The organism is Henriciella aquimarina (genome assembly GCF_002088975.1).
GTDB classification, from domain to species: Bacteria; Pseudomonadota; Alphaproteobacteria; order Caulobacterales; family Hyphomonadaceae; genus Henriciella; species Henriciella aquimarina.
The window spans coordinates 1-42,323 of sequence record NZ_NCST01000032.1 but is presented as its reverse complement, the minus strand read 5'-3'; the positions used below and the strand labels follow the sequence as shown (position 1 = coordinate 42,323).

General features: G+C 61.2%; 38 protein-coding genes. 20 read left to right on the top strand and 18 right to left on the bottom strand.

Going from position 1 to position 42,323, the window contains the following annotated elements:
- The first annotated feature begins 6 nt into the window (after positions 1 to 6).
- A protein-coding gene (locus B8784_RS04935) for an IS3 family transposase (RefSeq protein WP_143435295.1) occupies positions 7 to 1,145 on the top strand; the annotation gives its coding sequence in 2 pieces (ribosomal slippage) (positions 7 to 265 and positions 265 to 1,145; 1,140 coding nt in all).
- Positions 1,146 to 1,195: 50 nt separating this feature from the next.
- Positions 1,196 to 3,412 (top strand): vitamin K epoxide reductase family protein, encoded by a 2,217-nt coding sequence (locus B8784_RS04930; protein ID WP_233355973.1) that lies wholly within the window; start codon positions 1,196 to 1,198, stop codon positions 3,410 to 3,412.
- A 99-nt stretch (positions 3,413 to 3,511) separates the two neighbouring features.
- On the opposite strand, the gene paoC is transcribed toward B8784_RS04930, so the two are convergent.
- The 8 genes from paoC to B8784_RS04895 all read right to left on the bottom strand — a co-directional run bounded on the left by paoC (position 3,512) and on the right by B8784_RS04895 (position 10,755).
- Positions 3,512 to 5,692, bottom strand: coding sequence for an aldehyde oxidoreductase molybdenum-binding subunit PaoC (paoC, locus tag B8784_RS04925; RefSeq protein WP_084396498.1), 2,181 nt, complete (start codon positions 5,690 to 5,692; stop codon positions 3,512 to 3,514).
- A gap of 3 nt (positions 5,693 to 5,695) precedes the next feature.
- Positions 5,696 to 6,646: an FAD binding domain-containing protein gene (locus B8784_RS04920; RefSeq protein ID WP_084396497.1), complete on the bottom strand. Its 951-nt coding sequence runs from the start codon at positions 6,644 to 6,646 to the stop codon at positions 5,696 to 5,698.
- Positions 6,643 to 7,284 carry an aldehyde dehydrogenase iron-sulfur subunit PaoA gene (gene paoA, locus B8784_RS04915; protein ID WP_084396496.1) on the bottom strand — a complete coding sequence of 214 codons (642 nt, stop codon included), beginning with the start codon at positions 7,282 to 7,284 and terminating at the stop codon, positions 6,643 to 6,645. The genes B8784_RS04920 and paoA overlap by 4 nt, the downstream gene beginning before the upstream one ends.
- A gap of 183 nt (positions 7,285 to 7,467) precedes the next feature.
- Complete coding sequence (locus tag B8784_RS04910) at positions 7,468 to 7,950, bottom strand: cyclophilin-like fold protein (protein WP_233355972.1); 483 nt, start codon at positions 7,948 to 7,950, stop codon at positions 7,468 to 7,470.
- A gap of 90 nt (positions 7,951 to 8,040) precedes the next feature.
- Positions 8,041 to 9,426 (bottom strand): MFS transporter, encoded by a 1,386-nt coding sequence (locus B8784_RS04905; RefSeq protein ID WP_084396495.1) that lies wholly within the window; start codon positions 9,424 to 9,426, stop codon positions 8,041 to 8,043.
- 108 nt (positions 9,427 to 9,534) lie between these two features.
- Positions 9,535 to 10,008 carry a (R)-mandelonitrile lyase gene (locus B8784_RS04900; protein WP_084396494.1) on the bottom strand — a complete coding sequence of 158 codons (474 nt, stop codon included), beginning with the start codon at positions 10,006 to 10,008 and terminating at the stop codon, positions 9,535 to 9,537.
- Between the two features lie 49 nt (positions 10,009 to 10,057).
- Entirely contained in the window at positions 10,058 to 10,264 is a 207-nt protein-coding gene (locus tag B8784_RS22155) for a hypothetical protein (protein WP_407646467.1), read from the bottom strand.
- Entirely contained in the window at positions 10,249 to 10,755 is a 507-nt protein-coding gene (locus B8784_RS04895; RefSeq protein WP_233355971.1) for a hypothetical protein, read from the bottom strand. Before B8784_RS04895 ends, B8784_RS22155 begins: the two co-directional genes overlap by 16 nt.
- A 248-nt stretch (positions 10,756 to 11,003) precedes the next feature.
- Here B8784_RS04895 and B8784_RS04890 point away from each other — a divergent pair, with 248 nt between their 5' ends.
- The gene (locus B8784_RS04890) at positions 11,004 to 11,900 is read left to right on the top strand and encodes a LysR family transcriptional regulator (RefSeq protein WP_084396493.1); all 897 of its coding nucleotides are present in this window, start codon (positions 11,004 to 11,006) and stop codon (positions 11,898 to 11,900) included.
- An 86-nt stretch (positions 11,901 to 11,986) separates the two neighbouring features.
- The gene (locus B8784_RS04885) at positions 11,987 to 12,619 is read left to right on the top strand and encodes a protein-L-isoaspartate(D-aspartate) O-methyltransferase (RefSeq protein WP_084396492.1); all 633 of its coding nucleotides are present in this window, start codon (positions 11,987 to 11,989) and stop codon (positions 12,617 to 12,619) included.
- Between the two features lie 45 nt (positions 12,620 to 12,664).
- Here the strand turns inward: B8784_RS04885 and B8784_RS04880 are convergent, their stop codons facing one another.
- Both B8784_RS04880 and B8784_RS04875 read right to left on the bottom strand, forming a co-directional pair.
- Positions 12,665 to 13,225 (bottom strand): GNAT family N-acetyltransferase, encoded by a 561-nt coding sequence (locus B8784_RS04880; protein WP_233355970.1) that lies wholly within the window; start codon positions 13,223 to 13,225, stop codon positions 12,665 to 12,667.
- 80 nt (positions 13,226 to 13,305) lie between these two features.
- Positions 13,306 to 13,875 carry a hypothetical protein gene (locus tag B8784_RS04875; protein ID WP_143435294.1) on the bottom strand — a complete coding sequence of 190 codons (570 nt, stop codon included), beginning with the start codon at positions 13,873 to 13,875 and terminating at the stop codon, positions 13,306 to 13,308.
- A gap of 127 nt (positions 13,876 to 14,002) precedes the next feature.
- Between B8784_RS04875 and B8784_RS04870 the strand changes: the two genes are divergently transcribed.
- Positions 14,003 to 14,977: a LysR family transcriptional regulator gene (locus tag B8784_RS04870; RefSeq protein WP_158085579.1), complete on the top strand. Its 975-nt coding sequence runs from the start codon at positions 14,003 to 14,005 to the stop codon at positions 14,975 to 14,977.
- Here B8784_RS04870 and B8784_RS04865 read toward each other — a convergent pair.
- The 4 genes from B8784_RS04865 to B8784_RS04850 all read right to left on the bottom strand — a co-directional run bounded on the left by B8784_RS04865 (position 14,974) and on the right by B8784_RS04850 (position 20,654).
- Positions 14,974 to 15,345: a helix-turn-helix domain-containing protein gene (locus tag B8784_RS04865; RefSeq protein WP_084396488.1), complete on the bottom strand. Its 372-nt coding sequence runs from the start codon at positions 15,343 to 15,345 to the stop codon at positions 14,974 to 14,976. The genes B8784_RS04870 and B8784_RS04865 overlap by 4 nt on opposite strands.
- 334 nt (positions 15,346 to 15,679) lie before the next feature.
- Positions 15,680 to 16,777, bottom strand: a complete 1,098-nt coding sequence (locus B8784_RS04860; RefSeq protein WP_084396487.1) for a CaiB/BaiF CoA transferase family protein — start codon at positions 16,775 to 16,777, stop codon at positions 15,680 to 15,682.
- Between the two features lie 125 nt (positions 16,778 to 16,902).
- Positions 16,903 to 20,355 (bottom strand): transcription-repair coupling factor, encoded by a 3,453-nt coding sequence (mfd, locus tag B8784_RS04855; RefSeq protein WP_084396486.1) that lies wholly within the window; start codon positions 20,353 to 20,355, stop codon positions 16,903 to 16,905.
- Positions 20,356 to 20,396: 41 nt separating this feature from the next.
- Complete coding sequence (locus tag B8784_RS04850; protein ID WP_084396485.1) at positions 20,397 to 20,654, bottom strand: succinate dehydrogenase assembly factor 2; 258 nt, start codon at positions 20,652 to 20,654, stop codon at positions 20,397 to 20,399.
- Between the two features lie 112 nt (positions 20,655 to 20,766).
- Between B8784_RS04850 and recG the strand changes: the two genes are divergently transcribed.
- Positions 20,767 to 22,833 carry an ATP-dependent DNA helicase RecG gene (gene recG, locus B8784_RS04845; protein ID WP_084396484.1) on the top strand — a complete coding sequence of 689 codons (2,067 nt, stop codon included), beginning with the start codon at positions 20,767 to 20,769 and terminating at the stop codon, positions 22,831 to 22,833.
- Here recG and B8784_RS04840 read toward each other — a convergent pair.
- Positions 22,783 to 23,526 (bottom strand): DUF502 domain-containing protein, encoded by a 744-nt coding sequence (locus tag B8784_RS04840; RefSeq protein ID WP_084396483.1) that lies wholly within the window; start codon positions 23,524 to 23,526, stop codon positions 22,783 to 22,785. The genes recG and B8784_RS04840 overlap by 51 nt on opposite strands.
- 144 nt (positions 23,527 to 23,670) lie before the next feature.
- Between B8784_RS04840 and B8784_RS04835 the strand changes: the two genes are divergently transcribed.
- The 3 genes from B8784_RS04835 to B8784_RS04825 are packed head-to-tail and all read left to right on the top strand — an operon-like array spanning position 23,671 to position 25,881.
- A complete protein-coding gene (locus B8784_RS04835) occupies positions 23,671 to 24,612 on the top strand; it encodes a phosphotransferase family protein (protein WP_233355968.1) in 942 nt (313 codons plus the stop codon).
- Complete coding sequence (locus B8784_RS04830) at positions 24,605 to 24,982, top strand: DUF6285 domain-containing protein (protein ID WP_084396481.1); 378 nt, start codon at positions 24,605 to 24,607, stop codon at positions 24,980 to 24,982. Before B8784_RS04835 ends, B8784_RS04830 begins: the two co-directional genes overlap by 8 nt.
- Before the next feature lie 2 nt (positions 24,983 to 24,984).
- Positions 24,985 to 25,881: a hypothetical protein gene (locus B8784_RS04825; protein WP_084396480.1), complete on the top strand. Its 897-nt coding sequence runs from the start codon at positions 24,985 to 24,987 to the stop codon at positions 25,879 to 25,881.
- On the opposite strand, the gene rfaE2 is transcribed toward B8784_RS04825, so the two are convergent.
- On the bottom strand, positions 25,878 to 27,332 hold the full coding sequence (rfaE2, locus tag B8784_RS04820) for a D-glycero-beta-D-manno-heptose 1-phosphate adenylyltransferase (protein WP_084396479.1): 1,455 nt from the start codon (positions 27,330 to 27,332) through the stop codon (positions 25,878 to 25,880). The genes B8784_RS04825 and rfaE2 overlap by 4 nt on opposite strands.
- Positions 27,333 to 27,534: 202 nt before the next feature.
- On the opposite strand from rfaE2, the gene B8784_RS04815 reads away from it, so the two are divergent.
- From B8784_RS04815 to B8784_RS04800, 4 genes are read left to right on the top strand one after another with little or no spacing between them, the layout of a single operon-like run.
- A complete protein-coding gene (locus B8784_RS04815; protein ID WP_084396478.1) occupies positions 27,535 to 28,956 on the top strand; it encodes a cryptochrome/photolyase family protein in 1,422 nt (473 codons plus the stop codon).
- On the top strand, positions 28,953 to 30,281 hold the full coding sequence (locus B8784_RS04810) for an NAD(P)/FAD-dependent oxidoreductase (protein ID WP_084396477.1): 1,329 nt from the start codon (positions 28,953 to 28,955) through the stop codon (positions 30,279 to 30,281). The genes B8784_RS04815 and B8784_RS04810 overlap by 4 nt, the downstream gene beginning before the upstream one ends.
- A complete protein-coding gene (locus B8784_RS04805; protein ID WP_158085577.1) occupies positions 30,278 to 31,066 on the top strand; it encodes a DUF1365 domain-containing protein in 789 nt (262 codons plus the stop codon). Before B8784_RS04810 ends, B8784_RS04805 begins: the two co-directional genes overlap by 4 nt.
- Positions 31,067 to 31,076: 10 nt before the next feature.
- Positions 31,077 to 32,306, top strand: a complete 1,230-nt coding sequence (locus B8784_RS04800) for an SAM-dependent methyltransferase (RefSeq protein ID WP_084396475.1) — start codon at positions 31,077 to 31,079, stop codon at positions 32,304 to 32,306.
- Here B8784_RS04800 and B8784_RS04795 read toward each other — a convergent pair whose 3' ends face one another.
- Together B8784_RS04795 and B8784_RS04790 are read right to left on the bottom strand one after the other, a co-directional pair.
- The gene (locus B8784_RS04795) at positions 32,307 to 33,014 is read right to left on the bottom strand and encodes a DUF6134 family protein (RefSeq protein ID WP_084396474.1); all 708 of its coding nucleotides are present in this window, start codon (positions 33,012 to 33,014) and stop codon (positions 32,307 to 32,309) included.
- Positions 33,011 to 33,514: a cupin domain-containing protein gene (locus tag B8784_RS04790; protein ID WP_158085576.1), complete on the bottom strand. Its 504-nt coding sequence runs from the start codon at positions 33,512 to 33,514 to the stop codon at positions 33,011 to 33,013. Before B8784_RS04790 ends, B8784_RS04795 begins: the two co-directional genes overlap by 4 nt.
- Before the next feature lie 160 nt (positions 33,515 to 33,674).
- Here B8784_RS04790 and B8784_RS04785 point away from each other — a divergent pair, with 160 nt between their 5' ends.
- The 7 genes from B8784_RS04785 to B8784_RS04755 all read left to right on the top strand — a co-directional run bounded on the left by B8784_RS04785 (position 33,675) and on the right by B8784_RS04755 (position 42,259).
- Positions 33,675 to 34,676, top strand: a complete 1,002-nt coding sequence (locus B8784_RS04785) for a cysteine synthase A (protein WP_084396472.1) — start codon at positions 33,675 to 33,677, stop codon at positions 34,674 to 34,676.
- Positions 34,677 to 34,681: 5 nt separating this feature from the next.
- Complete coding sequence (locus B8784_RS04780; protein WP_084396500.1) at positions 34,682 to 35,533, top strand: sulfurtransferase; 852 nt, start codon at positions 34,682 to 34,684, stop codon at positions 35,531 to 35,533.
- The gene (gene metC, locus B8784_RS04775) at positions 35,530 to 36,690 is read left to right on the top strand and encodes a cystathionine beta-lyase (RefSeq protein WP_084396471.1); all 1,161 of its coding nucleotides are present in this window, start codon (positions 35,530 to 35,532) and stop codon (positions 36,688 to 36,690) included. Before B8784_RS04780 ends, metC begins: the two co-directional genes overlap by 4 nt.
- A 381-nt stretch (positions 36,691 to 37,071) precedes the next feature.
- Positions 37,072 to 38,259, top strand: a complete 1,188-nt coding sequence (locus B8784_RS04770; RefSeq protein ID WP_084396470.1) for a type III PLP-dependent enzyme — start codon at positions 37,072 to 37,074, stop codon at positions 38,257 to 38,259.
- A 114-nt stretch (positions 38,260 to 38,373) separates the two neighbouring features.
- A complete protein-coding gene (locus B8784_RS04765; protein ID WP_084396469.1) occupies positions 38,374 to 39,405 on the top strand; it encodes a 1,9-bis(guanidino)-5-aza-nonane synthase in 1,032 nt (343 codons plus the stop codon).
- Between the two features lie 103 nt (positions 39,406 to 39,508).
- A complete protein-coding gene (locus tag B8784_RS04760) occupies positions 39,509 to 40,321 on the top strand; it encodes a crotonase/enoyl-CoA hydratase family protein (protein ID WP_084396468.1) in 813 nt (270 codons plus the stop codon).
- 735 nt (positions 40,322 to 41,056) lie between these two features.
- On the top strand, positions 41,057 to 42,259 hold the full coding sequence (locus B8784_RS04755; RefSeq protein ID WP_084396434.1) for an IS256 family transposase: 1,203 nt from the start codon (positions 41,057 to 41,059) through the stop codon (positions 42,257 to 42,259).
- Positions 42,260 to 42,323: the final 64 nt, after the last annotated feature.

Genomic DNA, 42,323 nt, shown 5'->3' with positions numbered 1-42,323 from the left:
TGAGACATGGGCAAGAGATCAACGCCTGAAGAGATCATAGCGAAGCTGCGGGAGGTGGAGGTCCGCCTCGCGCGGGGTGAGACGACGGGTCAGGCCGTGCGTTCGATCGGGGTGACGGAACAGACATACTATCGGTGGCGCAAGGAGTATGGCGGGCTGCAGGTTGGCCAGGCCAAACGGCTGAAGGAGATCGAGAAGGAGAATGCGCGGCTGCGTCGCGCCATTTCTGATCTGACCCTCGACAACCAGATCCTGCAGGAAGTCATCAAGGGAAAGTTCTGAGCCCTTCACGCAAGCGCGAGGCGGTCGATCATGTGGTGGAGACACTCGGCGCAACCGAGCGCCGGGCCTGCCGCGTGATCGGCCAGCACCGTTCCACCCAGCGCAAGCCGCGTGTGCCACGCCAGGACGAGGATGTGCTGACAGCGGCCATCATCGCCCTGGCTGAACGGTTCGGCCGGTATGGCTACCGCCGGATCACGGCCCTGCTGAGACGGGATGGCTGGCATGTGAACGAGAAGCGGGTGTATCGCATCTGGCGGCGTGAAGGGCTGAAAGTGCCAATGAAACAACCAAAGAGAGGCCGTCTCTGGCTGAATGACGGCTCCTGCATCCGGCTGAGGCCGATGCACAAGGGCCATGTCTGGTCCTATGACTTCGTTCAGGACCGCACGCATGACGGCAAGGTGTTCCGCATGCTGTGTGTGATTGATGAGTTCACTCGCGAATGCCTCGCCATTCGTGTCGAACGCAAGCTCAACTCCCGCGATGTCCTAGACACGCTGGGCGAACTGTTCGTGCATCATGGCCCGCCGGAGCATATCCGTTCCGACAATGGCCCCGAGTTCATCGCCACGGCCCTGCGCGAGTGGCTTGGCCGGATCGGCGTGAAGACGCTCTATATCGAACCCGGTTCGCCTTGGGAGAACGGCTACTGCGAGAGCTTCAACTCCAAGCTCAGAGACGAGTTGTTGGCGAGGGAAATCTTCTATGATCTCAGGGAGGCGAAAGTCCTGATCGAGACCTGGCGGTGGCATTACAACACCGCGCGTCCGCACTCTTCTCTGGGCTACCGACCGCCCGCGCCACAAGCCATCTTGCCCGCGGCGTTCATACCGCCTTACTGTGGGGAGGTAGCGGCATGAACGCCGCTACGTGGGAACCGCCGGGCTAATAAATCTGGTGGACCACTCCGGTGGGGCAGACCAATCCGCTTTACGAGACTCTGAATGTTGAAGGGACACGTCACCTGCTGAAAACGCTGCAGGATTTCGAGGTTGAGCGCTTCATCTATTCCGGGACGATGCTGGTCCATCAGGCGAGTGATCCGGGCCAGCCAATCTCCGAAGGAACCGACCTCAATCCGAAATGGGCCTATCCCAAATCGAAAGCCGCCGCGGAAGACGTGATCCGGCAGGAACATGGGCGCATTCCCTACACCCTGCTCCACCTCGCCGGCGTCTATGACGAACATTCCGCCGTCCCGACACTATCGGAACAGATTCGGCGGATTTACGAGCGCAATCCGCACGGGCATGCCTATGCCGGCTCGCTCGCGGTTGGACAGGCCTTCGTCCACAAGGGGGATATGGTCGACGCCTTCAAGCGCGTCGTTGAGCGTCGGCAAGATCTGCCAGACGAAAACACCATACTTATCGGTGAGCCCGAAACGCTCAGTTATGGAGAGCTGCAGCAGGAAATTGCAAGCCTCATCCATGGCGAGCCCGGTTGGCGCACATTCACACTGCCCAAGCCTGTCGCCTCGCTCGGAGCCTGGCTGGAATCGAAGTCCGAGCCCGTTGTGCCCGATGACATCGATCAGGGTGAAAAGCCCTTTATCCGACCCTTCATGGTCGACATGGCGGACGACCATTATGAGTTGAACATTGAGCGAGCACGGCGCCTGCTTGGCTGGGAACCTCAGCATCGGATCCGCGATGTGCTTCCGGAGATGGTCGCTAACCTGAAAGCTGATCCAGCGGGCTGGTATGAGGCCAACGGGATCGGGCCGCCCAACTGGATGGCGGCAGCAGCCGAAGAAGACCATGATCCAGAACGGGTGCGCGCCGAAGCCGAACGGGAATCAATCAGCCAGCACAGTCAATTTATCTGGGCGCCCTTCCTGAATATGATCATGGGGGTCTGGCTGGCGACAAGCCCGGCAATGATTGCCTATGAATCAACGCCGCTCATCTGGAGTGACATTATCAGCGGCGGCCTCGTGGTCCTGCTGGGCTTTCTGTCCTTGTCATGGAAACTGCGCCTCGTGCGCTGGCCGATTGCCGCAATCGGCGCATGGGTCATGTTTGCGCCACTTGTCTTCTGGGCGCCCACGGGTGCTGTTTACATGAACGATACGGTCACTGGTGCCCTGATCTTCGGCTTCGCCGTTCTCGCGCGGCCCACACCCGGCGTCAGTCAGCCGGCCGCAGTGACCGGCCCCACGATTCCGCCGGGCTGGGATTTCTGCCCGTCCAGCTGGTTCCAGCGCGTGCCGATCATCGCGCTCGCCGTTATCGGCTTCATGATCTCGCGGCATCTCACCGCCTACCAGCTCGGCCATATCGATGGTGTCTGGGAGCCCTTCTTCTCCGGCGCAAGCCATAATGCGAAGAACGGGACGGAGGAAATCGTCACCTCGCGAGTCTCCGAAGCCTGGCCCGTCCCCGACGCCGGTGTTGGCGCCCTGACCTATCTGCTGGAAATCCTGACAGGTGTCGTGGGCTCGTCGCGGCGCTGGCGGACGATGCCGTGGCTGGTTCTTACCTTCGGGATCATGATCGTGCCGCTCGGCGTCGTCTCGATCACCTTCATCATCATCCAGCCCATTATCCTTGGTACGTGGTGCACGCTCTGCCTGATCGCCGCCGCCGCCATGCTGATCCAGATCCCCTATTCTGTCGATGAGCTGCTGGCGACCATCCAGTTTCTGGCCCGCCGCAAAAAGAAGGGGCGGCCCGTTCTTTGGGTTCTCTTCCGGGGCGACACAGACGATGGTGATGATCAGCGTCTGGAGGATGAGTTCCTCCGCCCGCCAGGCCGGATCTTCAAGGATATGGTCGGCGGGGGCATGACGTTCCCCTGGACGCTGCTGGCCAGCATTGCTCTCGGCGTATGGCTCATGTTCACACGCGTGACGCTTGGCAGCGACGGAAACCTGGCGAATGCCGAACATCTACTCGGTGCCCTGACGGTAACCGTGGCCGTGACAGCACTTGCCGAGCCGACCCGCACAGTGCGGCTGTTGAATATCTTCCTCGGCATGGCTGTCGCCTTGATGCCCTTTATCGTTCAGGCGAGCTTGCTGCAGACCGGCGCCGATCTCGCGGTGGGGCTCGCCATCGCAGCCCTGAGCTTTCCCCGTGGCAAGATCAACCATGTGTACGGCCAGTGGAGCCGGTACATTATCTGAAGGGAAGTCACGTTCCGGTAGCGGGTTTTGTCCTACCCGCAGAATATTGCCGCTTTGGCGGTTTGAGTTTGAGCACCGGAAATCGAGGAAATATCCGCCTCAGATCGCGGGCAGCTTGTCGATCATCTTGTCGAGCGTGACCGGATAGTCCCGCACACGCACGCCCGTGGCGTTATAGGCGGCATTGGCGATGGCCGCGGCAACGCCGCACAAGCCGAGCTCGCCGACCCCTTTCGCCTTCAGCGGCGTGGCCGACACGTCGAGCGTGTCCAGGAAGATCACCTCCTGATGCGGGATGTCCGCATGAACGGCAACTTCATAGCCGGCGAGATCGTGATTGGCGAAGAAACCGCGCCCTTGGTCGAGGGCGAGTTCCTCCGACAGGGCGCCGCCCGTGCCCATGGTCATGCCACCGATGACCTGGCTGCGCGCGGTGATGGGGTTCAGGATCCGCCCGGCATCGCAGGCTGCCAGCATGCGGCGCACGCGGGTTTCGCCCGTGCCGGCATGGACACCGACCTCCACGAAGTGCGCCCCAAAGGTGGCGTGGACCATGTTCTTCTTGAAGTCACCGAATTCCATCGTGTCTTCGGCCACGAGTTCTTCACCCTGGGCGATATCGACCAAGGCGGTTTCCATATCGCCATCGACCACATTTCCACCCTCGAAGCGTGGATCTTCAAGCCCGAGACGCTCGGCAATCTGCTGGCGCAGCGCGACACAGGCAGCGTACACGCCTGCCGTCGAGCTCGCCGCGCCCCACTGGCCGCCCGAACCGGACGAAACGGGATAGGAACTCTTGCCGAGTTGGACATCGACGGCCTCGAGCGGCAGCCCCATCGTTTCGGCGGCCGTCTGCGCAAGGATGGTGTATGAGCCGGTGCCGATATCGGTCATGTCGGTTTCAACGGTCAGCGAGCCATCCTTGAGCCGGACGCGCGCCCCGGACTTCATGGTCGGGGCACCGCGATAGGCGCCGGCCATGCCATGCCCGATGAGCCAGTTACCGTCACGCTGTCCGCCGGGTGTCTTGTTGCGATCGGCCCAGCCGAAAGCATCTGCTCCACGTCTGAGGCATTCGACGAAATGCCGGTCCGAGAAGGGTTTCATCGGATTGCCGGGCTTGATCTGGGTATCATTGGCAATACGAAACTCGACCGGGTCCATGTCCAGCTTTTCCGCCATTTCATCCATGGCGATTTCGAGGGCCATGAGGCCGGCCGTTTCACCCGGGGCCCGCATGGCATTTGCCTCGGGCAGGTTCATCTCGACGGGGTGATGAATGATGTAGCGATTGTCGCCGGCATAGAAGTACGGCGTCTGCGCAATGGCGTTCTCGCCACTGCCACCCAGCAAGGTGTGCGAGGCCGCTTCATGGCTGATCGCGGTGATCTTGCCGTCTTCGGCCGCGCCGATCTTGATCCGCTGGATCGTCGCCGAGCGGTGTGTCGTATTGTTGGCCACGAACGGGCGCGGCATGGCGAGCTTGACCGGTCGCCCGGCGGCGCGGGAGCCGACAGCCGCCAGCACGGCGTCGGAACAGACCCAGAGTTTTGCGCCAAAACCGCCGCCAATATAAGGGCTTTCAAGCGAAATCCTGTCCGGGTCGATGCTGAAGATCTTCGCCAGGGCCTGGCGACCCCATTCGATCATCTGGTTCGACGTCCAGAGTTTCATGTCGCCGCCATCCGACCAGTCGACGATGGACGCGTGCGGCTCCATCATCGCGTGCGACTCCGATGGTGTGGTGTAGACCTCATCCAGCGTCACGGGCGCCGCCGCAAAGGCTTCGTCGAAATTGCCGACCGTATCCGGCTCACCGGTGCCCTGCAGACGTTCGAATTCGGATTTCAGATCGAACTTGGCCTGTTCGACATCATAGCTCGTCTCGATGAGGGCGGCGGCCGCACGGGCCTGCTCGAAGGTCTCGGCCACAACCACGGCAATGGCCTGATGATAATGCTCGACCTTGTCACCCCCGAACAGGCGGGCGGCGTTATAGTCCCATATGCCGAGCGGTTCGATGTCGAGGGTCGTGACAACGGCCTTCACGCCGGGGGCTTTTTTCGCGGCCTCGGTATTCATCGAGGTGATACGGCCTTTGGCGATGGTCGACCCAACCGGGTAGCCGACGAGCTGGCCATCGACGACGTCGTGACGCTCATAGGCATACGGCGCCTGACCGGAAACCTTTAGCGGACCATCGATGCGCGTATGCGGCTTTCCGACCACCTTGGAGCGGTCGAACAGGTTCTGGTCGGCGGGCTTGTTGAATTCCATGACTTACTCCTCGGCCAGCATCGACGCGAGCGTGCGCTCGGCCAGAGTGATCTTGAAGGTGTTTTCCTCGGTCGGGCGGGCGCCATCGAGCAGGCGCGCCATCACCGCGCGGGCGCCATTCGGCAGCTCTGCATCGGCTTCGGGCCGCCGCCAGGGTTTTGGCGCGACACCGCCAAGTGCAACACGGCCGCTGCCATCCGGCTGGCGAATGAGCGCCACGGAAACGAGGGCGAACGCATAGGAGGCCCGGTCACGCGCCTTGTAATAGGCCTGTTTGCCGCCGACGGGTGCCGGCAAGACGACAGAGGTAATCAGCTCACCGTCCATGAGCGCGGTCTCTTTTTCCGGGGTATCGCCTGGCAGCTGGTGGAACTCTTCCAGCGGAATGCGCCGTGTCGCCCCGGATGGCGTTACCGTCTCCACGACAGCGTCCAGTACCCGAAGCGCCACGGCCATATCGGAGGGATGGGTGGCGATGCAGGAATCCGACGTGCCGATGATGCCGAGCTGGCGGGAAAATGCGCCTTCCGATAGTGCGCCGCACCCTTCCCCGGGCGAGCGTTTGTTGCACGGCATGGCCGTGTCATAGAAATACGGGCAACGTGTTCGCTGCAGCAGGTTGCCCGCCGTCGTCGCCTTGTTGCGCAACTGCCCGGAAGCCCCGGCGACCAGCGCACGTGTCAGGACCGGATAGTCCCGGCGCACCCGGTCATCCGCAGCGAGGTCGGTATTGCTGACCAGGGCGCCAAGTCTCAGGCCGCCCTCCTCTGTCTCTTCAACTTTGTCGAGCCCAAGGCCATTGACGTCGATCAGGTGGCGAGGCGTCTCGATTTCCAGCTTCATCAGGTCGAGAAGGTTGGTGCCGCCTGCGACGAACATGGCGCCCGGAACTTCGGCGGCTCTTGCGGCGGCCTGGCCGGCATTCGATGCACGTTCATATGAGAAGGATTTCATACCTGCTCTCCCGCGACCTCAGTGATCGCTTCGACAATGTTGGAATAAGCCCCGCAGCGGCAGATATTGCCCGACATGCGCTCTCGGATCTCGGGCCCGCTCATCTCAATGGGGGATGTCAGGTCGCTGGTTACGTGGCTGGGGACGCCCGCGCGAATTTCGTCGATCACAGCCTTGGCCGAGCAGATCTGGCCCGGCGTGCAGTAGCCGCACTGGAAGCCGTCATGGTCGACAAAGGCCTGTTGCATCGGATCGAGATTGTCCGGTGTGCCGAGACCTTCGATCGTAGTGACCTCGTCGCCCTCATGCATGACCGCCAGGCTGAGACAGGAATTGACCCGCGTGCCATTTACCGAAACCGTGCAGGCGCCACATTGGCCGTGGTCGCAGCCTTTCTTCGTGCCTGTCAGCTTCAGATGTTCACGCAGGGCATCGAGCAAGGTCGTGCGGTGGTCGAGCTCAAGGGTTTTTGTCTCGCCGTTGACCGTCATGGTTACCGCCGACTTTTCAGCCCCAGCGGGTTTGGACACCGGCGTCTGAGCCTGGGCTGTCTGGGCGAACCGAAGCGCTGCAGCCGAGGCGGCCGTGCCGATCAACAAAGTCCTGCGGCGCAGCTGAAACTCGATAGGCAGGTTCATACGAAGTCCTTTCCTGTCTGCGGGCGCATCGGGGGCCATGCTGGCGCTCATTATGTTAGGGCAATGACATATGAGCTGAACCCGGTGTTGGCTCATCAGTTCCATGAATGAGATTCATGGAACTAAATCCCGGACCATCTCATCTCTCAGGGATACGCTTCGCCGTCGGCCCTCCCCGGCCGATCAGTCGACTCTTTCGATACGCACGGGGATGTCCGTCTCTTTGATCAGGGCCTCCATCGACCCATCGAATTCACCAAGCCGAACGAGTCCACGAGACGTCTGGAAGGGTTTGTAGAAGATGGCGAGGTTCCCCCAGGGCGCATACACCGTGATGTCGCCTTTCTCCGGACGATAGCTGGCTGGAGCTTCCGACAGGTCCAGTGCGCGCGGCAGGTCCGCGATCTTTTCAGCACCATGGAAATCCGTAAGCGTCAGCTCAAGCGGAAGCATGGTGGCGAAGTCGCGGCCCGCGACGGTGTCATCAAGTGTCGCCGAAAGGACTTCGCCTTCGATGATGACGTTGATCCTTGTCATGGTTTGGTTCTTCCCTTGGTCGGCTTGTGTCTCCGCGATGGCCGGGCCGGCACAGACAAACATCGCGGCGAGACTAATCCAGAGGATCGGCGGGCGAGGCATACTGAGGCTCGGGTCTGCGGTTGCCATCCCATTTAAGATGTTCGTCCCCTGAGCGATTAGGGCCTTTCATTCGCTTCCTGTGATGAATGTGGTTCATCAATACCGGAGAGACTGCAGCTAAGCGGCCGAGGATCGCTCCGGCAGGGGCTTGGCGACGGCCACGATGACGGCACCGAGCAGCGAGAAGGCCGTCGTGGCCAGCACGGCCTCGTTCCAGCCTGTGAGAAGGCCGCTCATCCCGCCGCTTTCGGCGCCATGCGCGATCAGCACAGCTCCCAGGGTAATGCCGATAGCCGATCCGAGATAGCGCGCCGTATTATTGGCGCCACTGCCCATCGCCGCACGCTCATGCGGAACCGTCTCAACGGCTTGCCGGCCCAGTGCGGCATTGAGGATGCCATTGGCCGCGCCCGCCAGAAAGAGCCCCGGCAGCAGTCTCAGAACCGAACTCTCCTGTGAAGGACCAAGCAAGGTAAATTGGGCCAGGACGCACCCCAGAAGACCGCCCAGCAACAGGTAGCGCGGCGGGAGGCCTTCCGGCAGCCACCTTGCTCCAAGCGCGGTTATGACACTCGTCGCCGACCAGGCACAGAGAACAAAAGCGGCGACGCGCGGGTCAACGCCCATCGCGCGCTCCAGCAAGGTTGGCACGAGCGTCATGAGCGCCAATATGCCGGCCCCGGACGCAAAGGCGGCCATTGTCGCGCCAATGAAGCCGGGATTGCGGAAAAGCGAAAGGTCGATCAGGGGGGCTCGCAATCGCGATTCGATCCACAGAAACGCTCCGATTGCGAGACCGCCGGCGCCGATCAGAATGAGCACGCTCGAGCGCGCCAGACCCAGCCGCATTTCCGTCAGTCCGGACATGATCATGGCGAGCCCGACCATCAGGGTGATCGTCCCCAGCCAGTCGACCTGCCTGCGGCTGTCAGTTGCCGTATGCGGCAGAACAGCGAAGCTCACGAGAAGCAGAATGGCCGATATCAGACCAGTGCCCCAATAGGCCGCTGGCCAGCCACCAAAAGTGGTCAGAAAAGCTGCCAGGATGGGGCCGAGCGCCACCCCGCTCCCAAGAGAGGCCGCCCAGAAGGCACTCGCACTTGCGAGCGCGCGGCTGTCGGGAAATTCCGCCTTCAGCAGACCGAGTCCGCAGGCCATGACAGCCGCACTGCCAAGCCCCTGAGCTACGCGGGCCAGGATAAGGACCAGAGGCGTCGGCGCCATGGCGCCGGCCACAGACGCCGCCATCATGACGCAAAGCCCCCACAGGAAGACCGACCGACGGCCATGATTGTCCCCAAGCGCTCCGGCACCGAGCAGGCCGGTTGCGGCCCCGAGCGGCATGGCGCTGAGGAACCAGGCCTGCGCGCCGGGCCCGGCGGAGAGCGCTTCGGCAGTTGGTGCCAGCGTCGTCAGCGGCACGGTGAAGACGATCAGCGCAAGCATGGTCGCGCCGCACACCATGATCAGGGTCGCGGTGCGTCTTTTGTCTTGTTCGGGCATGAAGGAGATCTCACGGGGCCGGATTTCCCGTCCCGCGCCAGAGAGGATGGAGGCATGCGACCGGAGCGGCGGCGATAACCGGCCGCTCCGGCATGACTGTGAAGAAGGTTATTGCGCCGGTTCGGCGTTATACTGCTCGTCCGTCACCGGATCCATCCAGACGACGGTTTCATCGTCCTTGAATTGCTGGATGGCATAATGGCTCATCGAGGTCGTGGCGGTCGCGCCGTGCCAGTGTTTCACACCCGGCGGGCACCAGACGACGTCGCCAGGACGGAGAACCTGCTTGTCTTGGCCTTCCTCCTGGACCCAGCCCTTGCCTTCCGTCACGACGAGCCGCTGACCGGCCGGGTGCGTGTGCCAGTTCGAGCGCGCGCCCGGGAAGAAGGTGACCTTGGCGGCACTTCCGACGAAGGGATCGCTATTGGAATAGACCGGTTCAATAAGAGCGGTGCCGGTGAAATAATCGGCGGAGCCGACGGTCGCATCGCGGCTGCCATTCTCGCTGATTTCCTGGCTCTGCGCACAGGCGCCGGACACGGTGAGTGCGGCCGCAAAGACCGTCGCGGTGAGTTTGAACATGGAGTTCTCCTTTCATGTGAGGAAATTACGTGGAGAGAGCGGTCGGGGTTCATTCTTTCCGCGCATGATGGACTTCGTGGCGAAGCCAGACGACGCCGCCTTCCAGAATCTTGCAGTCGTGCAGGCGCAAATGCTGACCGGCGGCGGGATGGCTTCCTGGAGGACCGTGGTGTTCGAAGATGGCCGGTACGCCGGACAGGCCATCAAGGGCTGGACAGATCAGCGTGCTGACCTCGTCGATCAGACCGGCAGCCAGGAAGGCCCCGTTCGTCGCGCCGCCGCCCTCAAGCAGCAGGTGCCGTACGTCTCCATCATCTGGCCGAGCCAGTCGAGCGCCAAGCCCAGATCATGCCCGTCAGCGCCTGCAAAAACATAGGCCACCCCCTTCTCGCGAAGCTGGGAAAGGGTCTCGTCGCTCACCCGTTCCGACAGAATGCTGACAGCCTGTTCGCCATCGACGAGGCCGCTATCGAAGGCGATACGGCCCGACGGATCAATGACGATCGCAAGCTGTCGCCCGTCGCGCTCGACCATATGGGGTGGTCTGGAGCGTGGCGAAGCCAGCAGCTCCGGGGCATCATATTCGCCGAGATACTCCGCCATGGACTTCCGGCCGACGATCCAGCCGTCGGCGTCAAACGTCTCGGCGGTTGTGTCATAATGCTGGGTGACAAGGTGATCGATCGTGTCGCCGACCGGATCGCTCCAACGCCCCGGATGAAGGCGTCCGTCAAGCGAAGTGATCATGTGGCAGGTTATCTTCGGGCGCATGGTATCCCTACTTTCCGGAGGCAATGACGGTCATCAGTATCGGTCCGTTTGAAATGTGTGTCAGTCGGGCCCTTTGTGAATGGCATCCTGCTAGCTGGCTTATATGAGTACAGCTCATGGATAGGCTGGCTCCCAAGCCGACAAATGTCGGCCAAGTGATAGCAATAAACGAATTCACGATTAATCTGGTATAATGCGGAAGGTCTTATGAGGGCTGTTTATCAATGCTGAGAGAAAACATTGTCGACCTGATGTCGTTCATCGTGGTCGCGCGCGTGGGCAGCTTTACGCGGGCTGCGGCCCAGATCGGGGTGTCGCAATCGGCCCTCAGCCATTCCATTCGCGGCCTGGAAGACCGTCTCGGCATCCGCCTTCTCAACCGGACCACGCGAAAGGTGACCCCCACTCAGGCGGGCGAACGCATGCTGGAACGTCTCGAACCGCACTTGCAGGAAATGGAAGCAGAACTTGAAGGCGTGCTGGAGCTGAAGGACCGGCCGGCCGGCATCATTCGCATCACGGCCATCGACTATGCCGCCGACACCATTCTCTGGCCCAAACTCGCCCCTGTCTTGAAGGCGTATCCGGACCTGAAGGTCGAGATTGTCACCGATTATGGCCTGACGGACATCGTGGCCGAACAATTCGATGCCGGCGTGCGGCTCGGCGAACAGGTATCCGAAGGCATGATCGCTGTTCGGATCGGGCCGGATTTCAGGATGCTTGCCGTGGCCGCGCCCTCTTATTTTGTAAACAATCCGCCGCCCAGAACGCCTCAGGATCTGACAGACCACACCTGCATCAATCTACGTCTCCCGACACATGGCGGGCTTTATGCCTGGGAGTTCGAAAAGGACGGTCGCGAGATACGCGTGCGGGTGGATGGCCAGCTCACCTTCAACACGATCGGACCGGTCGCCGAGGCCGCACGCAATGGCTATGGGCTGGGTTATGTGCCGGAAGGTCTCGTCCGTGAGGATCTGGACCGTGGCGACCTCGTTGCCGTCCTGGAAGACTGGAGCCCGCCCTTCCCCGGATACTTCTTGTATTATCCCCATCGCAGAAAGGGCTCCCCGGCCTTCAGCGTCATTCTGGACGCCCTGCGCTATACGGGCGACTGACAGGCCACGTCTCCAACGCCGCGCTAATAAAAGGCACTCCTTCCCGTTTTCCACGCAGGCAAGTGTGCTTGTGCTAGACTGAGAGCATGACGGATTACAGGGCTCTGCGCGAAGAGATGGTCGAAACCCAGCTCGTTGCGCGCGGCATTTCAGACAAACGTGTCCTTGCCGCGATGGCAGAAGTGCCGCGTGAACGCTTCATGCCGGCTGAATATCGCGCGGAAGCCTACAAGGATGGCCCGGTTCCAATCGGCGACGGGCAGACCATATCACAGCCCTATATCGTTGCCCTGATGGTTGAACTGGCGGCTATCGAGCCAGACGACAGAGTGCTGGATGTGGGGCTGGGCTCGGGATATGCCGCTGCCGTCTGCGCCAGAATTGCGAGCCACGTCTACGGCATCGAGCGTCATGAGACCCTGGCGCATCGGGCCCGAAAGACACTCGACACGCTTGGTTATACCAACATTTCCATCCGCACCGGCGATGGCACGCTGGGATGGCCAGAGGAAAGCCCTTTTGACGCTATTCTCGTCGCCGCTGCCGGCCCGGTGCCCCCTGCCCTGCAGGCCCAACTCGTCACTGGCGGACGGCTCGTCATGCCGGTTGCAACCGAAGATGGACGACAGGTCCTGACACGGCTGGTCCGGGTCAATGAGGATCGCTGGGAGGCCTCGGAAGCGGGCGGCGTGAGTTTTGTCCCGCTGATCCAGGGCTAGTTTCTCAGCCTCTCGCCTCAAGCCCGTTCGACCCGCCGCAGCGGATCATGCCGCCTGCCCTGTTCGGACCGCCGGCATGCCGGATCTTTCCAGTATGCCCGGCTGGTCCCAGTCTCCTTCCGGACGGATCAGGACATGCGGATCGCTTGCCGGCGACAGGGCCGCGGGATGGCGCGGCAAAGGGATGAGGATTTCGCGGTAGTCATAACCGGAAAATGCGAAGACCGGTCTCTCTTCCCGCAATTGGCATTTCAGGACGCGTGACCAGAGCGGCCAGAGCCGTGCCTGGATCTGGCCCAGCATGACGCGATAGCCCTTGCGCGCGGCCAGTTCGCAGGCATGCGCCAGCAGGACCCGGTCGAGATACCGCCCACGCGCCTTTGGCAGAATGCAGACCCGTTCGATTTTTCCGAACCCCGCAAACCATCGCAGCCTCAGCGTGGCTAGAGGCTCATCATCCTGCAGCGCCAGCAGGTGCAATCCCGCAAGATCATTGCCGTCGTACTCCTCGTCGTACGGACAAGCCTGTTCGGCAAAAAAGACAGCAGCCCGGATGGCAAAGACCTTCTGCAGGTCGTCAAAACCGCGGGTGACGCGGACTGTCACCGCATCAAAGTGGCGTGAGGATGGGGGCGACCGCAGGGCCCCTGTGCCCACATCCGGATAAGGCAATCGCCCAATCATGGTTAACAGACCGGGTCAAAAACAAACAGATCCGACAGGCCGCCCTCAAAACGCCGGAAGCCAAGGCTCAGCATAGAGCGGGCACCATCCTCCGTTGCCCCGCGCGCATAGCATGGGACTGGACCATAAAGAGCCACACGCACAGTGGCGGAGGCGGCCATGATATTTCGCCGGGCATCCTTGGTGGCACCGGCATAGACGCCGACATACAGGCCGAAGATCGGTGTTCGCGCCGGCGCGACATGGCGAAGGGCCGGGTCACCCGGGCGGAACGTGCCATCCTCGACGGCACTGCGCCCCTCCTCCGTCAGTGGGAGGGTGAGATAAAGACCATTTACCGGCTGGCCGGTGACCCAGAAGGTCATCTGCGTAATCGCATCCAGCGTGGAGACAACTTCTGCGCGTGCCAGAGGCGCCCCCAGAAGCGCTTCGCCAAGCGCCAGGGCGTGTTTGACTTCGTCGCTACGGCAGCGGTGCAAGCCATGCGCCCCCATCGCCTGCTCCATTTTTTCCGGGGCGACATAGCAGTATGGTGACCCAGTATGCGATACAACCTGCTGGTGAATGGACATCGAAATTCTCCCTACGCGGGAGAAAACTGAAAACTCGCGCGTAAGTTGTCAACTGCGCAATTTACTTTTTTTGTTTTGCGGTGCACCAAAGTTGGAGAATGCTCCGGTAGACAAAGGAAATCAGCCGATGAGTGTGGACAGGCTGGACTGGGACAAGTTGCGCGTTTTTGGCGCTGTCGCAGAACTCAAGAGCTTTACGGCTGCTGCCAAACGGCTTGGGGAATCAACGCCGACGGTCAGCCGGAAGATTGATGATCTGGAACGGAAGCTGAATTGCGAGCTTCTGGTTCGCTCCCCTCGCGGGGTTGAGCTGACGGAAGCCGGCCGCATGGTCGCGCGCCATGTCCAGACCATCAATGGCGAGGCCAATTCCATCTGGTCAGAGGTCTGCAATCTCGACCTGGAAGCCACTGGCAAGATCAGGATCATGGCGGGCGACGGGATGGTCCCACACTGGCTGACGCGCTCCATCCCGGCTTTTCATGACGCCAATCCCGGCATCGAGCTGGATATCAGCATTACCAATCACGAGCCCGACCTGCTTGGCGACGAGACTGACATCACGCTGGCCTTTTCGGAGCCGCGGCACCGGGACCTGCAATCGGTCCAGGCGGGTGTCCTGCACTACATCTTTTTCGCCGCGCCCGAATACCTGGAGCGCAAGGGCTATCCCGAAAGCCTGTTCGATTTGCAGGGCCACTCCTGCCTTCTGCACTCGGGCTACATCAATCAGATCGATAGCTGGTCGACCCGGGCGCATGACCTGAAGAAGGCGCTGACATATGCCGTCATCACGAATTCCGGCACCGTTCTACGCGAAGCCTGTGCCGCGGGCGCCGGGATTGCCCTGCTGCCCTCTTATCTCGCCGAGATCGACCCACGGCTAAAGCCGCTTCACCTGCAGGAGATTGCGCCTATCCGTTTCTGGATCGTCTACACGCACCGCCTGCAACAGCTTTCCCGCGGACGCATCGTGATCGACTGGATTCGACGGCAATTCTCCCCGGATGTATCGCCCTGGTTCATGGACACGTTCGTGCATCCAGACAAGCGGGGCATTGGCTCATCCGTTGATGGGGAGCGGCGGAAAAGCAGCGCCTAGACCGTTTTCAGAATGGTGACGATCGCTTCGAGCTTCTTCTGGTCGTCAATTGTGCGGATCAGGCGATTGATTTCGCCGCGCATCTGATCGAGTTCGCCGTTCTTGCCTTCGGTGTCGATAAAGGCGTCTTCGGGAAACAGGTGCTCGACCGGAACGCTCAATATGTTGGCAATTGCTGCCAGCGTTCCCGCACTGATCCGGTTCGTCCCGTTCTCATATTTGTGAACCTGCTGATAGGACAGACCGAGCTTCTTTGCGAGATCGTCAAGGGTCATTCCGACCCGCCGGCGCGATTGGCGGACAAGTTGACCGATCCCGCGATCGGCATCGCTAACCTTTCTGGGCGAAGCCAGTAAAACTGTCGACATCTATTTCCCTCACTTTGCAACCAAAGATACAGACTGCATCTTGGGCGGCACTTTCGACTTTAGATCGTGTAACAGCAAGCAGGGGATGTGTTTAAAATTTTGCAACACTGGGGCCGAATGACCAGCAATGGTGGGGCATAAAAAAACGGCCGCCCTGTCAGGACGGCCGAGGTTTAGCAAGAAGGACATCAGCGCTTGAACTCAACGTAGTCGCTATATGTTAAGCGCTGACATCTACTCCCTATCAGGTCCAGTCTGAACAGAATAAATGATAGGTTGTTGTCCCATGTTCATTACAGTTCGTGACGACTGCCCCGTCCGGTGGCACCATCCCCTAGGAGATGTTCCAGTCCTTCAGGATTTCGTCGGTATGGGCGCCCGGACTGGCCGGGGCGCGCTGGATCGCACCCGGTGTTTTCGAGAACCGGGGAGCGGGCGCTGGCTGGGTCACGCCCTCATAGTCAACAAAGGTCTTCCTCGCGACATTGTGAGGATGATCGGGCGCTTCTGCCATTGAGAGGACCGGTGCGAAGCAGACATCGGTGCCTTCCATGATCTCGCACCACTCATCGCGAGACTTTGTTTTCATGACGGCTGCGATCTTTTCCTTCAGCTCCGGCCACTTCTTGCGGTCCATCTGACTCTTGAAGTCCGGATCGGTCAGGCCGGCTTTCTCCAGCAGTAGCGCATAGAATTGCGGTTCGATCGAACCGATGGAGACATATTTGCCATCGCTGGTTTCGTAGCAGTCGTAGAAGTGTGCACCGCCATCCAGAAGGTTGTCCTGGCGTTCATCGCTCCAGACTCCCATGGCTCGCATGCCGTAGAACATTGAGGCGAGCGAGGCCGCCCCGTCGGTCATGGCAACATCGATGACCTGGCCTTCCCCGGTGGACTTCGCGCTCAGGATCGCTGCGAGCAGGCCGAAGGCAAGGTAGAGCGCGCCGCCGCCATAATCGCCAATCAGGTTGAGCGGCGGATATGGCGCTTCGCCCTTCCGGCCCATGGCACCCAGCGCACCGGTCAAGGCGATGTAGTTCAGATCGTGCCCGGCGGCGTGGGCCAGCGTGCCTGTCTGACCCCAGCCCGTCATGCGGCCATAGGCGAGTTTCGGATTGCGCTCGAGAGCGACGTCGGGCCCAAGACCGAGGCGTTCCATGACACCCGGCCGGAAGCCCTCGATCAGCCCGTCAGCCTTCTCGATCAACTTCAGGGCCTTCTCGACATCGTCCGGGTTCTTGAGGTCGAGCGCAATCGAGCGGCGCCCCCGCGATTCGACATTGGCCGGTGTCGCGGCGCGTCCGCCCCCGCCCGCGCGGTCGATTCGGATGACATCTGCGCCGAGATCGGAGAGGAGCATCCCGCAGAATGGCCCGGGCCCAATCCCCTGAAATTCCACAATCCTGATTCCATCAAGCGGTCCGCTGGCCATCTGTTTCTCCCTTCAATCAAAATGGATCGCCGGTGCGCCTGGAGCGCCCGTTCAGCTGCGGACCATAGGCGTGCGCGCCCGGCTGCCAAGCCATTCCCCGACGTCGGCTTGCGCGTGGGGACCGATCAGGCGGGAACGGAGAGGTTTGCGAGTTCCTTCAGGACGTTCCTGACAAGCTGGATGCGCTTGGCCCGATTATCCGGAGACTGATTTATGACGAGCTTCGAGTCGGGTCTGAGCCGGAACATGTTGGGCCGCGAGCGTACAAGCGCCATGAGCTGGCCCGGATCGACGGGCGTGTCATCGCGGAAGACCATGATGATGCCCTTCGGCCCGGCGTCCAGCTTGCCGATGCCGAGTTCCTTGCAGGCCGCCTTGATCGCCGTAATGTCCATCAGCTGACGCGTTTCCTCCGGCATCGGTCCGAACCGGTCGATCAGTTCGGCGGCAAAGCCTTCCCGGCCTTCTTCGGTGTCGATGTCGGCGAGGCGGCGATACAGACCAAGGCGCACGCTGAGATCCTCGACATAGTCTTCCGGGATCAGCACGGCGACCCCCAGATTGATCTGTGGCGACCAGTCGTCAGCGACATCTTCATCGCCATCGGTCAGGCCGGACTTCAGCGCATTCACCGCGTCCTCGAGCATGGACTGGTACAGTTCCACGCCCACTTCACGGACATGGCCGGACTGTTGGTCGCCAAGCAGGTTGCCCGAGCCGCGCATATCGAGGTCGTGGCTCGCCAGCTGGAAGCCGGCCCCGAGACTGTCGAGCGATTGCAGGATACGCAGCCGGCGCTCCGCGCCTGGCGTCATGACCTGATCGCGCGGCGTCGTCATATAGGCATAGGCGCGCAGTTTGGAGCGGCCGACGCGTCCGCGAAGCTGATAGAGCTGGGCAAGGCCAAACCGGTCGGCACGATAGATAATCAGCGTGTTGGCGCGCGGAATATCGAGGCCACTTTCCACAATCGTCGTCGAGAGAAGCACATCGTATTGGCCTTCATAGAACGCCGTCATGATATCTTCGAGTTCGTTCGCCGGCATCTGACCGTGCGCGACCACGAAGCTCACTTCCGGCACATTATCCCGCATGAAGGCTTCTAACCCGTCGAGATCGGAAATGCGCGGCGCGACGAAGAAGGCCTGCCCGCCGCGATATTTCTCCCGCAACAGCGCCTCGCGCAGGGTGACCGTGTCGAACTCTGTGACATAGGTGCGCACCGACAGGCGGTCGACGGGCGGCGTCGCGATGATGGAGAGATCCCGAATGCCCGTAAGCGCCATCTGAAGGGTTCGCGGGATAGGGGTGGCCGAGAGCGTCAGGACATGGACGTCAGCCTTCAGTTCCTTCAGCCGCTCCTTGTGCTTCACACCGAAACGCTGCTCCTCATCGACGATCAGAAGACCGAGCCGCTTGAATTCGATCGATTTCGACAAGAGCGCATGTGTGCCGACAACAATGTCGACATCACCTGAGATGAGACCGTCGCGCGTCTTGGCAGCATCGCCCTGGCTGACCATGCGGGAGAGATGCTTCACCTTGACCGGCCAGTTGGCGAAACGCTCAGCGAAGGAGTTGAAGTGCTGGCGGGCGAGCAGTGTTGTCGGCGCAATGACGGCGACCTGCATCCCGCTCATCGCCGCGACGAAGGCGGCTCGCAGCGCCACTTCCGTCTTGCCGAAGCCGACATCGCCGCAGACCAGACGGTCCATCGGCTTGCCGCTTGCCAGATCGCTTAGTGTATCCTCGATCGCATTGAGCTGGTCATCGGTTTCCTCATACGGGAAGCGGGCGGCGAATTCCTCATAGAGCCCCTGCCCCGTCGTGGTCGGATCGGCTTTCTTGAGCTCGCGCTCGGCCGCAATGTCGAGCAACTCGGCGGCCATTTCGAGGATGCGTTTCTTCGCCCGGGCCTTGCGCGTCTGCCAGCTGACACCGCCGAGTTTGTCGATGGCGCCTTCGGCGTCCTCGCTGCCATAGCGACTGATGAGATCGATGTTCTCGACCGGCAGATAGATGCGGTCGCCGCCTGAATAGGACAGCTCCAGGCAGTCGTGCGGGGCGCCTGTCAGCTCAAGCGTCTTAAGCCCTTCATACCGGCCGACGCCATGATCGACGTGGACGACGAGATCACCTGTGTTGAGCGCCGAGGCCTCGGCAATGAAATTGGCGGCCTTGCGCTTGCGCCGCGGCGCGGCCAGCCGATCGCCCAGCATGTCGGGTTCGGCGATGATGGCCAGATCGTCCGCCTCAATCCCCTGCTCAAGCGGCAATTCGCAGATGGAAAGCCCGGCCTGTTCTGCCGCCTCCAGAGAGTAGGTGCGCGGCAGCGTACCGAGGCCGTGATCTTCCATGACATTGACGAGCCGGTCTGCCGAACCGGTCGTCCAGGCGCCAAGCACGACGGTGCGGCCACTTTCACGCAGCGCTCGGGCATGCGCAGCGGCCTCCTCGAACACGTTGATGTCAGGCCGCGCCCGCTCCGGTGCAAAGTCACGGCCCGGTCTGGCACCGAGGTCGACACCGCCTTCGCCCGGACTCGGCTGGAAGCGCGCGACGCCGCGATGCGCCAGGGCATTGTCCATTTCGCCCGGCGACAGATAGAGCGCATCCGGCTCAAGTACGCGTGCCGGGCGGTCTTCTGTGGCGGCTTGAAGCCGGGCCGTATGGTAATCCTCGGCCTGCGACCGGCGTTCGGCAGCGGCCTCGCTGGCAAGCGAGCCGAAAGCCAGCAAGGCGTCATCGCCGATATAGTCGAAGAGCGTTTCCAGGTGCGGGTGGAACAGCGGCAGCCAGTTTTCCAGGCCCTGACGGCGGATCTGCGCGCGGGCGGCCTCGTACATCGTGTCGCCGGCTGGCGTGCCAAGCTGGGCAAGGTAGCGCTCACGGAACAGGCTCAGCGTCTCGTCGGAGAACAGGACTTCGGAGACGGGGGCCAGCGTGGCCGATGTCAGCGAGCGGCTGGAGATCTGCGTTTCCGGATCGAACGCCTTTAACTGGTCCAGCGTATCGCCGAAGAGATCGAGCCGGACAGGTTCCACGCTGGTCGGCGGGAAGATGTCGATGATGCCGCCGCGAATCGAATAGTCGCCTTTTTCCCGGACGGTGCTGGTGCGGACATAGCCGTTGATGTTGAGATAGTCGGTCAGCGCCTTCTCATCGACCTGCTCGCCAACCGCCATGGAGAAGCTGGCCGTGCGCATGGTCTCGCGCGGCGGGACGCGCTGAACCAGCGAGGACCCTGTCGTGACGACCAGCAGCGGTTTGCCGTCGTGGCCGGCTTGGGCCATGCGTGCCAGAGCGGCGCAGCGTTGCGAGGCAACGGCCGGGCTCGGGCTCATGCGGTCATATGGAAGGATGTCCCATCCCGGCAGCAGAACGCGGTCCATGGCCGGGCGGTTGAATTCCGCAAGTTTCAGCGCCGTCGCCGCCGTCTTGTCGTCCCGGGCGACATAGAGGGCAATGCCGCTCTTCTCCTCCAGCGCCTCCTGCAAGGCGAGCAAGTCATAGCCGAAGGGCGCCCCGGAAATGAGCGTCGGTGCTGACAGGTCTTTCAGAAGATGGGCGTTCGGCATGTCGGGCGGCCGGTCTGTGCCGGGTCAGGCAATGTGGGAGGTCAGGCGCGAGGGTCGTACTCGAAGCTCAGGAGCCGGTCCAGAACCGGGCCTGCATAATTCTCCGGTACCGCCTGGTTGCCCGTCAGCCAGGCAAAGACTTCCCAGTCGGGTATGGCGAGGAGCTGCTCGAATTCCTGCAATTCGGCCTCCGACATCTCCGCAATATGCTGGTCGGCGAACTGGCCCATGATGAGGTCCATCTCCTTGAAGCCGCGCCGCCAGGCCCTGAATTTGAGTTTCCGCCGTCTGTCGTCCATTGCGATTGGTCCTGTCCCGGTTCCTGAGGCTGACATAGGGCAAGGCCTGCCTGCTTCCCAGCCTTCTTCTACAATTGCCCGGCGAAGTGCTTTCGGTATTGTCGCACCCACCATGCGCGACGAGCGACTCTTTCCCCTTTTCGAGCCTGTCGACAGCCTTCCGGGCATCGGTCCGAAGCTGAAGCCGGTCTTCGAGCGTTTGATTGACGGCGAAACCGTCTGGGACCTGCTTTTGCATCTGCCCGAGCGCTGGCTCGACCGCCGCGTGCAGCCCTCATTCGAAGTGCTCGTGCCTGGTGAAGTGGCCACAGTTCAGGGTGAGGTCCAGTCTTACAAGGCCCCCTATTCCGAGCGGGCGCCGCATCGAATCCAGCTTTTCGACGGGACGGGCTTCCTGACGTTGACCTTCTTCAGGGCGGAGCCGCGCTGGCTGCAGGGGCAGTTCCCGATCGGGAAGGAGCGGATCGTGTCCGGCCTGGTCACGGAGTATCAGGGCGAACGCCAGATGTCGCATCCGGACTATATCCTCGACCCGGCAAAGCCGGAGCGCCCGCCGGCTGTCGAGCCGATCTACGGGCTGACGGCGGGGCTGACGAACAAGAAGGTCCATAATGCGGCGGTCGCGGCGTTAGAGCACATTCCCGACGATCTGCCCGAATGGATCAGCGCCGATCTGCTGGCCGAGCGCCATTGGCCGGACTTCAAGGCCGCACTGGCCGGCCTGCATGCGCCGGAAGACTATGATGAAGAGGCTTTTGCAAACTGCCGCGAACGGCTGGCCTATGACGAGGCACTGGCCCGCGAAACCGTCTTCGCCTTTGCCCGGCTCGCACGGGCCCAGAAGGATGCACCGCGACTCATATCGGACAGCGAGGCGCTGAACCGGGTGGCGAACGCCCTGCCCTACAAGATGACCTTTGCGCAGATCCGCGCGGTCAAGGACATTGCCGCCGATCTGGCCGAGCCGCATCCCATGCGCCGGATGCTTCAGGGGGATGTCGGGGCCGGCAAGACGCTGGTCGCGATCCTGGCGGCGGTGAAGGCGGTCAGCGCAGGCTATCAGGCCGCCTTCATGGCGCCGACCGAAGTCCTGGCGCGGCAGCAATTCGAAAGCGTTTCCAATCTGCTGGGCCCGCTTGGCTATGAAGTCGCCGCCCTGACCGGCCGGGACAAGGGCCGCGCGCGGGAAGGCATGCTGATGGGGCTGGCCGATGGCAGCGTCCAGATCGTTGTCGGCACCCAGGCGCTGTTTCAGGAAGGTGTGCGATTCAACAAGCTCGGCCTGATCGTTGTGGACGAGCAGCACCGGTTCGGCGTGATGGACCGCATGCGGCTCGCCAGCAAGGCGGCAGCCCCGCACATGCTGGTGATGAGCGCCACGCCGATCCCGCGAACACTCGCCCAGGCCGTCCATGGCGACCTCGACATCTCCCTGCTCGACGAGAAGCCGGCCGGGCGCCAGCCCATCGAAACCCGGGTCATCGCAGACACACGTCTCGATGAGGTCGTGGATGCCGTCGGACGCGCCATCGGCCGTGACGAGCGGGTTTTCTGGGTCTGTCCGCGCGTGGATGCCGACGATGATGACAGCTCAGCTGTGCAGCGGGCCGCTATGTTGAAGGATTGGCTGAAGGTCCCTGTCGGGCTCGTACATGGCCGTCTGCGTGGCGAAGAGAAGGATGAAGCCCTCGAATCCTTCCGGACCGGTCAGACCAAGGTCCTCGTTGCGACCACCGTTATCGAAGTCGGTGTCGACGTTCCGGACGCGACGATCATTGTGATCGAGCGCGCCGAAGGTTTCGGGCTCGCCCAGCTGCATCAGCTGCGTGGGCGTGTCGGGCGCGGATCCAAGAAGTCTTTCTGCCTGCTGCTTTACCGGCCGCCTCTCGGCGAGCTGGCAAAAGAGCGGCTGGAAACCCTGCGGCGCACCGAAGACGGCTTCGAGATTGCCGAGGCCGATTTCCGGCTGCGTGGGCCGGGGGACCTTTTGGGCGTGCGCCAGTCCGGGGCGGTCGATTACAGGATCCTCGATCTCGGCGTACATTCGGAGCTTATCCCGGTCGCCCGCAGCGATGCACGCTATGCCATCGAGCGTGACCCGGGGCTGACACAGAAGCGCGGAAAGGCGCTAAGCCTCCTTCGAGAGCTTCTCAGCCCCCTGACCCGGGAGCGGGAGTGAACGCTGCGCGTCTTCCGGCACTTCATGCTCGGGCACGACGAGGCCGGCCGACAGAATCATCTTCGCGCCCTCCTCAATGGTCATGTCGAGCTCGATGCATTCTTCTTCCTTCACATACATAAGGAAGCCGGATGTCGGGTTCGGCGTTGTCGGAACGAAGACACCGATATGCCCCTCGCCGAGACGTGAGCGCACTTCCCCGCGTGCACTTGTCGAGACAAAGCCAAGACACCAGGAGCCGCGTTTCGGATATTCGATAAGCACGACGCGGTCGTAGGACGCTTGCTGGTTGTTGGCGATGACGTCTGTCAGCTGTTTGAAGGCGGCATAGACATTCCGCACGATCGGGAGACGCGACAGGATCCGGTCGGCTGCACGGATGACGGAGCGGCCAATGAGGTTTGTCGCGACGGCGCCGAGAATCGTCAGCGCGATAATCATCACAACGACACCGAAGCCCGGAATGGCATAATTGGTATATGTCTCCGGCTGGATAACCGGCGGCAGAAGCGGTTTGACGCGATTGTCGATGAAGTTGATCAGGAATTGCAGCACGTAGAACGTGATGGCGATGGGGGCTGCGATCACCATGCCGGCCAGGAAACGCCCACGCAGCCAGGCCCCGAGCGTCAGACGCTTCGGCTTCGGGTTCATCAACCCTTCGTCTTCTTCCTGCTTTCGTTTCTTGGCCATAAAGGCGCTCCTGGCTGGTTCCGGTTTACGTTGGAGTATGGCTTGGAGAAGTTATGCTTTCCGTTAAATGTGGCGAAGATGAGTGACACGCAAGAATTCCGCCGCAGACTGCAAACCGTCTTACGCAGCGTCTATGATAACGGCTTGACAGTTGAGACGGCCAATCGCCTGTCGGGCGGCGCCAGCCAGGAAACCTGGCTTATCACGCTGGAGGGAAACGGCACGCCGGAGACGCTGATTCTCAGACGCGCTCCGGAAGGCACCGAGTCGACGCCGGACTCGGCGGCCATCGGGCTGCCCAATGAAGCGAAACTGATTCGGGCCGCAGAAGCCGAAGGCGTGCCCGTGCCCTCCGTCATCCATGTCCTTGAACCGGACGAGGGCCTTGGCGAAGGCTTCTTCATGAGCCGGGTCGAGGGGGAAACCATCGCTCGGCGGATCTTGCGCAATGACGAATATGCTCAGGCACGCGGCGCCCTGCCGGCCCAGTGCGGGAAAGCCCTGGCGGGTATTCATTCCATCCGCGTGGACGGCGATCCGGCCCTGAAGGTCAGCACAGGCCTCGATCAGCTCACCTATTACGAGGACATCTATCAGTCGACGGGGGCTTGTCGGCCGATCTTCGACCTTGCCATGGTCTGGCTGCGGGAAAATGCCCCCGCCCCGCTTGAGGCCGTGCTGGTGCATGGGGACTTCCGGCTCGGCAATATCATGGTCGATGAACAGGGTCTTGCCGCTGTGCTCGACTGGGAGCTTTGCCATCTCGGGGACCCGCGGGAAGATATCGCCTGGATGTGCACGAATTCCTGGCGCTTCGGCCAATCCGACAAACGCCTCGGCGGGTTCGGGGATGTCGAACCGCTTCTGGAGGCTTATGCCGCGATGGGCGGTCAGTCATTGACGGCGAAAGAGATTGACTGGTGGGAGGTGCTCAGCAGCATAAAATGGGGTGTCATGTGCATGCTGATGTATGAATCCTTCCGCTCGGGCGCCGACCCAAGTGTCGAACGCGCTGCCATCGGCCGGCGGGTTTCGGAGACGGAGATGGACCTCATCAACCTTCTGGAGGAGCAACGTCATGCATGACCAGCCAAGCGTTTCCGAACTTGTCCAGGCGGTGAAGAATTTTGTCGACGAGACCGCCATGACGCACCTCAAGGGGCGCGCGGGCTTCCATGCGCGCGTGGCCTCCAATGTGCTGGGGACTGTCCTGAGAGACCTGGAGGATCGCGCGGCGAATGAGGCAGAAGAGAAGCGGCGACTGACAGACTTGCTTCAGGCTGACCCTGGAGAAAGCCTCGACTCCCTCAACAGGGCGCTTCAGGCGAAAATTCGCGCCGGCGAGCTGACGATTCAGTCCCAAGATCTCGTGAATCACCTCAAAATGACCGCAATTGCACAGATAAAGGTGGACCAGCCGACCTATTCAGGGCTCGCCAATGCCCTCAAGGAGTAATAATGCGCCGCATCCTGATCGCTGTCTTCGTCATTCTCGTGGCCTGGATCGCGCTCAAGGACTGGGCCTACTCCGCCATTCTGGGCGAAGCTGACATTACCCCGGAAGCGCCGGACTATTTTTATGATGATGTCTGGCTCGAGCGGCCGGAGGAGCAACCGCCCGGCGGCTGGAAGGAGCCGTGGGGTGTCGATCTGCTCGTCATCGCGCCGCCCGTCTCGTCACCGGCCCGCAAGGGGCTGGTTCCGGCCGGCAGCGAACTGCTCGAACAGGACTATACACGCTTCATGGAGGCGACCGGGCTCGCCGGCGCTGAGATGACAATCTATGCACCCGGTTATCGGTCACCCTCGCCGGGGGCGTCCGAGAATGCCCGCAAGAAACAGCTCCTGCAGTCCCAGACAGACCTCAAGGCGGCGCTGAAGCGCTACATGTCGGCGGACAACCGCGTGCGCGGGCTGGTGATCCTTGCTGCACCGGACACCCAACCGCTGGCGGAGAGCTTGTTGAAAGCGCTGCCCGAGGATGCCGATTTTCGCGACCGTTTCGGCGGCGTGGTCCTGTCCGCTGGCGAAAGTGCAGAGGAATGGGAGCCGGTCATCCAGTCCTGCAGCCCCGCTTTTGAGAGTTGCGTGATGGAAAGCGGCATCGTGGGAACGCCCCAGGCCTTGGCATGGCTGCTGCCATCCCAGCCTTACAAGAAACGGACATATCGCATCGACGGGGATGCTACCAAGGCCATCGAAACGCGTATGGAGTCGCTTTCAAACTGGCTGGACCTGAATGCCACGAAACCCGCCGAACCGTTTGACAGCTGGGCAGCCGATGAAGTTGTCGACGTCGTCCCGATCATTCGCCCAAATGGCGAGGAAGACATTTCCGGCGAGCGCGGGGATTAAGGCCTAGCGTTGCGCGCGAGAATGGCGCTGGTCGACTGGCCCTCGACAAGTTCGACTATATGAACCTCTCCGCCATTGGCCTTGACTGTCTCGGCCCCGACGATGATCTCTTCGGTATAATCTCCGCCCTTCACCAGTAGGTCTGGCAGGAGGAGCTCGATCAACTCGGACGGCGTGTCTTCCTCAAAGACGGTCACGGCATCGACAGCACTGATGCCTGTTAGAAGACGTGCCCGGTCGCTTTCGGTATTTACGGGGCGTGTTTCGCCTTTCAATCGCTTGACGGACGCGTCGGAATTGATCGCGACAATCAGGCGGTCGCAGCGGGCGCGGGCCTCTTCCAGAAGGGCCAGGTGGCCCGGATGCAGGATGTCGAAACACCCATTGGTGAAACCCACTTTCAGCCCCTCCGCCTTCCAGCGCCTGACCAGGCCCTGGGCCTCCTCACGGACCAGGACGGGCGCGCGCAAGTGGTGATGTAGGCTGTTCAGAGAATTGCGAATCTCGTCGGCGCTGACCGTGGCTGTGCCGGTCTTGGCGACAGCGAGGCCTGAGGCTGCGAGCCCGAGCGCCACGGCATCCGCGAGGCTTCCACCGCCCACCATGCCAAGCGTGATGGCGGCCATGCTGGTATCGCCAGCCCCGGACACGTCGAAGACTTGCTTGGCCTCGCCATGGCGGTGAGAGACGGTGTCTCCTTCCAGCCAGGACATGCCCCTGCCGGCGCGCGTTACGACAATCCGGCTTGCCGGGAGTTTTTTTGCCGCAGCGGCCAGTGCCTTGCCAACCTCCTCATCCGTGCCGGTGGGCAGACCGGTTGCGCCGGAGAGCTCTGCTGCATTGGGTTTGATGAGGCTTGCGCCTTCATAGATCGAGAAATCCAGCGACTTCGGGTCGACCAGCAACGGAATGCCATTGGCTTCGGCCGCATTCAGGCAGGCCGCATAGGTGCCGGTCGTAATGGAGCCCTTGGCATAATCGGAGACGATAATGGCCTTGCAGTTGGCGGCGGCTTTCGAGATCGCGCTGGTCAGAACGGCTTCGGCAACGCCCAGCGTCGGCGAAGAGGTCTCAGTATCGACGCGCAGAAGCTGCTGATTGCTGGCGACGAAACGGGATTTCACAACGGATGTGTAGCTTGAACTGCGGGCAAGCCGGGCGTCGATTCCCGGCTCCGCCGCCAGAAGAGCCTCCAGCCGATGTCCGGCGTCGTCCTCACCGATGCAGCCGACCAGGACCACGTTCAGGCCCATCGCTGCCATGTTACGGGCGACATTCCCGGCCCCGCCCGGCATCTCGACCGTCGCCGACTTCCGCAGCACCGGAACAGGCGATTCCGGTGAAACGCGGTCGACCATGCCGTAGACAAACCGGTCCAGCATGACGTCGCCGACACAGAGAACCTGAGCGCCTTGGGCTTGATCGATCAGTGCGGCCAGCTGCTGCTTCATCGCGTCACCCTGTCCCTTGTCCTCTCAGGCCGTGCATGTTCCCGGTCCACCTTCCCTAGACAATCCCCGGCTTGAGGGCCAGCCGAGGAGACAGAATGCAGCTATATTGATCCGTTCAGGACACAGCGACGTAACTGAAGGGTAAGCGACTTCGTGGAGACTCGTCCTGACTTCTACTGGCAATGATACCATCCTCGTCTGGATGCGGAACGATCTGCGCCTGGACGATAATCGCGTAATCTCTGCAGCGGCAGAGCGCGGTAGCCGCGTCATCTGTATCTATATCCTGGAAGAGGATGAGTCCCTGCGCCAGCGGGGCGGCGCGTCTCAGTGGTGGCTCGACAAATCCCTCAAATCCTTGCGCTCGGATATCTCGGAACTCGGCGGGAAACTGGTCTGTCGGCGCGGCCGGGCCAATGAGATCATCCCCGCGCTTGTCGAGGAAACGGGTGCAACGGCGGTCTATTGGGGACGGCGTTATGGCAAGACCGAACGCGAGATCGACAGCGCCATCAAGGCTGCGCTCAAGGATGACGGCATAGACGCTCAGAGCTTCAACACCAGCCTCCTCACCGAACCCTGGCAGATCGAGACGAAGACCGGTGGTCACTACAAGGTTTTCACGCCGTATTGGCGCGCGGTACGGGCCATGTATGAGCCGCCTGCGCCCTGCCCGCTTCCAGATAGCCTGGGCGGTATGGGCGTTGAGGGTGAGCGGATCGAGGATTGGGACCTTCATCCGACACAGCCGGATTGGTCAAAAGGCTTTGACGAGATGTGGACGCCGGGGGAAGCCGGCGCAAAGGCGCGCCTGTCAGCCTTCCTGGACGATGGCCTGCGAGACTATGAAGAGCAGCGCAACCGGCCCGACCAGGACGGAACATCCGGCCTCTCGCCACACCTGCATTTCGGCGAACTCGGCCCGGCGCAGATCTGGCGGGCGGTGAAGTCGAAGCTCGATCATGGGTTCAAGCAGGAAACGAGCGCCTGGTCGTTTCTCTCCGAGGTCGTCTGGCGCGAATTCTCCTATGTCCTGCTCTACTACAATCCGGAGATGGGCTGGGAGAATTATAACCCGGCATTCAATGAGATGCCCTGGAAAGCTGATGCGGCCGCCCTGAAGGCCTGGCAGGCCGGACAGACCGGATATCCGATTGTCGATGCCGGCATGCGCCAGCTCTGGGCCTGCGGCTGGATGCACAATCGGGTCCGCATGATCGTCGCCTCCTTCCTCACGAAACATCTGATGGTCCATTGGCGCGATGGGGAGGACTGGTTCTGGGATACGCTGGTCGATGCCGACCCGGCCTCGAACGCGATGGGGTGGCAGTGGACAGCTGGCTCAGGGGCCGATGCTGCCCCCTACTTCCGCATCTTCAATCCAATCACCCAGGGCGAAAAGTTCGACAAGACGGGTGATTATGTCCGGACATGGTGCCCTGAACTCAAGGAATTGCCTGACAAGTGTCTTCATTCTCCGTGGACAGCTGACGCCAAGACGCTGAAGTGCGCCGGCATCACTCTCGGAGAGACTTATCCCGAACCGATCATCGATCACTCGACAGGCCGACAACGGGCTCAGGACGCGTGGGAGACGCTCAAGAGCAAACAGGATTCAGCATGAAAAAAATAGCCATTATCGGTTCGGGGATCAGCGGCCTTGGCGCAGCCTATGCCCTGAAGGACACCGCCGACGTGACGGTGTTTGAAGCCCGCAACCGGCCCGGCGGTCATGCCCATACCGTCTCGGTCGATCATGACGGGACGCCCATCGATGTCGATGTCGGCTTCATCGTCTATAATGGGCTGAACTATCCCAATCTGACGGGCTTTTTCGATGCGCTTGGCGTGGAGACCCAGCCCAGCGATATGAGCTTTGCCGTGTCGAATCCGGAAGGCTTTGAGTGGGCATCGACCGCGAAGGGCATGTTCGCCTGGAAGCGCAATCTCTTCCGGCCACGCTTTCACCGCTTCTGGCGCACGATCCTGCGGTTCAACGATATTGCCCGCGCGGAATTTGCCGAAGGACAGGTGATGCAGGAAAGCCTTGGCTACTGGCTGAAGCGTCACGGGTTCAGTGAGGATTTCCGCGACAACTATATCCTCCCCATGGGCGGCGCGATCTGGTCAACGCCGCCGGGAGAGATTCTCGACTACCCTGCCCTGAGTTTCTTCCAGTTTTTTGAGAACCACCGCCTCATGCACAAGGGGCGCCCGAAATGGCGCACGGTGACGGGGGGGTCACGGCGCTATGTCGACAAGGCCGTTTCCGCCCTGGAGGGCCGGGTCAAACTCGGCCAGCCTGTGACCCGTGTGAGCCGTTTCGGGCACCGTGCGAAAGTCACATTCGCCCACACGGCCGATCAGGTTTTCGACGAAGTGATCCTGGCAACGCATGCCGACACCTCCCTTAGGGTGCTGGATGAAAGCTTTGGCGAGGAGCGCTTTCTTCTGAAGTCCGTCCGGTATCGCCCGAACCGCGCCTATCTGCACAAGGATCCAGGCTACATGCCCCGCCGCAAGGCGGCCTGGGCGAGCTGGAATGTGATGGAGAACAAAGCCAGCGGCGATGCGATATGTCTGACTTACTGGATGAACAGGCTACAATCGCTTCCCGATAACCGCCCGCTTTTCGTGACACTCAACCCCGCCGAACCGCCAGCACCGGACCAGGTCTTCGAGGAGTTCGTTTTCGATCATCCCCAATATGATGCGGCCGCAGCGGCAGCCGTGCGTGCGCTGGAACGCCGGCAGGGCCGTGATGGCTTGTGGTTCGCCGGGGCCTGGCTCGGCTGTGGCTTTCACGAGGACGGCCTGAAAAGCGGCTTGCGCCCGGCCCTGTCGCTTGGCGGGCATGTCCCATGGGATCCCGTGGGTGTCGAGACTGTGGTTCCGGAACCGCGCGAAAGCCAGGTCGGTGGCGCAGCACGAATGACGGTAGCCCCGTGACGACCCGCGCGGACGCACTTCTGCTCCATCAGGGCTGGACGACACACTGGCGGTTCACACCGTTCAAATCGTCGTTTCGCTACAAGGTGTGTCTGATCGACGTCGACATCGATCACCTGAACGAGGCTGACTGCCAGTCCCGACTGTTCGGCGTCGAGAAAAGCGCCCTTTTTTCGTTTCGCCGCGACGAGCACGGCGCGGAAGAAAAGGCCCCCTTACGGCCCTGGGCAGAGGCCCAGTTCAGAGACGCCGGGATCGATATCGAATGCGAGCAGATCCGTCTCGTCACCTTTCCAAGGCACCTCTTCTACAAGTTTGCGCCATTGTCGCTATGGATCGCCATGAATGACCGGGGCGAGCCGGCCGGCATCCTCTACGAGGTTCGCAATACATTTGGCGAAAGGCATGTCTATGCCGCCGCCCTCGATGGAGCCTGGAGCCGCCACAGCGCGCCAAAACGCTTTCACGTCTCCCCCTTCTTTGCTGTCTCTGGCCGGTATGCCTTTTCAGTCCGGTATGAAGCCGATGAGCTGCACCTGGGCGTTACAACGCTCGAGGATGGCCAGCCAGTTCACAGCGCCACCCTGTCGACCACGATCACCCGTGCGACGGGCTCCCGTCTGGCTTCCATCGCACTGGGCATGCCATTATCGTCACTTGGTGTTACAATAGGTATTCACTGGGAGGCCTTGAAATTGTGGGTAAAAGGCGCGCGATACCACCGGAAGCCTCATGCCCCGAAGGCCGTTCCCACCCTTGCCGGCAAAGGCCGCGACAGCAATTGAGGACAAGGCGATGAGCGACTCACAGACGATAAAGGCCAGCGTCTCCAGCCTGCGGGGGCTGCGGGATGTACCGGCGAGTTTCCGACTGGCCTGTCTCATGCTTCTGCGGACAGAAACAGGCTCTCTGAGGTTCGACTTGCCGGATGGCCGGTCGATCCTGTTCGATCAGGGTAAGCCCGGGCCCGAAGCCATTGTTCAGGTTCATGATTTTGCCTTTATCAAGCAGGCCATGGCCAGCGGGGATATCGGTTTCGCCGAGAGCTTCATGGACGGACACTGGTCCACGCCGGACCTCACGGCCGTGCTGGAATTCTTCTCCGAGAATTTCGAAGCCGCTGGCAAGCTTGCTGTCGGCGGCAGCCTGGTCAAGGCGATCAACAATGTCCGCCATTTCTTCAACCGCAACAGCAAGTCTGGCGCGCGCCGCAACATCATGGCGCACTATGACCTCGGCAACGACTTCTATGCCTCCTGGCTCGATGAAACGATGACTTACTCATCGGCCCTCTTCGACCGGCCGAACCTGTCGCTCGAACAGGCCCAACGGGCAAAGTACCAGCGCATTGCCGATGAGCTTGGCGCTGGCCCGGACAGCCATCTCCTTGAGATCGGCTGCGGCTGGGGCGGCTTTGCCGAGTATGCGGCCCAGACCCGGGGAAGCCGGGTGACATGCCTGACCATCTCAGAGGCGCAGCGTGAATTCGCCATGGAGCGGATGCAGAAGGCCGGGTTGTCTGACCGCGTGGACATCCGCCTTGAAGACTACCGCGATCATGAGGGCGAATATGACGGTGTCGCTTCGATTGAAATGTTCGAAGCTGTCGGCGAGTCCTACTGGCCGAGCTATTTCGACAAGGTGCGCCAGAGCCTGAAGGACAGCGCGAAGGCAGCCTTACAGATCATCACCATCGATGACGACCTTTTCAAACGCTACAGAAAGCGCGCCGATTTCATCCAGCGCTATGTCTTTCCCGGCGGCATGTTACCGAGCGAAGAGGCGCTGAAAGCGTCCTTCAACACCGCCGGTCTGCGCTATAATGGCGTTCACTATTTCGGCCTCGATTATGCGCGCACCCTGAAGCTGTGGGCGCAGCGCTTCGAGGAGGCCTGGAGCGATATCCAGACCATGGGCTTTGATGAACGGTTCCGCCGTCTCTGGCGCTTCTATCTCAGTTACTGTGAAGCGGGCTTCCGCTCTGGCCGGATCAATGTCGGGCAGTTCCAGCTTGCGCGGGCCTGATCAGTAGAGCTCCGTCAGGACATAATCGATTTTCTGATCCCGCGCGGTGAAGCTGAGCTTTACCCAGCGGTTCTGTTCATCGTACCAGAGGTCCACGGTGAGATCGGATACAAGGCGGTAATGGGTCGCTTCGACGTCCTGCCCCCCTGCCCTGACAGTTTCCTTGCCGATCTTTTCGACTTCGACATCGAGGATCTCACCAGTTTCCGTCGACAGGATACGCGAACTGAAAACTTCATTGATGTTCCAGTGACTGGACGGGATGATTCCTGAAGGGGCCTGTCCTTCATAGGCTGATCCATTCACCTGGATGGCATTTCCGGCGGCCTCGGCAGCGACAAACCTGTCGGTACCGTCGTCATTCGTCTCGCCCTCGACGGCTACGAGTTTCCCATCTTTCCAGCTCTCGATTGCGTCGAGCTTGTAGCGAAAGAGCGTGATCGGCCCCAATCCGGCCTTGAGGCTGACATCGGATGTCGCAGTGAACGTCCCGTCCTCCTCGACATCGAAGCTAACGGTATGGGTACCGAAGCCCTTCTTGCCCTTGCGGTAGACATCGAACTTGATCGTATCGCCATCCTGTGGGGACCAGGCATCCGGAGCCGATGCGCTGACCGGACCGGACGCTGTCTCCGCACCGGTATCTGCGGCGGCCGGCAGGTTGGCGCCGAGCGCACAAAGGGTCGAGATGAGCAGGATCGTTTTCATGTAAACCTCCAGAATGGCCGGGGGGAACGGGCGACAAAGCAGACGCAGGCCCTTGCGCCGTTGGCAGCCGGGCGGTGTTTCATGCCGGCTTCCGCGAGCAGGATATCGCCTTGCTGGTACGTGCCGCGGCCATCATCCAGGACGCCCTCCAGCACCACCGTTGCCTCGAGTGCGGAGTGCCCGTGGGACAAAACCGTCTGGCCGGGGTTCAACCGCATGAGCTGGCCATCTGCTCCCTCGCATTTGGCGTAGCGCACACCAGACAGGCCCCGGCGCCACTTTACCTCCGAATAGTCGGTATGGATGATGTCGATGGCGGCAGCGATATGCCCATCATTCAGATGTGCAGAAGGCTGCACGTGACGGCCCTTGTCCATCAGCACGTCCCGCACGGTTTCCCATAACGTCGCGACCTCTTCACCGCTTGTCGACATCAGCCGGTGAATTTCCGCTGCCAGATGCATGCCCGGCGCCAGACGGCCGGCGGCATGGTCCAGCATGAAGGCCTGATAGGTCTCCTGTGATGTCATATCGCTGCGCGGTCCCTGCTTTGGTTTCTACATCGTTACGGACGCAAGCGCTGGTCGGATCACTCCCGAGCGGTGTTGTCACTGCAAGACGGGGCGGCTAGACGGAAAGCAGGACAGGAGATGCAAACTCATGGTGCTTGAATCCGTACTCGATGCGATCGGCAATACCCCTCTGATAAAGTTGCGGCGCGTCTCGGAAGAGACTGGCTGCCGGATTCTCGGCAAGGCAGAATTCCTCAATCCCGGCCAGTCGGTTAAGGACCGCGCCGCCCTCGGTATCGTTCGCGACGCCGAGCAAAGCGGTCAGCTCAAGCCGGGGGGAACCATCGTTGAAGGCACGGCTGGCAATACCGGGATCGGGCTGGCCATGGTCGGCAGCGCGCTGGGCTATCGGGTGGTGATTGTCATGCCGCGAACCCAGAGCCAGGAAAAGAAGAACGCCGTGAAGCTGTTCGGCGCTGAGCTGATCGAGGTGGACGCGGTCCCCTATTCCAACCCCAACCATTATGCCCGCTATTCCGGGCGCCTGGCCGAAGAACTCGCCAAGACCGAACCCAAGGGCGCGATCTGGGCCAACCAGTTCGACAATGTCGCCAATCGCGAAGCACATTATCAGACGACCGGACAAGAGATCTGGACCCAGACAGACGGTCAGGTCGACGGATTCATCTGTGCTGTCGGCTCCGGCGGCACACTGGCCGGTGTAGCAAAGGCGCTGAAGGAGAAAAGCCCCAAGGTCAAAGTCGGCATCGCCGACCCGGGTGGCGCAGCGCTATACAGCTATTACACGACCGGTGAACTGAAGTCCGAAGGCACATCGATTACCGAAGGCATCGGACAAGGCCGCATCACCAAGAATATCGAGGAGCTGGAGGTCGATCACGCCTATCGCTGCACCGACACCGAAGCGCTCACAATCCTGTACGATCTCATCCAGCATGAAGGGCTGTGTCTTGGCGGGTCCTCCGGCGTGAACATTGCGGGTGCTGTCCGCCTCGCCAAGGAACTCGGCCCGGGCCACACCATTGTGACCATCCTTTGCGACTATGGTAACCGTTACCAGTCGAAGCTGTTCAATCCGGAATTTCTGCGCAGCAAGGACTTGCCCGTTCCGCCATGGATGGAGAAGTAATGTCCATGTCCAGTCAAAGCCCCCTTGTTTCAGCCAGTTGGCTCAAAGCGAATATCAACGCCCCGGATCTGCGGATCCTCGATGCGAGCTGGTTTCCCTCCTGGGTGGCTGGTCCCGGCGCCGGGCGGGAAGCTTATGAGCGCGGCCATATTCCCGGAGCGGTCTATTTCGATATCGACGACATCGCCGATCCCGATTCCGACCTGCCTCACATGCTCCCCGACTCGGTGAAGTTCTCGTCGCGGGTGCGCAAGCTGGGGGTGGGCGATGGCAATCGGATCGTCGTCTATGATGCGAACGACTTCTTCGCGTCGGCCAGGGTCTGGTGGATGTTCCGCGTCATGGGCCACAAGGAGGTTTATGTCCTGGATGGCGGTCTGCGCGCATGGCAGGCCGAAGATGGTGAGATTGAAGACCTGGCGCCGACCATTACCGGCGGCCGCCACTTCACGCCCCGGGTGCGCTCCGACCTCGTGCACAGCATGGCACAGGTACGACAGATAGCCGAAACCGGGGAGATCCCGATCCTGGACGCCCGTCCGGGCGGGCGTTTCAAGGGAACTGAATCCGAGCCCCGCGCCGGCCTGCCCTCCGGACACATTCCCGGCAGCGACAATGTCCCCTGCGGGGAGCTTGTAGGTGCGGATGGAAAACTCCGCCCCCGGGAAGAGCTCGAAAAGGTCCTGGGCGATTTCACATCCCGCCCGGCGATCGCAAGCTGTGGCTCAGGCGTTTCGGCGGCGGTGATCGCCCTGGCGTTGGCTGAGCTGGGAAATTGGGATGTGAGCGTCTATGACGGATCGTGGACCGAGTGGGCCTCCAATGAGGCAAACCCGATCGAAACTGCCAAAGCATGAAACGATCAACACGGCTCATCCATAATCATGCCGGGACCGGTCCCCGGCGCACCGTCAATCCACCGGTTGAGCGAGCCTCCACAGTCCTGCTCGCCGACCGCAAGGCGCTCTACAGCCAGAAACCCGGCTATGGCCGGATGGGCCTGTCAGTGCACCGTGAGCTGGAAGCAGCCATGTGTGATCTTGAACAGGCCACACATACCTATCTGACCCCCTCCGGACTCAGCGCCTGTGCGGTGGCGGCCGCCTCGGTTGTCAATGCCGGGGACACGCTGCTCATTTCCGACTCGATTTACGGGCCGAGCCGGCGCTTCTGCGAAAAGCGACTGAAGCGGATGGGCGTCACCTGCAAGCGGTTCCACCCTCGTGATCTCAAGCAGATCGAGACCTTGATGGATGAAGGCGCCCAGGCTGTTTTTCTGGAAGCCCCCGGATCCCTCACCTTCGAAGTGTCGGACACACCGGCCATCGTCAAACTGGCGAAGGCGCGCGGCATCAAGACGATTATGGACAATACCTGGTCGGCCGGTGTGTTTCATCAGCCGCTTGCGCTCGGGGTCGATATCTCCGTGCAGGCGCTGACGAAGTATGTCGTGGGCCATGCTGACGCTTTCGGCGGTGCCGTCATGACGGCCGACCGCGAAACGGCGCGTGAAATCGACGACCTCACTGAAGACTGGGGCATCTCTATCGGCCCGGAGGAAGCCTATTCAGCGCTGCGCGGCACCCGGACCCTGCCGACGCGGCTGGCCCAGCATGAAAAGAATGCCGTGCGTATCGCCAACTGGCTGGAGACGCTTGAGGCGGTCGACAGTGTGATCCATCCTGCCCTGCCCTCGCATCCGGATCATGAACTCTGGAAGCGCGACTTTTCCGGCAGCTCAGGGCTTTTCAGCTTTATCCTGAAAGGCGACTGCGATGCCGAGATTGATGCCTTCATTTCCGGGCTCGAAATTTTCCGGCTCGGATTCTCCTGGGGTGGTTTTGAAAGCCTTCTCATCCCCTGCGACGAGCAGCTGACGCGGCTGGCAAAGGACTGGACGGAATACCGGAACGGCCGCCTCATCCGCATTCATGTCGGCCTTGAGGATCCCGAAGACCTTGTCGAGGATCTTGAGCGCGCATTTTCCGCATTGGCTGACGAAAAAAATACTTGATGAAAGTGGTGTTTTTTCATATTTGAGCCCGCGACAAGCAAGCGAGCTACGACGGTCCCGGAAGGGCGTCAGTACGGGTGAGCCCAACTGTCTTCACTTCATCACTGATCGAGAGGTCAGTCATGCATGCCGAGGATACTTGGATGACACCGAAAGAGTTCGCCACCGCGAGGCCGCGGAACCGTAAGAATGTTGCAAACGATACCGGCCTTTACAATTATTATGACCGCAAATTCGGGGACTACCGGGCCGCTATTGCGGAACTCATAAGGCCGTAGCGGGCCCTTGCCCGCCGAACCGTGCCGCGCTTAGTTCGTTGTAGAACTGAGCAGTCAATGAGTTCACTGGCGAAACGCCAGTACAGACAATCGAATCCCCGCCATGTTCAAGTCAGACTACGCGCAACTTGCGCGTCCCGCCATTCTTCCGGATTCCTCCAACCGCCAGGGCCTTCCCGCTTTTGCGAGCGTTGGAGACATGCTGCGCTCCTATGAGGGCGACGACGCAATCTTCGTCCTCTATCCCAAGAAGATCGCTGCTGCGGCCCGGACCTTCCTCAACGGCTTTCCCGGCAAGGTTCTCTATGCCGTGAAGGCGAATCCGCACCCGGCAGTCCTGAAGACGCTGTGGACGGCGGGCGTACGCTGCTTCGACGTGGCGTCCACCCGCGAGGTTGAACTAGTCAAGACGATCGCCCCGTCCGCGACCCTCTATTTCATGCACCCGGTAAAGTCGCGCGCGGCCATCCGTCATGCCTATGCCAATGGTGTTCGTGACTTCTCCTTTGATTGCGCTGATGAGTTGTACAAGCTGCTTGAGGAAACCGGCTATGCCGACGACCTCAACCTGCATGTGCGTCTTGCGCTGCCGAAGGGTGAAGCCGCCATGCCGCTGTCGGGCAAGTTCGGCGCCTCGCGGGAAGAAGCCGTAGACCTGCTGCAGGCGGCCCGTCCGCATGTCGCCATGCTGGGCCTGACCTTCCATGTCGGCTCGCAGTGCATGAACATGGACGATTATGGCAAGGCACTGGCCTGGGCCCGTGCGATTGTGGACGAGGCGGGCATTGCGATCGACTCAATCGATTGCGGTGGGGGCTTCCCGGTGGCCTATCCGGGTATGCCGCACAAGCCGATAAGCGACTATTTTGCCGCGATCCGCAAGGGACTTGGCGAACATGGTTTCGATGGCGTGCAGGTGCTCGGAGAGCCGGGGCGCGCGCTCTGTGCGGAGGGCGGATCGACCTTAGCCCGCGTCGAGCTGCGCAAGGGTGGCGACCTGTATCTCAACGATGGCAGCTATGGCTCGCTGTTTGATGCCGCCCAGTGCGCCTGGAAGTACCCGGTGAAACTTCACCGCGCCGCGCCGCGCGAAGCCGGTACGGCAGAGCCCTTCCGCTTCTTCGGTCCGACGTGCGACAGCCTTGATGTCATGGAAGGCCCGTTCGAACTTCCGGACGACGTCTGTGAAGGCGACTGGGTCGAAGTCTGCCATCTGGGCGCCTACGGTCAGGCGCTCGCCTCGAAATTCAATGGCTTCCACACCGAAATCACTGTCGCCGTAATGGCATAAGCCAAATCTCGAAAACATGGGCAGGACATCTCGGCTGGACCGGCCGGGACGTCCTGTCTGGACCCCCTCAAGCCCGCTCGTTAGAACCGCGGGCAAAGCAATTGGAGTGCCCTCATGGCTGAAGGAACCAACCGCAAGGCAGAACTGCTGAGCAACCCCGTCGAGCATGTCGATATCACTTCGTTCGACGCGCGTCCGATTGTCGATGCGATGGGAAAGATGTCGTTTTCATCGCGGGATCTTGCCCGCGCGACCGACATCTTCAACATGGCTGTCGAGGACCAGGACTGCTCCATTATCCTGACCCTGGCCGGCTCGACCTCCGCCGGCGGCTGCATGCACGTCTATCGTGATCTCGTTAAGTACGGCCTCGTCGATGCGATCGTGGCCACCGGCGCCTCCATCATCGACATGGATTTCTTCGAAGCGCTTGGATACAGCCACTATCAGGCGCCCGAACAGGTCGACGACAATACGCTGCGCGATCTCTATATCGACCGCATCTACGACACCTTCATCGACGAAGAAGAGCTGCAGGCCTGCGACCACACGATCAAGGATATTGCCGACAATCTTGAGCGGCGTCCCTACTCTTCCCGCGAGTTCATCTGGGAGATCGGCAAGTGGCTCAAGGAGAACGCCAAGAAGAAGGGTTCCCTGATCGAGACCTGCTACGATCATCACGTCCCGATCTTCGTGCCGGCATTCTCGGACTGTTCGGCAGGCTTTGGCCTCGTGAAGCACCAGGTCGAAAATCCGGGCAACTATCTCTCCATCGACAGTGTAGCTGACTTCCGCGAACTGACGGATGTGAAGATCGCCGCCGGATCGACCGGGCTTCTGATGGTCGGTGGCGGCGTGCCGAAGAACTTCGTGCAGGACACGGTGGTCTGCGCGGAGATCCTCGGCAAGGAGGTCGAGATGCACAAATATGCCGTGCAGGTCACGGTCGCCGACACGCGTGATGGGGCCTGCTCCTCCTCCACGCTCAAGGAGGCCGCCAGCTGGGGCAAGGTGCAGACTGTCTATGAGCAGATGGTATTTGCCGAAGCCAGCACGGTCATTCCGTTGCTGGCGTCCGCCTCCTGGCACAAGGGCGAATGGAAGAAGCGCAAGCCGCGCGAATTCGCGAAGCTCTTCCTCTAGGCGCGATATCGCCGCTTCTGAATGACGCCGGGACATCTATTGTCCCGGCGTTTTTCATTTTGCACATTACCCTCACATCGAAATTATTCCTCAGGAGACAGGCATGTCGGAGCGCATCACGGTTGAGAAATCCAATGGCGTCGCGGACGTCAAACTGGTTCGTTCGGACAAGATGAACGCCCTTGATGACGCCATGTTCTCGGCACTGATCGAGACTACCGCCGACCTCGCAGAGGACAAGTCGGTCCGCTGTGTGGTGCTTTCCGGTGAGGGGCGTGCTTTCTGCGCCGGGCTCGATATGGGCAATTTCGGCAAGATGGCCGAAGGTGGCAGTGAGGGCTCCCCGAGTGGCCGCCAGCCTCTGGCGGAGCGCACCTACGGGATCGCCAACAGAGCCCAGCAGGCCGTCTGGGGATGGCGTGAGCTGCCCGTGCCGGTGATCGCAGCTGTGCACGGCGTGGCCTTCGGTGGTGGCTTCCAGGTCATGCTCGGCTCGGACATCCGCATCACGCATCCGGATACGAAACTCTCGATCATGGAGATAAAATGGGGGCTGGTGCCGGATATGGCGGGCACCGCTATCATGAGGCATCTTTGCCGTGACGACATCCTCCGGGAGCTGACGTATACGGGGCGTATTTTCAGCGGTGCCGATGCACATGCATACGGGTTCGCCACTGAGCTCAGTGATGCCCCGCACGAGCGAGCGATGGAGCTTGCGACGTTTATCGCCTCCAAGAACCCAGATGCCATCCGGGCGAACAAGCAGATTTTCAACTCGGTCGCCCAGATGAGCGATGAGGACGCGCTGGTTCAGGAATCAGTCCTGCAGGACAAGATCATCGGGTCGAAGAATCAGATCGAAGCCGTCATGGCTGAGCTGCAGAAGCGCCCGGCCAATTTCGAAGACAGCTGATCCGACCTGGCCGTTGGCGGCGTCGTGCATGAGGCCGTTGATCAGATCATAGTAGCGCCGCAGCGCCTCGCTGCCGGATCCATAGCGATCAAGGACCAGCGCCAGCGAACGCCCCTGCGCGTCGAAATATCTATCGAGCTTTCGCTCAAGCAGGATCCAAGAGCTCCTGTCAAAGGGCCTCAGAGGCGATCAGCCGCCTTGGAAATCAGTGCTTTTGTAGAAACTGCGTGGCGACAAATGACGTCCACCACGTCTCGTTATCTGCACAGTTTACCATTCAAAATGAATGGCGCGAGTGACGTGCCACGATCCATATTATTTATCCAATATATTCAAACACATACGTGCATGAAAGTCAATTTTTGGTCCTCAGTTCGGTCGGATTTTGGTCCACAGTTTTGCGGACCTCACTAGTTCGACGCGCGGTTAGGCGTCGAACTAGCTGATAGCATAGAATTCCAAGATTAGGAGCCCAAACCAAAAGCCTTGCCTATTTCATAGTCTCAGATCAACCAGTTCTGTGTTTAGGTGGTGTCTCAGTTTGAATCTTCCGCTGCAGCTTGCGGCCGGAAAAGGGTCACGTCCCGGGTCGTGGTGTAGCTGGTTAGCGCTGCGGGTCTCGTCCGCGCCTTTCCACATGGCGCTGTAGGACGAGGCCCGCAGCGCGGTTGGCCATTGCCGGTTCCTTGGTAGGATTGGGTTGCGACACACAACCTGACCGAAGGAAAACCGACAATGACCAAGGCTATGATGGACCTGCGCGAGCTTGTTGAGAAGAGTGGGGACGCCGACCTGCTCAAGGAGATGATTGGATTTGCCGCTGAGCGGCTGATGGAGCTCGAGGTTGGCGTGCGCGCCGGCGCGGCCTACGGCGAAAAGGATCCGGAGCGCAAAGCCCAGCGCAATGGCTACCGGGAACGTGACTGGCAGACCCGGGCCGGCAATGTCGAACTGCGGATCCCGAAGCTGCGCACAGGCAGCTACTTCCCGTCCTTCCTGGAGCCTCACCGCGCCGTCGAGAAAGCCCTGACAGCGGTGATCCAGGAGGCCTATGTGCACGGCGTCTCGACCCGGGCGATGGATGATCTCGTCCAGGCGATGGGCGGCACAGGCATCTCAAAGAGCCAGGTGTCGCGTCTCTGCGAAGAAATCGATGAGCGGGTCGAGGCCTTCCTGACCCGGCCGATCGAAGGCGAGTGGGTCTATCTCTGGATCGATGCCACCTATCTCAAGGTCCGCCAGGGCGGGCGTATTGTATCGGTCGCGGTGACAATCGCCGTCGGCGTCAATACGGACGGGCGCCGGGAAGTCCTGGGCATGGCCATTGGCCCCTCGGAAGCGGAGACGTTCTGGACGGGCTTCCTGCGCGATCTGGTACGCCGGGGGCTGAGTGGGGTGAAACTCGTCATCAGCGATGCCCACGAGGGTATCAAGGCGTCCGTCGCCCGCGTCCTCAATACCAGCTGGCAACGCTGCCGCGTACACTTCCAGAGGAATGTCCTGGCCCATGCCGGCAAGAGCAGCCGGCGTGTGGTCTCGGCCTTCATCGCCACCGCCTTCGCCCAGAACGACTATGCCTCTGCAAAGACCCAGTGGCGCCATGTCGCCGATCAGATGCGGCCGAAACTGCCGAAGCTCGCCGCGCTGATGGACGAGGGAGAAGAAGACGTCCTTGCCTACATGACGTTCCCGCAGCAGCATCGCACGAAACTGCACAGCACGAATCCCATCGAACGGCTCAACGGCGAGATCAAACGGCGCACAGATGTCGTCGGTATCTTCCCCAATGAAAACGCCATCCGCAGACTGGTGGGAGCGATCCTCATGGAACAGACCGAGGAATGGGCCGTGCAGAGAGCACGCTACATGACGCTGGAAACCCTCGCGCCAGTCTGCGATAACCCCCTGGTCAGCCTGCCTGTAGCTCAGGTCGGCTGATCAGCTCAGCCTGACCAAAACCGTCAGGCCAATGACGAGCTACACCACTTGGTGGGACACGATC

Coding starts and splice junctions, on each gene's coding strand:
- recG (WP_084396484.1), top strand. CDS start 20,767: ATGCGCGACGAGCGACTCTTTCCCCTTTTCGAGCCTGTCGACAGCCTT.
- B8784_RS04815 (WP_084396478.1), top strand. CDS start 27,535: ATGCGGAACGATCTGCGCCTGGACGATAATCGCGTAATCTCTGCAGCG.
- B8784_RS04910 (WP_233355972.1), bottom strand. CDS start 7,950: ATGGCAACCGCAGACCCGAGCCTCAGTATGCCTCGCCCGCCGATCCTC.
- B8784_RS04760 (WP_084396468.1), top strand. CDS start 39,509: ATGTCGGAGCGCATCACGGTTGAGAAATCCAATGGCGTCGCGGACGTC.
- B8784_RS04785 (WP_084396472.1), top strand. CDS start 33,675: ATGGTGCTTGAATCCGTACTCGATGCGATCGGCAATACCCCTCTGATA.
- B8784_RS04865 (WP_084396488.1), bottom strand. CDS start 15,345: ATGTCGACAGTTTTACTGGCTTCGCCCAGAAAGGTTAGCGATGCCGAT.
- B8784_RS04850 (WP_084396485.1), bottom strand. CDS start 20,654: ATGGACGACAGACGGCGGAAACTCAAATTCAGGGCCTGGCGGCGCGGC.
- B8784_RS04790 (WP_158085576.1), bottom strand. CDS start 33,514: ATGCTGGACCATGCCGCCGGCCGTCTGGCGCCGGGCATGCATCTGGCA.
- B8784_RS04905 (WP_084396495.1), bottom strand. CDS start 9,426: ATGCCCGAACAAGACAAAAGACGCACCGCGACCCTGATCATGGTGTGC.
- paoA (WP_084396496.1), bottom strand. CDS start 7,284: ATGAACCTGCCTATCGAGTTTCAGCTGCGCCGCAGGACTTTGTTGATC.
- rfaE2 (WP_084396479.1), bottom strand. CDS start 27,332: ATGAAGCAGCAGCTGGCCGCACTGATCGATCAAGCCCAAGGCGCTCAG.
- B8784_RS04870 (WP_158085579.1), top strand. CDS start 14,003: ATGAGTGTGGACAGGCTGGACTGGGACAAGTTGCGCGTTTTTGGCGCT.
- B8784_RS04830 (WP_084396481.1), top strand. CDS start 24,605: ATGCATGACCAGCCAAGCGTTTCCGAACTTGTCCAGGCGGTGAAGAAT.
- B8784_RS04895 (WP_233355971.1), bottom strand. CDS start 10,755: ATGATCACTTCGCTTGACGGACGCCTTCATCCGGGGCGTTGGAGCGAT.
- B8784_RS04825 (WP_084396480.1), top strand. CDS start 24,985: ATGCGCCGCATCCTGATCGCTGTCTTCGTCATTCTCGTGGCCTGGATC.
- B8784_RS04890 (WP_084396493.1), top strand. CDS start 11,004: ATGCTGAGAGAAAACATTGTCGACCTGATGTCGTTCATCGTGGTCGCG.
- B8784_RS04840 (WP_084396483.1), bottom strand. CDS start 23,526: ATGGCCAAGAAACGAAAGCAGGAAGAAGACGAAGGGTTGATGAACCCG.
- B8784_RS04885 (WP_084396492.1), top strand. CDS start 11,987: ATGACGGATTACAGGGCTCTGCGCGAAGAGATGGTCGAAACCCAGCTC.
- B8784_RS04900 (WP_084396494.1), bottom strand. CDS start 10,008: ATGTTCAAACTCACCGCGACGGTCTTTGCGGCCGCACTCACCGTGTCC.
- B8784_RS04755 (WP_084396434.1), top strand. CDS start 41,057: ATGACCAAGGCTATGATGGACCTGCGCGAGCTTGTTGAGAAGAGTGGG.
- B8784_RS04800 (WP_084396475.1), top strand. CDS start 31,077: ATGAGCGACTCACAGACGATAAAGGCCAGCGTCTCCAGCCTGCGGGGG.
- B8784_RS04795 (WP_084396474.1), bottom strand. CDS start 33,014: ATGAAAACGATCCTGCTCATCTCGACCCTTTGTGCGCTCGGCGCCAAC.
- metC (WP_084396471.1), top strand. CDS start 35,530: ATGAAACGATCAACACGGCTCATCCATAATCATGCCGGGACCGGTCCC.
- paoC (WP_084396498.1), bottom strand. CDS start 5,692: ATGGAATTCAACAAGCCCGCCGACCAGAACCTGTTCGACCGCTCCAAG.
- B8784_RS04780 (WP_084396500.1), top strand. CDS start 34,682: ATGTCCAGTCAAAGCCCCCTTGTTTCAGCCAGTTGGCTCAAAGCGAAT.
- B8784_RS04860 (WP_084396487.1), bottom strand. CDS start 16,777: ATGGCCAGCGGACCGCTTGATGGAATCAGGATTGTGGAATTTCAGGGG.
- B8784_RS04765 (WP_084396469.1), top strand. CDS start 38,374: ATGGCTGAAGGAACCAACCGCAAGGCAGAACTGCTGAGCAACCCCGTC.
- B8784_RS04810 (WP_084396477.1), top strand. CDS start 28,953: ATGAAAAAAATAGCCATTATCGGTTCGGGGATCAGCGGCCTTGGCGCA.
- mfd (WP_084396486.1), bottom strand. CDS start 20,355: ATGCCGAACGCCCATCTTCTGAAAGACCTGTCAGCACCGACGCTCATT.
- B8784_RS04770 (WP_084396470.1), top strand. CDS start 37,072: ATGTTCAAGTCAGACTACGCGCAACTTGCGCGTCCCGCCATTCTTCCG.
- B8784_RS04920 (WP_084396497.1), bottom strand. CDS start 6,646: ATGAAATCCTTCTCATATGAACGTGCATCGAATGCCGGCCAGGCCGCC.
- B8784_RS04875 (WP_143435294.1), bottom strand. CDS start 13,875: ATGTCCATTCACCAGCAGGTTGTATCGCATACTGGGTCACCATACTGC.